General features: G+C 66.2%; 50 protein-coding genes (2 of these 50 cut by a window edge). 29 read left to right on the top strand and 21 right to left on the bottom strand.

Annotated elements, in window-relative coordinates:
• On the top strand, positions 1-1227 hold the 3' portion of the coding sequence (gene uvrA / locus BSY238_RS14065) for an excinuclease ABC subunit UvrA (protein WP_069040705.1). It extends 1623 nt beyond the left edge of the window; 1227 of the gene's 2850 nt are visible here — the last part of the coding sequence; its start codon lies beyond the left edge, outside the window; it ends in the stop codon at positions 1225-1227.
• Between the two features lie 289 nt (positions 1228-1516).
• Here the strand turns inward: uvrA and BSY238_RS14060 are convergent, their stop codons facing one another.
• The 3 genes from BSY238_RS14060 to BSY238_RS14050 are packed head-to-tail and all read right to left on the bottom strand — an operon-like array spanning position 1517 to position 4534.
• Complete coding sequence (locus BSY238_RS14060) at positions 1517-2164, bottom strand: response regulator (protein WP_069039690.1); 648 nt, start codon at positions 2162-2164, stop codon at positions 1517-1519.
• A complete protein-coding gene (locus BSY238_RS14055; RefSeq protein ID WP_069039689.1) occupies positions 2161-3660 on the bottom strand; it encodes a sensor histidine kinase in 1500 nt (499 codons plus the stop codon). Before BSY238_RS14055 ends, BSY238_RS14060 begins: the two co-directional genes overlap by 4 nt.
• Before the next feature lie 55 nt (positions 3661-3715).
• Positions 3716-4534, bottom strand: a complete 819-nt coding sequence (locus tag BSY238_RS14050) for an IclR family transcriptional regulator (RefSeq protein WP_069039688.1) — start codon at positions 4532-4534, stop codon at positions 3716-3718.
• A 177-nt stretch (positions 4535-4711) separates the two neighbouring features.
• Here BSY238_RS14050 and BSY238_RS14045 point away from each other — a divergent pair, with 177 nt between their 5' ends.
• The 8 genes from BSY238_RS14045 to BSY238_RS14010 all read left to right on the top strand — a co-directional run bounded on the left by BSY238_RS14045 (position 4712) and on the right by BSY238_RS14010 (position 10979).
• On the top strand, positions 4712-4927 hold the full coding sequence (locus BSY238_RS14045) for a hypothetical protein (protein WP_069039687.1): 216 nt from the start codon (positions 4712-4714) through the stop codon (positions 4925-4927).
• 208 nt (positions 4928-5135) lie between these two features.
• Positions 5136-6158 carry an AAA family ATPase gene (locus BSY238_RS14040; RefSeq protein WP_069039686.1) on the top strand — a complete coding sequence of 341 codons (1023 nt, stop codon included), beginning with the start codon at positions 5136-5138 and terminating at the stop codon, positions 6156-6158.
• Positions 6155-7018, top strand: coding sequence for a DUF58 domain-containing protein (locus BSY238_RS14035; RefSeq protein WP_069039685.1), 864 nt, complete (start codon positions 6155-6157; stop codon positions 7016-7018). The genes BSY238_RS14040 and BSY238_RS14035 overlap by 4 nt, the downstream gene beginning before the upstream one ends.
• The gene (locus BSY238_RS14030; RefSeq protein ID WP_083224052.1) at positions 7015-8031 is read left to right on the top strand and encodes a hypothetical protein; all 1017 of its coding nucleotides are present in this window, start codon (positions 7015-7017) and stop codon (positions 8029-8031) included. The genes BSY238_RS14035 and BSY238_RS14030 overlap by 4 nt, the downstream gene beginning before the upstream one ends.
• Positions 8028-9110, top strand: a complete 1083-nt coding sequence (locus BSY238_RS14025) for a vWA domain-containing protein (RefSeq protein WP_069039684.1) — start codon at positions 8028-8030, stop codon at positions 9108-9110. The genes BSY238_RS14030 and BSY238_RS14025 overlap by 4 nt, the downstream gene beginning before the upstream one ends.
• The gene (locus BSY238_RS14020; RefSeq protein WP_069039683.1) at positions 9107-9643 is read left to right on the top strand and encodes an MxaK protein; all 537 of its coding nucleotides are present in this window, start codon (positions 9107-9109) and stop codon (positions 9641-9643) included. The genes BSY238_RS14025 and BSY238_RS14020 overlap by 4 nt, the downstream gene beginning before the upstream one ends.
• A gap of 10 nt (positions 9644-9653) precedes the next feature.
• Complete coding sequence (locus BSY238_RS14015) at positions 9654-10580, top strand: VWA domain-containing protein (RefSeq protein WP_069039682.1); 927 nt, start codon at positions 9654-9656, stop codon at positions 10578-10580.
• Between the two features lie 177 nt (positions 10581-10757).
• Positions 10758-10979 carry a TIGR02450 family Trp-rich protein gene (locus BSY238_RS14010; RefSeq protein WP_069040703.1) on the top strand — a complete coding sequence of 74 codons (222 nt, stop codon included), beginning with the start codon at positions 10758-10760 and terminating at the stop codon, positions 10977-10979.
• A 21-nt stretch (positions 10980-11000) separates the two neighbouring features.
• Here BSY238_RS14010 and BSY238_RS14005 read toward each other — a convergent pair whose 3' ends face one another.
• Entirely contained in the window at positions 11001-11390 is a 390-nt protein-coding gene (locus BSY238_RS14005; RefSeq protein ID WP_069040702.1) for a carboxymuconolactone decarboxylase family protein, read from the bottom strand.
• 323 nt (positions 11391-11713) lie between these two features.
• On the opposite strand from BSY238_RS14005, the gene BSY238_RS14000 reads away from it, so the two are divergent.
• Complete coding sequence (locus BSY238_RS14000) at positions 11714-12742, top strand: helix-turn-helix transcriptional regulator (RefSeq protein WP_190295019.1); 1029 nt, start codon at positions 11714-11716, stop codon at positions 12740-12742.
• Between the two features lie 59 nt (positions 12743-12801).
• Here the strand turns inward: BSY238_RS14000 and BSY238_RS13995 are convergent, their stop codons facing one another.
• From BSY238_RS13995 to BSY238_RS13970, 6 genes are read right to left on the bottom strand one after another with little or no spacing between them, the layout of a single operon-like run.
• Positions 12802-15120 carry a N,N-dimethylformamidase beta subunit family domain-containing protein gene (locus BSY238_RS13995; protein WP_069039680.1) on the bottom strand — a complete coding sequence of 773 codons (2319 nt, stop codon included), beginning with the start codon at positions 15118-15120 and terminating at the stop codon, positions 12802-12804.
• Positions 15121-15145: 25 nt separating this feature from the next.
• Entirely contained in the window at positions 15146-16729 is a 1584-nt protein-coding gene (locus tag BSY238_RS13990) for a branched-chain amino acid ABC transporter permease (RefSeq protein WP_223300145.1), read from the bottom strand.
• Positions 16726-17610, bottom strand: a complete 885-nt coding sequence (locus BSY238_RS13985; protein ID WP_069039679.1) for a branched-chain amino acid ABC transporter permease — start codon at positions 17608-17610, stop codon at positions 16726-16728. The genes BSY238_RS13990 and BSY238_RS13985 overlap by 4 nt, the downstream gene beginning before the upstream one ends.
• 3 nt (positions 17611-17613) lie before the next feature.
• On the bottom strand, positions 17614-18357 hold the full coding sequence (locus tag BSY238_RS13980; protein WP_069039678.1) for an ABC transporter ATP-binding protein: 744 nt from the start codon (positions 18355-18357) through the stop codon (positions 17614-17616).
• The gene (locus BSY238_RS13975) at positions 18354-19094 is read right to left on the bottom strand and encodes an ABC transporter ATP-binding protein (RefSeq protein ID WP_150123946.1); all 741 of its coding nucleotides are present in this window, start codon (positions 19092-19094) and stop codon (positions 18354-18356) included. The genes BSY238_RS13980 and BSY238_RS13975 overlap by 4 nt, the downstream gene beginning before the upstream one ends.
• 11 nt (positions 19095-19105) lie before the next feature.
• Entirely contained in the window at positions 19106-20389 is a 1284-nt protein-coding gene (locus tag BSY238_RS13970) for an ABC transporter substrate-binding protein (protein WP_069039676.1), read from the bottom strand.
• Between the two features lie 207 nt (positions 20390-20596).
• Between BSY238_RS13970 and BSY238_RS13965 the strand changes: the two genes are divergently transcribed.
• Positions 20597-21787, top strand: coding sequence for an OpgC family protein (locus BSY238_RS13965; protein WP_069039675.1), 1191 nt, complete (start codon positions 20597-20599; stop codon positions 21785-21787).
• Between the two features lie 10 nt (positions 21788-21797).
• On the opposite strand, the gene BSY238_RS13960 is transcribed toward BSY238_RS13965, so the two are convergent.
• The 3 genes from BSY238_RS13960 to BSY238_RS13950 form a co-directional block, all read right to left on the bottom strand.
• On the bottom strand, positions 21798-22490 hold the full coding sequence (locus BSY238_RS13960) for an Hcp family type VI secretion system effector (protein ID WP_069039674.1): 693 nt from the start codon (positions 22488-22490) through the stop codon (positions 21798-21800).
• 159 nt (positions 22491-22649) lie between these two features.
• A complete protein-coding gene (locus BSY238_RS13955) occupies positions 22650-23429 on the bottom strand; it encodes an SDR family NAD(P)-dependent oxidoreductase (protein WP_069039673.1) in 780 nt (259 codons plus the stop codon).
• Between the two features lie 30 nt (positions 23430-23459).
• Complete coding sequence (locus BSY238_RS13950) at positions 23460-23789, bottom strand: YnfA family protein (RefSeq protein ID WP_069040700.1); 330 nt, start codon at positions 23787-23789, stop codon at positions 23460-23462.
• 347 nt (positions 23790-24136) lie between these two features.
• Here BSY238_RS13950 and BSY238_RS13945 point away from each other — a divergent pair, with 347 nt between their 5' ends.
• Together BSY238_RS13945 and BSY238_RS13940 are read left to right on the top strand one after the other, a co-directional pair.
• A complete protein-coding gene (locus BSY238_RS13945) occupies positions 24137-25336 on the top strand; it encodes an MFS transporter (RefSeq protein ID WP_069039672.1) in 1200 nt (399 codons plus the stop codon).
• 69 nt (positions 25337-25405) lie between these two features.
• Positions 25406-25840, top strand: coding sequence for a hypothetical protein (locus tag BSY238_RS13940; protein WP_069039671.1), 435 nt, complete (start codon positions 25406-25408; stop codon positions 25838-25840).
• Between the two features lie 18 nt (positions 25841-25858).
• Here the strand turns inward: BSY238_RS13940 and BSY238_RS13935 are convergent, their stop codons facing one another.
• From BSY238_RS13935 to msrA, 5 genes are all read right to left on the bottom strand, one after another.
• Positions 25859-28243 (bottom strand): sensor domain-containing diguanylate cyclase, encoded by a 2385-nt coding sequence (locus BSY238_RS13935; protein WP_069039670.1) that lies wholly within the window; start codon positions 28241-28243, stop codon positions 25859-25861.
• 156 nt (positions 28244-28399) lie between these two features.
• On the bottom strand, positions 28400-32404 hold the full coding sequence (locus BSY238_RS13930; protein WP_069039669.1) for a translocation/assembly module TamB domain-containing protein: 4005 nt from the start codon (positions 32402-32404) through the stop codon (positions 28400-28402).
• Positions 32404-34236, bottom strand: a complete 1833-nt coding sequence (locus BSY238_RS13925; RefSeq protein ID WP_223300144.1) for an autotransporter assembly complex protein TamA — start codon at positions 34234-34236, stop codon at positions 32404-32406. Before BSY238_RS13925 ends, BSY238_RS13930 begins: the two co-directional genes overlap by 1 nt.
• The gene (locus BSY238_RS13920) at positions 34237-34581 is read right to left on the bottom strand and encodes an FKBP-type peptidyl-prolyl cis-trans isomerase (protein WP_069039668.1); all 345 of its coding nucleotides are present in this window, start codon (positions 34579-34581) and stop codon (positions 34237-34239) included.
• Positions 34582-34636: 55 nt separating this feature from the next.
• On the bottom strand, positions 34637-35191 hold the full coding sequence (gene msrA / locus BSY238_RS13915) for a peptide-methionine (S)-S-oxide reductase MsrA (protein WP_150124017.1): 555 nt from the start codon (positions 35189-35191) through the stop codon (positions 34637-34639).
• Positions 35192-35439: 248 nt separating this feature from the next.
• Here msrA and BSY238_RS13910 point away from each other — a divergent pair, with 248 nt between their 5' ends.
• From BSY238_RS13910 to BSY238_RS13855, 12 genes are all read left to right on the top strand, one after another.
• Positions 35440-36459, top strand: a complete 1020-nt coding sequence (locus BSY238_RS13910; protein WP_069039666.1) for an AAA family ATPase — start codon at positions 35440-35442, stop codon at positions 36457-36459.
• A 25-nt stretch (positions 36460-36484) separates the two neighbouring features.
• Positions 36485-37336 (top strand): DUF58 domain-containing protein, encoded by an 852-nt coding sequence (locus BSY238_RS13905; RefSeq protein WP_069039665.1) that lies wholly within the window; start codon positions 36485-36487, stop codon positions 37334-37336.
• Between the two features lies 1 nt (position 37337).
• Positions 37338-38300, top strand: coding sequence for a nonribosomal peptide synthetase MxaA (locus BSY238_RS13900; protein ID WP_069039664.1), 963 nt, complete (start codon positions 37338-37340; stop codon positions 38298-38300).
• Positions 38297-39346 (top strand): vWA domain-containing protein, encoded by a 1050-nt coding sequence (locus BSY238_RS13895; RefSeq protein WP_069039663.1) that lies wholly within the window; start codon positions 38297-38299, stop codon positions 39344-39346. Before BSY238_RS13900 ends, BSY238_RS13895 begins: the two co-directional genes overlap by 4 nt.
• Positions 39343-39882, top strand: a complete 540-nt coding sequence (locus tag BSY238_RS13890; RefSeq protein WP_069039662.1) for an MxaK protein — start codon at positions 39343-39345, stop codon at positions 39880-39882. Before BSY238_RS13895 ends, BSY238_RS13890 begins: the two co-directional genes overlap by 4 nt.
• A complete protein-coding gene (locus BSY238_RS13885) occupies positions 39879-40862 on the top strand; it encodes a VWA domain-containing protein (protein WP_069039661.1) in 984 nt (327 codons plus the stop codon). Before BSY238_RS13890 ends, BSY238_RS13885 begins: the two co-directional genes overlap by 4 nt.
• Before the next feature lie 309 nt (positions 40863-41171).
• Positions 41172-42974: a methanol/ethanol family PQQ-dependent dehydrogenase gene (locus BSY238_RS13880; RefSeq protein ID WP_069039660.1), complete on the top strand. Its 1803-nt coding sequence runs from the start codon at positions 41172-41174 to the stop codon at positions 42972-42974.
• 436 nt (positions 42975-43410) lie between these two features.
• Positions 43411-45201 carry a methanol/ethanol family PQQ-dependent dehydrogenase gene (locus BSY238_RS13875; protein WP_069040698.1) on the top strand — a complete coding sequence of 597 codons (1791 nt, stop codon included), beginning with the start codon at positions 43411-43413 and terminating at the stop codon, positions 45199-45201.
• A 143-nt stretch (positions 45202-45344) separates the two neighbouring features.
• The gene (locus BSY238_RS13870; RefSeq protein WP_069040697.1) at positions 45345-45734 is read left to right on the top strand and encodes a c-type cytochrome; all 390 of its coding nucleotides are present in this window, start codon (positions 45345-45347) and stop codon (positions 45732-45734) included.
• Between the two features lie 127 nt (positions 45735-45861).
• Complete coding sequence (locus BSY238_RS13865; RefSeq protein ID WP_069039659.1) at positions 45862-46731, top strand: quinoprotein dehydrogenase-associated putative ABC transporter substrate-binding protein; 870 nt, start codon at positions 45862-45864, stop codon at positions 46729-46731.
• A 14-nt stretch (positions 46732-46745) separates the two neighbouring features.
• Entirely contained in the window at positions 46746-47792 is a 1047-nt protein-coding gene (locus BSY238_RS13860) for a S1 family peptidase (RefSeq protein ID WP_069039658.1), read from the top strand.
• A 53-nt stretch (positions 47793-47845) separates the two neighbouring features.
• The gene (locus BSY238_RS13855; RefSeq protein WP_069039657.1) at positions 47846-48529 is read left to right on the top strand and encodes a hypothetical protein; all 684 of its coding nucleotides are present in this window, start codon (positions 47846-47848) and stop codon (positions 48527-48529) included.
• A gap of 27 nt (positions 48530-48556) precedes the next feature.
• On the opposite strand, the gene BSY238_RS13850 is transcribed toward BSY238_RS13855, so the two are convergent.
• Positions 48557-50641, bottom strand: a complete 2085-nt coding sequence (locus BSY238_RS13850) for a putative bifunctional diguanylate cyclase/phosphodiesterase (protein WP_069039656.1) — start codon at positions 50639-50641, stop codon at positions 48557-48559.
• The gene (locus BSY238_RS13845; protein ID WP_069039655.1) at positions 50638-51087 is read right to left on the bottom strand and encodes an Hpt domain-containing protein; all 450 of its coding nucleotides are present in this window, start codon (positions 51085-51087) and stop codon (positions 50638-50640) included. Before BSY238_RS13845 ends, BSY238_RS13850 begins: the two co-directional genes overlap by 4 nt.
• 203 nt (positions 51088-51290) lie before the next feature.
• Between BSY238_RS13845 and BSY238_RS13840 the strand changes: the two genes are divergently transcribed.
• Genes BSY238_RS13840 through BSY238_RS13825 form a run of 4 tightly spaced genes read left to right on the top strand, consistent with a single transcriptional unit; the run spans position 51291 to position 55409 of the window.
• Positions 51291-53351, top strand: coding sequence for a M3 family metallopeptidase (locus tag BSY238_RS13840; RefSeq protein ID WP_190295018.1), 2061 nt, complete (start codon positions 51291-51293; stop codon positions 53349-53351).
• A 38-nt stretch (positions 53352-53389) separates the two neighbouring features.
• On the top strand, positions 53390-53965 hold the full coding sequence (locus BSY238_RS13835) for a DUF4124 domain-containing protein (protein ID WP_069039654.1): 576 nt from the start codon (positions 53390-53392) through the stop codon (positions 53963-53965).
• An 11-nt stretch (positions 53966-53976) separates the two neighbouring features.
• Positions 53977-54735 carry an exodeoxyribonuclease III gene (xth, locus tag BSY238_RS13830; RefSeq protein ID WP_069040695.1) on the top strand — a complete coding sequence of 253 codons (759 nt, stop codon included), beginning with the start codon at positions 53977-53979 and terminating at the stop codon, positions 54733-54735.
• On the top strand, positions 54732-55409 hold the full coding sequence (locus BSY238_RS13825) for a Crp/Fnr family transcriptional regulator (RefSeq protein ID WP_069039653.1): 678 nt from the start codon (positions 54732-54734) through the stop codon (positions 55407-55409). The genes xth and BSY238_RS13825 overlap by 4 nt, the downstream gene beginning before the upstream one ends.
• Before the next feature lie 256 nt (positions 55410-55665).
• Here BSY238_RS13825 and BSY238_RS13820 read toward each other — a convergent pair whose 3' ends face one another.
• Positions 55666-57121: the end of a two-partner secretion domain-containing protein gene (locus BSY238_RS13820; protein WP_069039652.1), read on the bottom strand. Its footprint extends 3527 nt past the window's final position; the window shows 1456 of its 4983 coding nt (coding positions 3528-4983); its start codon lies beyond the right edge, outside the window — the gene reads right to left on this strand; it ends in the stop codon at positions 55666-55668.

The raw sequence follows: 57121 nt of genomic DNA, 5'->3' as shown, positions 1-57121 counted from the left end.
GTCGAACACGACCAGGAAGCGATCGAAATGGCCGACCACGTGGTCGACATGGGCCCCGGCGCCGGCCAGCACGGTGGCGAGGTGATCGCCCAGGGCACGCCGGCCGACATCGAAGCCTGCGAAGCCAGCCTGACCGGCGCCTACCTGTCGGGCCGCAAGCAGATCGCGGTGCCGTCCAGCCGCACATCGGCGAAGGACGACTGGCTGCACATCCGTGGCGCACGAGGCAACAACCTGCACGGCACCGACGCGGCGATCCCGGTCGGGCTGCTGACCTGCGTGACCGGCGTGTCGGGCTCGGGCAAGTCCACATTGATCAACGACACGCTTTATGCAGCGGCCGCTCACCACCTGTATGGCTCGGCCGCGCTGCCGGCGGCGCACGATGCGATCGAGGGGCTGGACCTGTTCGACAAGGTGATCAATGTCGACCAGTCGCCGATCGGCCGCACGCCGCGCTCCAACCCGGCCACCTACACCGGCCTGCTGACGCCGATCCGCGAACTGTTCGCCGGCGTGCCCGAAGCGCGTTCGCGCGGCTACGGTCCGGGCCGCTTTTCGTTCAACGTGAAGGGCGGCCGCTGCGAAGCCTGTCAGGGTGACGGGCTGGTGCGCGTCGAAATGCACTTCCTGCCCGACGTGTTCGTGCCATGCGACGTGTGCAACGGGCGTCGCTACAACCGTGAAACGCTGGACATCCGCTACAAGGGCAAAACCATCCACGATGTGCTGTCGATGAAGGTGACCGAGGCACGCGACTTCTTCGACGCCGTGCCGACGGTCGCGCGCAAGCTGGAAACGCTGGTCGAAGTGGGGCTCGGTTACATCGGCCTCGGCCAGAGCGCGACCACGCTGTCCGGCGGTGAGGCGCAGCGCGTCAAGCTGGCGCTGGAGCTGTCCAAGCGCGACACCGGCCGCACGCTGTACATCCTCGACGAACCGACCACCGGCCTGCACTTCCACGACGTCGACATGCTGCTCGGTGTGCTCGGCCGGCTGCGCGACGCGGGCAACACCATCGTCGTCATCGAACACAATCTGGACGTGATCAAGACCGCCGACTGGATCATCGATCTCGGCCCGGAAGGCGGTGCCGGCGGCGGGCTCATCGTCGCCACTGGCACACCCGAACAGGTCGCCGCCGAGCCGGCGTCGCACACCGGCCGCTATCTGGCGCCGCTGCTCGAAAAGGATGCGCGGCGCCAGCTGGGTGCGGCCGCCGGCTGAGCGGCCGGGTGGCGCCAGGCGATGAATTGCGCGGTTGAGCGCGGCGTGTTGGGCATCGCTGCGCTCACCCCAACCTACGGGGCTGGACGATGCGTCGGGCGGGCTCGACGCGATTTGTCGGGTATCTCTGCGCTCACCCCAACCTACGGGCTGGGCGATGCGTAGGTTGGGGTGAGCGCAGCGATGCCCAACGACCGAGGTTCGAACGTGATCGCGACGCGAGCCAACCAGCCGGGTCCCGCCTTTCGGCGGAGGGCTGAGTGCCGGTCCGGTAGGGCCCGGGCCTCGCTCAGTCGATCAGCTTGAGCTGGCGCGCCGCGTGCATCAGCTCGATGTCGGTCGACACGCCGAGCTTGGACTTGATCTGGTAGTGGATGTTGAACACCGTCTTCACGCTGATGTGCAGCGTGTCGGCGATGTCCTCGCGCGATTTCGCGGCGATCAGCATGCGCAGGATTTCGAACTCGCGCGCGCTCAGTGCGGCCAGCGGATTCTTCGCGGTAGTGCCGGCGCGGCGCAGCGCCGCCAGCTCCGCCTGAACGTCAGGGCTCAGCGTCTGCCGGCGGTGGTACACCGCGCAGATCGCCTCGACCAGCAGGTCAGGTGGCGAACTTTTGGTGACGTAGCCGAGCGCGCCTGATTCGAGCGCCTTTTCGACGAAAGTGGCGTCGCGGTGCATGGTGAAGATGAGCACGCGCGCATCGCGGTCGCGCTGCACGATGCGTTGCAGCGTCTGGATACCGCTGGCACCCGGCAGCGTGATGTCCATCACCACCACATCGGGCGCCAGTTCGACGTAGCGCCGGTAGGCCTCTTCGCCGGAGCTGGCTTCGGCTGCAATGGTCAGCGGCGGATGCCGCTCGATCAGTCGTCGGTAACCTTCGCGCACCACCGCGTGGTCATCGACCAGCAGCACACTGACCGGTGTGTCCGTCATGCCGCCAGTCCCCCATCGGTCAGTTGCCAGGGTACGACGATATCGACCGCCAGCCCCTGCGGTTCGCGCGCCGACCACTGCACGCGACCGCCGAGCGCGATCACCCTTTCCTTGACGCCGATCAGGCCAAAACCACCGGATGAGCCCTGTGGCGCCGGCAGGTCAGGCCCGCGCACAACGCCGTCGTCGCTGACGCGCAGCCGGATGTCGTCGCTCGCCGCGCGCCGTTCAAGTTGCACGTCGACGGCCGTCGCGTCCGAATGCTTGGCCGCGTTGGTCAGACATTCCTGCACGATGCGGTAAAGATTGATCGCAATGTCATCCGGCACGTCGGCGAAATCGCCGCTCACGTCGAGCCGGTAACTGCAGCGGCCGCGTGCCTGGGCGTCCCACATGCGGACCAGCCTGTCGAGGCCGGCGATCAGCCCGTACTCGTCCAGTCCGACCGGCCGCAGTTCGCGCAGGATGCCGTGCAGCGATTCCATCATGCCGCCGACCGTGCGCAGCACCGTCTGTCCGCTGGCGCGCAACGCATCCGGCTGCGGCTGCGGCCGCCCCGCTTCGTCTACCACGCAGGCCGCCTCGGCGCTGATCGATGCCAGGCTCTGTCCGAACTCGTCGTGCAGTTCGCGCGCCAGCCGCCGGCGCTCACCTTCCTGCACGGTGAGCAGCCTCTGCGCCAGCCGCTGCTGTTCCTGCGTCTTCTGTTTCAGATTGCCCGCCATCGCGTTGAACACCGAGCCGATGCGGTCGAACTCGATCAGTTCGAATGCCGGCAGCCGCGCGTCAAGATCGCCGCGTTCGAGCTTGCCCAGACCGTCCAGCACCGCCGCCGCCGGGCGAAGCGCGCGACTGATGCTGACGTAGATCAGCACATTGAACGCCAGCAGCGCCAGCACCGCCCACATCAGCAGGCGCGTGATCTCGTTCCAGACGGCCGCGCTTTCGCGATCGGCGTCGACGCGGATGAGCACTTCGCCCATCTTCAGTCCGGGCGCACGCCCGACGTCGAGACCGACGCCGTAGGGCTGGTACCACAGCACGCGCCGCCCCACCTTCACGCCGGGCGCTTCACCGTCGACGACGGCCGTGTCGGCACTGCGATCGATGCGCCGGTTCAGCATGTAGCGGATCAGTTCGCGGAACCAGGCCGGCGCCTGGGCGGCGTCCTGCGACGGCGGCGACTCCTGCTGACAGCTGTTGGCCGACAGCGCACCCTCGAGGTCGAAGTACTGCACGCACAGCCGGGTCACTTCGGAAAACTCGGCAAAGCGCGCGAGGTCCGGCTTGCCGATGTTCAGTTCAAGCCCGCTCAACTGACGCGACATCTGGTCGGTGATCAGCCGCGACACCAGATCGGCATTGCGCACCGCCTCGGCCTGCAGCCGCGTCGTGGTGCGCCAGATCAGGCCGGCCGAGGTGAGCGCGCCGATCGCCACGGCGAGCAACGTGATCCGCAGCATCAGTGTCAGTTTCAGGTTCGCGCCGCGCTTCATCACCGGAGTTTAGCCGCGCGCAGCGCGGGCATCTTGCCCGTGCGACGACCGACGCTCAGTCGGCAACACCTGCGGGCAGCCCGAACAGCCTTTGCGCAATGCGCGCCGCCGCCGCCAGCATCTGCGCACGACAGGCGGCGCGCCCCGCTTCGTCCAGCCAGGCGCTGATGAAGGTGGTGCCGATCCCAGCCACCGGATAGCCGCCCGGATCGCAGATCGGCACGCCCATGCCGCTGGTGCTGCGGTCCAGCACCATGCCGTCGAACGCACTGTAGCCGTGCTTCAGCGCGAATTCGATCGCCGCCCGATGGCGCGTTTCGTCATAGCGCTCGACGCGGTGAAAGCGCGACAGATTGATGCGCACCACCTCCCATACCTCCGCTTCCGGCAGGCGCGACATCATGGCGATGCAGCTCTGCGTGACGCCGAACGCGGTGCGCAGGCCGACGTCACCGCGCCCGACCTGCACCTGCGACCGCGTGTCGTAGCGGCCGATGCACACGCTGTCGAGTCCGCTGCGGATGTTCAGGAACACCACCTGATCAAGCGCTTCGGCCAGCGCGCTCAGTTCGGTCGCCGCCGAGCGTTCGACCGGCTGGCGGCTGACCGCCGAATAGCCGAGCGCGGCCAGATCGCGGCCGAGGTTGAAGCGCAGCGTCAGCGGATCGCGCTCGACCCAGCCGATGTCGATCAACATGTCGAGCACGCGATGGATGGTCGCCCGCGGCAGACCGGTGCGCGCGACCAGTTCAGTCAGCAGGCTGCCGCGGCGCGAGCCGCGCGCAATCGTGGTCACCAGCAGGCGTGCGCGGTGCAGGCTGCCTGCCGGCGCCTCGTCCACCGCGCCGCGCTGCGCTGAAGCTCGTCCGTTCATCCGGCCATCCGCCCCCTGTCCATTCAAACGCAAACCTGTGTCCGATATGCGGACACCTATGTAGCGCCACCTTATTGCCGCATGCAGATGCGAACACTAGCATCGGCCTCACACAACAAGACCTCGAACAACCGGTTTGTCCGTTCATCGGACAGCTTTCCTGACTCAGGAGGAGACATGGCCCCGCTCTTCGGCGCGCAGCACCGCACGCTGCAGGATCAGTCCGACATCCGGGCCGAGCACCCGGGCTTCATCGAGTCGCGCGATTTCTTTTTCCTGACCACCATCGAACAATGCAGCGACCTGACGGTGTCGCACACGGGCGGCAGCCCCGGCTGCGAAACGCCATCCGCCACGGCGAAGCGCATCGACGGGCTGCAGGGCCGCACCTGAACACCGCCGTCGCGGCCACATTCACGCCACCGCGCCGGCTGGCTTGCAGCCTTGCCGATGGGCGGGCTGTCCGGTTGGGGACGACGCCATCTGATCATCACGACCGCACGCTGGGCAACTTGCCCGCCACCTCCTGCCTAGACTGCGCCGCTGAAGGTGCATGGGCAGCGCCCCGCCCCCACTATCGATTACGCATCCGGGAGACAGCATGATCAGAGAAGAACACCTGCAGGACTGGCGCGACGCCGCGCTGAGCGTCGAAACCGAAGTCCGCAAGGCGGTGATCGGCCAGGACAACGTGGTGCGGCTGATCAATGTGGCACTGTTCGCGCGCGGTCACGTACTGCTCGAGGGCGATGTCGGCGTCGGCAAGACCACGGTGCTGCGTGCGTTCGCCCGCGCCATCGGCGGCGACTTCGAACGCGTCGAGGGCACGGTGGACCTGATGCCCAACGACCTCGTCTATCACACCTATGTCGACGCCGACGGCAAGCCGCGCATCGAACCCGGCCCGCTGCTGCGCCACGGCGAGCGGCTGACCACCTTCTTCTTCAACGAAATCAACCGCGCCCGCCCGCAGGTGCAGTCACTGCTGCTGCGTGCGATGGCCGAGCGCACGGTGTCGGCCTTCAACCGCGAATACAGCTTTCCGCACATGACGGTGTTCGCCGACCGCAACAAGGTCGAGAAGGAAGAAACCTTCGAACTGGCGTCTGCCGCGCGCGACCGCTTCATGTTCGAACTGCGCATGGAAACGCCGCGCGACAAGGCGGTGCGCCGCGCACTGGTGTTCGACACCGCCTTCCACGACGTCGACGCACTGATCAACCAGGTCACACCGGGCATCCTTGACTGGCAGTCGCTGAACTCGATGGCGGCGGCGATCCAGCACAGCGTGAGCGCAAGCGAAGCACTCGAACGCTATGTGATGGACCTGTGGGACGCGAGCCAGAATCCGGCCGCCTTCGACGTGCGCATCGACGGCGTCGACATGAAGAAGCTCATCCTGGCCGGCGCCAGTCCGCGCGGCATGAGCGCCCTGCTGCGCGCCGCACGTGTGGTCGCCTGGATGGCCGGTCGAACCCATCTGGTGCCGGACGATGTGCAGGCCATCCTGCCGTCGACGCTGGGCCACCGCGTGTTCTTCACCCCGGTATACGAAATGCGCCGCGCGCAGATCGCCGACACGCTGGTCGCACAGATCATCGAGAAGGTCGCCACGCCGCGATGAGCGACGCCGATGAGGTGCGCGAGTTCCACTACCGGCTGCCGCATCGCGCGGCGGGTCCGCGCCCGGGTTCGCACCCGGGCAGCAGCCTGGGCGCCGGTCAGGAATTCGTGTCGCACATGAGTCTGTACGACCGCCCGGACCCGCGTCGGCTCGACCTGCGTGCCAGCCTGCGCAGCACCACCGGAGACTGGCTGGTGCGCGTCAATCGCCAGCGCGTCGGTGTCACCGTACAGGTGCTGGTCGACGTGTCCGCCTCGATGGGCTTCGGCGCGCGCCGGCGCAAGCTCGACGTCGCTGCCGACTTCGTCGAATCCCTGGCGCACAGTGCGTTTCGCATCGGCGATGCGCTGGGCATGCTGGCCTTCGATCAGCGCGAACGCGCCGAGCTGTGCGTGCCGGCGACATTGAGCCGCGGGCTGGGCAGCGTGATGGCCGACAGTCTGCGTCAATGCACATCGGCGCCCGGCGGCATCGAAGGTCTTGAGGATGCGCTGCAGCAGCTGGTCGGCCGCGAGGCGCTGGTGTTTCTGGTCAGCGACTTCCACTGGCCGCTGGAGCGGCTCGGTGGCGCACTCGACCTGCTGTCGCACGCCTTCGTCGTGCCGGTCATCGTATGGGACCCGGCCGAAACCGAGCCGCCGCCGCACGACGCCATCGCACCGCTGCGCGACGCCGAAAGCGGCGTCCGCCGCACCCTGTTCATGCGCCCGAAACTGCGCACGCAGTGGCGCGACGCAGTGGCCGCGCGGCGCGCCGAGCTGGATGCCTTCCTGTCCGCGCGCGACCTGCGCCCTTTCTTCATCCACGGCGCCTTCGACGCCGAGGCGATGTCCGATTACTTCTTCGAGGCCACCGCATGACGCCCTTGATCCGAGCGTCCCTGATCGCCAGTCTGCTGCTCGCCCAGGGCGCTTTCGCACAGACAGCGCCTGCACCCGCTGCGGACGCCGTGTCCGGCGACGTATCCAACACCCTGTCCATACAGGCCGAAGCAGCCGCGGATGGCGCGCCGACTGCCGCCCCGGCTTCGCCTCGGGGTGTCGCACCGACACCTGCTGCCGCGCCGCAAGGTCGTCCGGCACAGGTCGTTCAGCCGCGCGCTTACGGCCATACACTGGGCGATCTGCTGACGCAGCGCGTGCGGCTCGAAATCGACGGCAAGCCGGTCGAACTCACCAAGCCGCCAGCCCCCGGCCGCGTCGGCGTCTGGCTCGAACGCCGGCCGACCCGCATCGAACGCGACACCGACGGGCAGCGCTGGCTGGTGATCGAGCACCAGCTGATCAACGCGCCGCAGGCACTCGTGGCACTGGCGCTGCCGGCGCTCGACCTGCAGACGTCCGGCGGACTGCTCGGCGTGGCTGCCTGGCCGTTCAGCGCGGCACCGCTGACGCCACGCAACGTCTTCGGCGAGGGCGCACTGGAAGCGCTGCAGCCGGACCGTGGCGCGCCCGCCGTCGACACGACGGCCATTCGCCAGCAGATCGCACTGTGGGGCGGCCTGTGCCTCGCCGCGCTGCTCGCCTGGGGCGGATGGCTGGGCTGGCGCAGCTGGCGCGCCGGACGCAGCCAGCCCTTCGCCCGCGCGCTGCGCGAAGTGAATGCGCTGCGCAGCCTTACCGACGACGCGCCCGAAGCCTGGCAGGCGCTGCACCGCGCCTTCGACCGTACCGCCGGTCGCACCCTGCAGCCCGCCTCGCTGCCGCGCCTGTTCGAACGCGCACCACAGTACGCGCCGCTGCGCGCCGACATCGAGCGCTTCTACGCACAGTCGGCCGCGCTGTTCTTCGGCGACGGCCCGCCGGCCGACGCGCTGCCGCTGCGCACCCTGGCGCGGCGCCTGCGTGACATCGAAAGGCGGCACGAGGCATGAATATCGGCGCCATCGACTTCGCTCAGCCGTGGGCCCTGCTGGCGCTACCGCTGGCCGCGTTGCCGCTGCTGCGCCGGCGCCGCGACACGCTGCTCTTTCCAACGCTGGACTGGCTGCCGCGCGACCGCGCCGGTCGCATCGCCGGCTTCGCCTGGCGCGCGCTGGCGGTGTTCGCGCTGGCCGCCATCGTCATCGCGCTGGCTGGCCCCGGCTCGCCCGAAACCACAGTGACGCGCACCGGGCGCGGCGCGGAAATCCTGATCCTGATGGACCGCAGCCGCAGCATGGACGCCAAGATGAAACCCGCGGACTGGCGCACCATCGATCCGCATTCGATGCTCTACCAGGTCGAATCGCGCGGTGAGCCGAAATCGGCGGTGGCGCGTGACCTGCTGTCGAAATTCGTCGAACAGCGACCGGACGACCGTTTCGCGCTGATGTTCTTCAGCGCCGGGCCGATGAACGTCGTGCCGTTCACCCAGCACGATGCGGTCGTACAGGCCGGCATCAAGGCGGGAGGACTGGGGCGCGGCCTGTCCGACACCGACGTCGGCCGCGCACTGACCGCCGCCATCGACAGCTTCGATGCGCGCGCCTACACCGGCAGCCGCATCATCCTGCTGGTGACCGACGGCGGCACCCATCTCGACGAACCGACGCGCAAACGCGTTCGCGAAGGCCTGCAGGCCAACCGCATCGCGCTGCACTGGCTGTATCTGCGCACGCTGAACGCGCCGGAGCTGGACGCCGAAGCGAGCGCACCGCCGCCCCAGGCCGATGGCGACGACCCGGCTGCGATCGAAATCCGCAATGCCTACTACGCGCAGGAATCGATCGCCGAGGTGTCGCTGCACCGCTTTTTCCAGTCGCTGCCGGTGACCTACCGCCTGTATCAGGCCGACAGCCCGGAAGATCTCGCGAAGGCGGTGGCCGAGGTCGGCCGGCAGCAGAACTTCCCGCTCGACTTCGACGAGCGCGTGCCGCGGCAGGACCACAGCCGCCTCTTCCTTTCGCTGGCAGCGCTGTGCTGCGCGCTGCTGCTGGTCTATCGATCCCTTCTTCTGCGGAGCTGGCTGTGAAAAGACGTACCGTCCATCTGATTTTCGGCGCCACCGCACTGCTCACCGGTGTCGCCGCCGGCTGGCAGACGACTCGGCTGTGGCAGGCCGAGCGCGTGAATGCGGCCATCGCCGCCGCCGGCAGCCTCGACGCCGACCTGCCGGAGGCGCAGTTCGCGCAGGCACTGGCGCTCAGCCGCGGCGCTGACAACGAAGCCGCGACCCGCGCATGGAAAGGGCTGATTGCCGGCGAGCGCGATGACCTGCGCCAGGGCGCGCGCTACAACCTCGGCAATCTGCATCTGCGTGAAGCTCTGGCGCACGGCGAGGCCGACGTCGCCAATGCGCTGCCGCTGGTCGAACTGGCCAAGCAGCGCTACCGCGATGCACTGCGCGAACGCCCTGACGACTGGGACGCGCGCTACAACCTCGAGCGCGCGCTGTGGCTCGCCCCCGAAATCGCGCAGGCCGCTGCAGCCGCCGACGACGGCCCGGCGCCGCCGAAGGAGCGCGTGGTCACCACGCTGCAGGGCGTGCGGCTGGACCTGCCATGAGCGCGCTCGCATGAGAACCCGCACCTTCCTGCGCAATCTGCTGGCCAGCCTGCGCGAGCGCGACGCGCGCACGCTGATCGCGGCACTCGCACTGCTGGTGTTCGCCGCCCTGCTGCCGCCAGTGAATCTGCCGCGCGACAGCTGGGACACCATCGTCGTGTTCGACCTGACACAGAGCATGAATGTGGAGGACTACGAACTGGATGGCATGCCGGTCAGCCGGCTCGCCTATGCGCGCGAATCGGCGAAGCGCGCACTGCGCGAGTTGCCGTGCGGCTCGCGCGTCGGCTGGGCCGGCTTTGCCGAGTACCGCACGCTGCTGCTGCTGGCGCCGATCGAAGTGTGTGCCCACTACGGTGACCTGATCGCTTCGCTCGACCAGATCGACGGCCGCATGCGTTGGGGCAATTCGAGCGAGGTGGCAAAGGGCGTGTTCTGGTCGGTACGGGCGGCGAAGGAGATCGGCGACACACCCGGCGTCGTGTTCGTCAGCGACGGCCAGGAAGCGCCGCCGCTGCGCGACGGCGACAAACCGGGCTTTGACGACATCAAGCCGGGCGACATCCGCGGCTGGATCATCGGCGCGGGCGGCGACGCGGCGCGGCCTATCCCGAAGAGCGACGACGACGGCCGACCGGTCGGCTACTGGAAGGCGAGCGAAGTGATACAGCGCGAGTTGCGCAGCGCCGACGGCAAACGGGTACCGGGCACCGAGCACCTGTCGGCCCTGCGCGAAACGCACCTGCGCGCCATCGCTCAACAGGTCGGCTTCGACTACGCCACGCTGACCGACGCCGACACCCTGACCCGTGCCATGAAACACGCCGACGCGGCAGTCTCCCGCCCGGTGCCGACCGACCTGTCATGGCTGCCGGCTGCGCTCGCCCTGATCGTGCTGATCGCGCGCTTCCGCCCGGAAGCCCGCGGCCCGGCCTGACTGCACTCGCCCTCCTGTCGCACAACCCTGCACGCCGGATGACGGCCGCTTCGTCTGACCGGGCGTCGGCATGCAGCTTGTCGAGCGCTGATGCGCATTCGCGAATCCCGTCGACATGCCGGGGAATGGCTGCGCAGCGGCGCGGTCAGAGGCGTCGAACCCATCGACTGTCAAATCATGAATCCGCTGCATCCGAAAAAACTGCTGCTCACCAAATGGACCGCCGTTGCACCGGTCGGCCGCAACCTGCACTTTCTGGTGAGCAAGGTGATCGAGCCCGACCCGCCGGACACGGTGATCCGCTGGATAGACATCGAAGCCGTGCATTCGAAGTCGGTCCGGCGCATCGAATGGCGCGAGCTGAAGGATTCGACCCGCTGGCGGCAGGGCTGGGTCTGACGATCGGCCGCATGTCTGCCGTCAGCCGGCTGCCTGCTCCGCCCGCCAGGCATCGACCACTTCCTGCGCCGCCCTGAAAGCATCGACCGACGCCGGCACGCCGGCATACACCGCGCAGTGCAGCAGCGTTTCGCGGATTTCCTCCACCGTGCAGCCATTGTTGAGCGCACCGCGCACATGGCCCTTGAGCTCGTTCGGGCACTTCAGCGCGGTCAGCGCCGACAGCGTGATCAGGCTGCGCGTGCGCCGGTCCAGCCCATCGCGCGTCCACACGCCGCCCCAGGCATGCTCGTTGATGAAGGCCTGCAGCGGCTGCGTGAAGTCGGTCGCGTTGCCCAGTGCGCGATCCACAAAGGCATCGCTCATCACTTCGCGGCGTACCGCCTCCCCGCGCTTCGCGCCATCGCTCATGATCATTTCTCCGGTTGCGTTCGTATCGAGCGGCGGATTCTACGGATTCCGCAGCACGCTGAACCAGCCGGCCTGGCTATGCAGGACCTCTGGGTGTGCCGTCGCCACGGCTGATCGGAGTAGCATCGCCCTGCCCGCAATTGGCGCATCGGATCGCGCGGCGCATCAATGCAGGGCGGGCCGGATCGGGAATTCATGTCACGCATGGCGTTGCGACGCCATTTGCGAGGCGCACCAACGATTCCGGCCACTGGCACGGGTGATGCATGGAAGGGTAGCCGGTCGGGATGGCCGGCGTGCAGGTCTTTCATCGGGATGGCGCCATGTTCAGTGTGGGCGAATTCAGCGACGCAGTACTCGATCTGCAGTCGCTGGCGCAGGCGAAGGCGATAGACGATTTCCAGCAGGCGGCGCTGGAACGGGTGCAACCGCTGGTCGGATTCGACAAGGCGTGGTGGGGCATCATGTCGCCCGCATCGGGCAGCTTCGCGCTGCACAGCTCGCAGCCCTTCAACCTCGACGACGGCTTCGTGCCGCTGTGGGAAGAAACCAAGTACGACGATGCGCTGGCCAAGGCGGTGAAGGCCAAGCCGCGAGAAACCGTCTATTTCGATCAGCGCAGGTTCAACGAGGCACCGGGGCTGGCGACGCTGATGGGCGAACACGGTGTCGGACAGGCCTTCTGCACATCGGTCTATCTGCCGTCCGAAACCGCCTTCGTGTTCCTGTCGCTGTACCGCACGGTCGGTGACGCCCGCTTCACGCGCGGCGACCAGCAGATGGCTCAATTCCTGATGCCGCACCTGTGTTCGGCGTGGACATCGAACCGCATCTTCCAGATGGAATATCTGAAGGCCAGCATGGCGAACGATCAGGTGGCCATGGCGATTCTCGACCGCCAGGGCCAGCTGCTGAACGCCGAACCGCAGTTCGTCGAGGCGCTGCGCTGCGAGTGGCCGGACATCGGCGACGGCTGCCTGCCGGACACGATAGGCCTGTGGCTGAAGACCGACGACTTCCGGCTCAAGCTGCGCACAGTCGTGCTGCAACGTCACCTGCTTGGCGACTTCACGCTGCTGGTGGTGCGCGGCCGCTCGCGCCTCGACGTGCTCACGCCGCGCGAAACCTCGGTCGCGGAAGCATTCGGCCGCGGCAGCAGCTACAAGGAAATCGCGCGCCAGCTCGAGCTGTCACCGGCCACGATCCGCTTCTACCTGCGCACCATCTACGAAAAGCTGAACGTGCGCGACAAGGGCGAACTGGCGTCGCTGCTGCGTCAGGAAGAGCTGCACATCGACGGCGCCACGCTGGCGGTGCGCTACCGCCAGCTGCATCAGGCGCGCTTCATCTGACGGCGCGCCCGACTTCCGGGCGGCGCCTCACCGCAATTGCGCTGCAGGGCGGCGACGCTTCAGCGCCACTGCTTCTCGTCGGCGATCCACGCCCAGCCCGGCAACGGACCGTCCTTCAGGCAGGCGTCGACGACGTTCTTCGTGATGCGCGAAACGTTGTTGTCGAAGTCCTTGCTGGGTAGCGCGCTGCTCCAGGCGATCGAGCCGGTGCAGAACACCGCGCCGTGATTGGGCGCAGTGAACCAGGTCATGTCGGCGCGCACCTTGGGTTCCTGCGTGCCGCCGAAGCCCGGGTGCATGTAGACGATCTCTTCCACGACCAGCATGTAGTTGTCGCTGTGACCGCCCGACGACGCGAGGATGCGCGTGTGCGGCGGCGTGCCGAGCGCGAGGTCATAGCGGTCGAGCTCGACGCCGGCGGCACCGCCGCGCGCCAGACCGAAGTCGCCGATGATGTCGCCCTCGACGCCCTCCATGATCCACGACACCGTACGGTGATGACTGTCCGGCATGCGCCGGTAGGACTTCGACTCTTCGAAGCCCTCCGCGGTGAAGCCGACACCGGTGAGCTTCTGCGGCGGGCGGCCGCGGTTCTTCCACAACCCGCTCTTTTCGCCGGTGGTGCACAGATAGTGCTCGCCGGGGCGCGCCTCCCAGGCGCGCGAACCGGAATCGAGCTTGCGCACTTCCATGATCCACGGTTCGTCGTCGCGAAAGCCGACGCACCAGTAGTAGCCGTTGCCGCCCATGTACAGCAGGCGACCGCCGCCGGTCACATAGTCTTCGGTCGCGTCGAGCATGCGTTCCGAGTAGTACTCCGGGTGCGAGCCGCTCAGCACCACCTTGTAGGGCTTGAGCGCAGCCAGCCCGTCGCGGTGCAGGTCTTCGTCGGTCAGGATTTCGTAGTCATAGCCGAGCTTTTCCAGCCAGGCGACGATGGACAGGTCGGCCGGGAATTGCCAGGTCAGGCCCATGCTGGACATGCGGTACTTCGGTCGCATGTTCACCACCGGCCGGCGGTAGGAGCTGTAGGACACGCCCAGCCCGTCGAGGAAATGGTCGTAGGTGGACAGGCCGAATTCGTGGTTCTTGTACATTTCGATGTCGACCTCGCTGACGATGGGCGGCTGGCCGGCCATCGGCTGGATGATCTGGGCATCGAAGCTGAGCTTTTCGTTGGCGTAGGCGAGATAGCTGGCAGTGGGCATCAGCAGCGCCACCGGCGCCTTCGGCACGGCCGCGCGCAGGAAGAACACCACGTGGTCCTCGGCCAGACCGGCACCGTCGCCGACGCGCAGGCGCACTGCATAGACGCCACTGCGCAGCGCGGCCGGAATCGTGAACGACAGCGTTTCGTCCCAGTTCGAATCGATCATCGCATCGACGTGGAACTCGATGCCGCCGTACTGCTGCGGGGCAAGCCGGAAACAGTCGTCGCGGCCGTTCCAGTTCCAGCCGGTCTGCGCGCGGATCGGCCGGTTGTAGCCTTCGGCGTGCAGGTGGTACGGGCCGGTATCGAACACGGTGTCGCCGATGCCGCGGTCGGTGTAGCCGTGCGTGGTGTCCCAGTAGGCGAGCAGGCCGTTGGCGTGCGGCACACCGCCTCCGGCCAGCGCCTCGAGTTCGTCGCGCGTCAGTGCGCGGTCGAACATGCCGTGGCGGTCGATCTTGCCGCAGAAGCACTGCGCGACGAAATGCCCGCGCAGTTCATGCCAGTCCTGCGCGCCGGCGACCAGGAAGGGCGCGTCGGCACGGACTGGCTTCACGCGCAGCGTTTCGTGCACATGCGAGCCGTAATCCATCGGCGCGACCGGCGACAGCAGGCTGTTGTAGCGATTGAGCACCGACTGCTGGTGGATCGTCGCGCGGCCGGTCGTGGCGTCGTAGCTGACCGCGACGAAGTACCACACGCGCGCCACCAGCGGCACTTCGGCCGCGACGTAATCGACCGCCTGGCCATCGCCGATCCAGAATTCCAGATAGCCCTTCTGGTTGATGCCCAGGCAATAGCCTTCGTTGCGGTCGATCGACCAGCGGCCGAGCAGCGCCTGGCGTACGCCGATGTCCGGCAGCGTCGACGTGATGAAGGCATGCAGCGTGAAGCTGCCGGTCACGGCAAGCCTGTGGTCCGGGTCGTGCGCGCGCAGGAAGGAGCCGACCTGCGTGTATTGCTTCTTCGCCGGCCAGTCGCGGTTGATCGGGCTGTCGATCGCCTCCTCGACAAAGCCCGGGCCGTCCGGGTGCGCGTCGCCATGGATGAGCCGCACCAGCTGTGCGCTCACGCTGTCGGCGCCATCCACACTGGCTTTCACGCTGAGCGTGTCGCCCGCCTTGACCGTGAGCTGGTCGCAGTAACCGAAAACCTTGATCTGTGCCATGTCCTGAATTGCCTGAAGAGGAAGATTACGATTCGAGCAGGTCCTGCACGCGACGCAGGAACACGCCGTGATAGGCCTCGTCCTCGGTCGCATACACCTTGTCGTCGACCACGCGCGGCGCCACGCCGCGGAAGCCGGACAACGCGATCACGCGGTACTCCCTGAAGGGTACGGTGGCGACGATGGCGTACTTGTCGTTCTGCACGCCGCGGCGGAAGTACACGAGCAGGCGCTCCAGCTGTTCGCTGTGCTGGCCGAGCGGCTTCGCGCGGTGTTCCTCGATCACTTCGTCGGTCACCAGCGTCTTCAGGAAGTCGCGCTGCTGCTTGTCGAAGCGGCGGGCGAATATCTGATCCTTGTCGCGGGTTTCGGTGGCTTCTTCGGGCAGCATTTCGCCTCCTTTTTCGGCGCGGGTTGAACGGCGTTCGCTCTTCTTCTTGTTCCGCCAGGCGCGGAACTGCTGCTTCATGCCGAACAGGCCGCCGCGCAGGAACAGCACGACGCCGAGCATGATCAGACCGATCAGGATGAGCCGGGCCGGCCCCCAGTCAATCAGGTACTTTTCGATGACGATGACGATGAGCGTGCCGACCACCGCCCCTTCGGCGCGCCCCAGTCCGCCGATGACGATCATCGCCAGCATCATCAGCACCAGGTCGAACGAGAACAGCGTCGGCGACGCGCCGCGGAAGTGCGTGGCGTAGAAGCCGCCGATGACGCCGAGCGCGATCGACGAAATCAGGAACACGCGCACCCGCGCCGAGCGGAAGTCGATGCCGGTCGCCTCGGCGAACGCCTCCTTCTTCTCGGGTGCGGCGCGCAGGATGCGGCCCAGACGCGTGCCATTGACGAAGCGGTACAGGAACAGCGCGGCGATCATCAGCACCAGGCAGGCATAGACGCCCAGCCTGAGCTGGCTCGTTTCGTCCCAGCCATCCGGCAGATAGGACGGCGCCCCGTACAGCCCACCGGTCGCCGAGCCGAACACGCGCGACTGCACGACATAGACGCGACACAGCTCGTTGATGCCCAGCGTCAGCAGCGCGTAGTAGAAGCCGTCGAGGCGAGTTGCAGGTATCGCGATGATGGCGCCGAAGATCAGCCCGATGCCGCTGCCGATGAAGGGCAGCGTCCACCAGGGCAGGCCGTATTCGATGGACAGCCAGGCGGATCCATAGGCCGCTGCACCGACCACCGCCGGACTGGCCAGCGAAAAGATGCCGGCGGTGCCGATGGTGAGCATCCAGCACAGATTGATCGCGGCGTAGATGCAGAACACTGCGCCGGCCGCCAGCAATGCGCCGGAATCGACAAACGGCGGCAGCAGCGCCAGCAGCGCCAGGCCGAGCGCCCAGTAGATCGGCCGGCGATCGACGATGGTGCGCTCGGCACGCAGCGTCTTCGGGTTGTAGACGCCGCGCGTGCGCAGCACGGTGCGCCGCGTGAAGGGGTAGCGCAGACGCCACAGCGCGCTGCCCTGCGCCGGTCCCTTCCAGTACCAGCGCAGCCGGCCGACCGGCAGCATGCGCGGCTTCCAGCGCGGCGCATCCGGCGCCCAGCTGTCCTGCGGGTTCTTCCAGTTCTCCGAACGGGTGACCTTGAACATCATGCCTCCCGCGCCTTGTCCAGCATGCCGGCAATGCCGCGCGGCCGGATCAGCAGGATGACGATGATGACGATGAACTGGGTGATCAGCACATACTGCCCGCCCAGATACGCCGTGGTCAGTGCCTCGACCAGACCGAGGATGCAGGCGGCGATCAGTGCGCCGGACACCGAACCCAGCCCGCCGCACAGCGCCACGCTGACACCCTTGATCATCGGCGTCAGGCCGGAGAACGGACTGACGAAATAGGTCTGGCACAGCAGCACCGCACCGAGCCCGGCCAGCGCGCCGGTGATCGCCATCACGTAGATGCCGGTGCTGCGCACGCCGATGCCGCAGATCGCCGCACCATACGGATTCATCATCATGGCGCGGATTTCCAGCCCGCGCCGGCTGCCCTTCATCCATGCCAGCGTCAGTCCGAGCAGCAGCAATGACGACAGCAGCGTCCCCACCTGGTCGGCGGTCAGGATCAATTCTTCGGTCATCTCCCACTGCCACTCGCCGAACAGCGGCGGCAGCGTCTTGGCCTGCGGGCCGAAGGTCATCAGCAGCACCTGGGTGCCTATCAGGCTCAGCGCCAGCGTCGCGATCAGGCCGCGCACATTGAAGTTGGGCTTGTCATGGATGGGGATGAAGGCGATCAGGCACACGATGACGCCGATCAGCGCACCGGTGACGATGCCGGCCAGGATGACCAGCACACCGGCTTCGCTGAAGTGCTCGGCCATCAGCCAGCCGCCGTAGCCGGACGCGGCGAAGGTCAGGCCGTACGCCATGTTCACCATGCCCAGGCTGGACCAGGTGATGGAAATGCCGATTGCCAGCAAGCCGTAGATGGCTGCAAGCGTGATGCCCGACAACAGGATGGATGGCCACTCCACGAATCAGACCTCCGGGCGGGATCGGGACGCCGCGGATGCTTCGCCCTTGAGTTTTCCGACATGCATGCCGATCAGGCGCGACACGCGCCCTTCCAGCAGCGATACGTTCTGTTCGGCGATCACCATCGCCGCGTCATTCAGTTCGACGCTCATCAGTGCGTTGATGACGCTCTTGCTGATCTTCGGCGCGAGGCCCAGCGAGGGCTCGTCGACCAGGAACAGCGACGCGTCGGCCATCAGCCCGCGGCCGAGCGACACCATGCGCCGCTCGCCGCCGGACAGCCGGCCGACCGGCGTCTTCATCAGCTTTTCCAGCGGCGGAAAGATCTCGAGCACGCGCCGCTTGCGCGCAGCGCGCTCGCGCCAGGCGCGCGGCGTGAAGGCACCGCTGTCCAGATGTTCCTCGACCGTCAGGCCCTGGAAGATTTCATCGCCCTGCGGCATCAGCGCCAGACCGAGCTTGACCACGCGATGCGTGTAGCGACCCGGCCCCTGGCTGCGCGTGCCGCCGACCTCCACGCCATTTAGCTTGATCGAACCGCGCTGCCAGCCGGTCAGGCCGGCGATGGCGAGGAACAGCGTGGACTTGCCGTGGCCGTTCAGGCCGACGATGCCGACCCGCTCGCCGGCATGCACTGACAGGTCGAGGTCGTGCAGCACGCGCAGCGGCCCGTAGCCTGCGGACAGGCCTTCCACCTTCAGGATTTCGCGACCGGCGTCGGTCGGTGGCGTGGCGGTGGCGCTCATGCGTGCACCTCGCCGATGCTGTCGAAATAGGCGGCGCGCACGCGCGCATCGCCGAGGATGTGCTGCAGGCTGCCTTCGGCGATCACCTCGCCGACATCCATCACCATGACGCGGTCGGCGATGGCATCGAGCAGTTCGATGCGGTGTTCGACGATCAGGATGGCCAGGTTCAGTTCCTTGGCCAGCAAGCGCACCAGATGGTCGATCTCGTCGACTTCGGAATTGATCAGCCCGGCGGCCGGCTCGTCCATCAGCAGCAGCGGCGGTCGGCGCATCAGCAGACAGGCCAGCAGCAGCTTGCGCCGGTTCAGCGTTTCCAGCCGGCCGGCGATCAGGTCTTCATCGACCGTCAGGCCGAGCAGCTCGCATGCCCACTCAGCGTGGTGCCGCGTCAGATAGGGCTTGTAGGCCTGGCGCGCCGATTTCAGCACTTCGGCCACGGTCAGTTCTTCCGGCACCACCGGCGTCTGGTAGGTTCGACCCAGACCGAGCCGGGCGCGCTCGTGCAGCCGCAGCGCGGTCACGTCCCGACCCTTGAAGGTCACCGTGCCCGACTTCGGCCGGATGCGCCCGGACAGCACTTCGAGCAGGCTGGTCTTGCCGGCGCCGTTGGGCCCGATCATGCCGAGCACCTCGCCGCGACGGATCGACAGCGACACGCCGCGCAGGATTTCGCGCCCGCCCAGGTCGAGGCGGATGTCGTCGCAGGCGAACAGCATGTCCCCTGCCTGAGCCATGGTCACGTCGATTACATCCAGGACGCGGGCTTGAACGGCGTTTCGATCAGCTTGTTCGGATAGATGATCTTGTGTTCGCCGTTCTGCACCTGGAAGTACAGCTGGGCCATGCCTTTTTCGAGGTCGTCGGTGCCGACCGGGTAATGCACGCCTTCCTGCCGCGCATTGTTCAGGTAGGACCAGCCGCACACGCCGCGGAACGGCGTCTTGCGGATGTAGTCGTTCACCGCTGCGAACTTGTCCGGGTCGCCGACCGCAGTCCAGGCCTGGGCGAGGAAGTTGACGATGTCGTAGCCGCTGCCGGTGTAGCACAGCCCCATCACCTTGGCCGGAAAGCGCTTCTTGTACTTTTCGCGGAAGGCACGGCCCTTTTCGTCGGCATATACGCCGAGCACCGTGCTCCACACGAAGCCTTCCGCGTTCTTGCCGGCGAGCTGCAGGAATTCCGGCTGCGACGGCCCGTACTGCAGATACACCAGCGCACCCTTGAGCGGGTTGGCGCGGAACTGCTTGACGAAGGCGGCGTATTCGGCAGCCACCCAGTGGTCGATCATGACCGCGCCGGCGCCGGTCTTCTTGATGTCGCGGACGACCGCGCCCCAGTCCTGCACCGGATACTGGATGTCGGTCACCTTGGCCAGTTCGAAGCGGCTCGTCTTCAGCGCTTCCTGACAGGCGCGGGAAATCGTCTGGTTGTAGGCGATCTGCTCCTGGACGATGTGCACCTTGTTGTTGATCGGCTTCCAGCCTCCCTTGTCCTGCATGTCTTCGAGGAATTTCGGGAAGGTGTAGCCGTAGTACACCTCCGACGGATCCATCTGGAAGATGTGGCCGTACTTCTGCGGATTGGCGGCGACGAGGTCGGTCGCGGCGCGCTGCGTGTTGCCGTTCAGATAGGGACACTTGTAGCCGACCGACGCATCCATGGCCGGAATCGGCACGAACAGGAAGGGCGACGAAATGGCATGCACCTTCATGTCCACCAGCTTGCGTACCACCGCCTGACAGCTTTCCGGCGACAGCAGATCCACATCGACCGGCTTGAGTTCGAGCGGCCGGCCGAGGATGCCGCCATTGGCGTTGATCTCTTCCATCGCGAGGATGGAGCCGTTCAGGTGATCGCCGTGATCGGCCACGCCGGCCGCGGCTGTCTGAGAAATGGTCAGCCCGATCACGATGGGTTTGCCGGTCGGCTTCTTCTGCGCCTGCGCCGGCATGGAAAACGGCAGCGCGGCCGACGCGGCCAGCGCGCCCATGCTCTTGATGACGTTGCGACGATCGACGGGGTAAGTCATCTGGAGCGCTCCTTCAGGGTCGGATGGGAGGAAAGCGGTTTGGTGCACTGCGCGATGGACTTGAGCTTAGGCGGACCCGCCGTCCGCCGGTACCCGTACAGATGAACGGTGCGCGGCAGGTTGCCGCGCCTTGCTCTATCCTTCGGCCTCCCGTCCGCGCGGCCGTCGAGGCGTGCGCCCGACTGTTTACGACTGGAGTTGCACGCAATGTCCGGCCACTTTCCGAACACGCGCGACCTGCGCATCGACTTCTTCCGCGGCATCGCGCTGGTCTGCATGTTCTGGGACCACATTCCCGGCAACCCGCTGGGCTACCTGACGCTGCGCAACTTCGGTCTGAGCGATGCGGCAGAGCTGTTCGTCTTCCTCGCCGGCTACGGCGCGATGCTCGCCTACGGCCGGGTGTACGTGCGGGACGGCTATTTTCCGGCTGCACTGAAGGCGCTGCGCCGTGCGTGGGTACTTTACGTGGCGCACGTCTTCCTGCTGGCGCAGTTGCTGGCAGTGGTGTTCGTCGCCAATGCGCGGGTCGAAACGCGTGACTTCATCAGCGAAATGGGGCTGGGCTATTTCCTGAACGAGCCCGAGGCGGCGCTGGTCGGCGGCGTGCTGCTGCAGTTCAAGCCGGTGCTGATGGACCCGCTGCCGCTCTACGTCATCCTGATGGCGCTGCTGGCCGGGCTGCTGCCGCTGCTGGTGCGTCACCCGTGGTGGGTGCTCGTGCCGTCATGCCTGCTCTGGCTGCTCGAAAAGCATGTCGGGCTGAATCTGCCGGCGGCGCCGGAAGGCGTGTGGTTCTTCAACCCGCTGGCCTGGCAGTTCCTGTTCTTTCTCGGTGCCTGCTGCGCACGGCCGCGACCGCTGATCCGCCTGCACGCGATCGATCGCCGCGCCTTCGACCGGCTGCTGATGCCGCTTTCGTGCGCCTTTCTGCTGGGGTCCTTCGTGCTGTCGCTGTCATGGCGCGCGCCTGATCTGCATGATGCGGTGATGCCGCTGACCGTGGCGCAGTGGATCTACCCGATCAGCAAGACCGATCTGGACCTGCTGCGTGTGCTGCACTTCCTGGCGCTTGCCTATGTCGCGGCGCGCTGGATCCGTCCGGGTGCATGGCTGCAGCGCGGGGTCGCCGCCACCTTGTGCCTGATGGGGCGCTATTCGCTCGAAGTGTTCTGCCTGAGCGTGCTGCTGGCACCGCTGGCCGATGCGGCCGGCGCACTGTCGGGTGACTCGCCCAGCATGCAGGTGCTCGTCGGCATGACCGGCGCCGGGCTGATGGCTGTGCTGGCGGTCTGGCTCGACATGCTGCGGCGGCCGCAGGACGTGATGGATCGTCCGGCCGCCGACGCGGAAGCAAACCTGCCGCAGCAAGTGCCTGCGCGTCAGGGCAGCCTGTAGCGGACGAAGGTCAGCAGAGCCGCCGGCGGCGGGTCACCCAGCCGATCAGGCCGAGACCGGCCAGCAGCAGGGCCGCCTGCTCCGGTTCGGGTATGGGTTGCGACACGTCGAGCAGGATGGGCGTGTCGGGTGACGCAAGCTGCATCAGTACGCGTGCGTCACCCTTCACCCCTGCCAGATCCCAGATTGCCGTGATGGGGTCGCCGAGCTTTCCGCCCTTGTCCTGCGGAATGTAGGCGAGCGCGATGCGCGTGTAACTCAGGCTCAGGGATGCCTGCGGCTCGTCGCCGCCCGATGTCCCCGACAGGCTCAGCGAGGTCAGCGTGACGTCATCGAAGGTCATCGTGAAGTAGCGATAGGACTTGTCTTCGCCCGCTTTCACGAAGCTGAGCACCACCTCGTCGAAGGCCTTGCCGCCGACCACCCCGGCAAACAGAGTGGGGATGCTCTGATTCACCGCCTGCGTCCAGTGCAGATCGCCGAATACCGCCTTCGATGCCGTACCGCCGGTGGAATCGGTCGGCACGGTATTGAATACGTTCCAGCTGAATGACGACACCTCGATCTGGTCCTTGAAATCTTCGGCGACCGAACCGCCATCGATACCCGGAATCTGCAGGTAGTAATCGGCGGCAAGTGCCGGCGCGCCCGTCAGGCACAAAGTCGAGGCGGCAATCCATGAGGCGGCAAGTCGGCGTTTCATCGGTTTCTCCCGAAAAATGACTGGAATCCATCTACCGGGTCGGGCCTGCTCGACCGCGCCGGCGCAAGCGCTGCAGGCGAACACTATCAAGGACAACTGTCCGCGCACAGCCTTGAAGACCGTGTTTCCCCTGCTGTTCGAGGCGCGCCGTGACGCAGTTCAGAAGGCGCCCTTCACCGTTCCGCCATCGACCCGAACCGCCGCGCCGGTGGTGGCCGACGCGAGCGGACTGGCCAGATAGACGACCATCGCCGCGACTTCTTCCGGCGTGGCGAAGCGCTTGATCAGCGAGGTCGGGCGCACCTTCTCGAAGAATTCCTTCTCGAAGTCCTCGAAGCTCTGGCCGTTCTCGTCGGCCAGCGTCTGCACGAAATCCTCGACGCCGCGCGAGCGGGTCGGGCCCGGCAGCACGCTGTTGACGGTGATGCCGGTGCCGGCCACCGACTCGGCCAGACCGCGCGCAATCGCGATCTGCGCCGATTTGGTCATGCCGTAGTGGATCATTTCGGCCGGAATCTGGATGCCGCTCTCGCTCGATATGAACAGGATGCGGCCCCAGTTGCGCCGCTTCATGCCGGGCAGCACCTGGCGCGACAGCCGCACGCCGCTCAGCACGTTCACGTCGAAAAAGCGGGTCCAGTCGGCGTCGGGGATGTCCTCGAAAGCTTTCGGCTCGAAGATGCCGAGGTTGTTCACCAGGATGTCGATGTCCGGGTGCGCCTTCGCCAGCGCGTCGGCGCCGGCTGCGCTGGCCAGATCGCCGGCAAAGCCGATCGCCCCCACACCAAGCTTCGCGACGGCCGCGTCGACCGCCGCCTGCGTGCGGCCATTGACGATGACGCGCGCGCCTTCGCGCAGCAGCGCTTCGGCGATGGCGTAGCCGATGCCGGCGGTGCTGCCGGACACCAGTGCGAGACGGTTCTTCAGTTGCAGGTCCATGCGGAATTCTCCTCGATGAAAGGGCGCGCTTCAGGCGCGCGGCGCGAACATGATGATGGCCATGCCGGCCAGCGCGACCGCCACGCCGGTGATGTCCCACAGATGCGGGCGCTCGCCGTCGACCAGCCATAGCCACAGCACGGCGACGGAAACGTACACGCCGCCATACGCCGCATAGACACGCCCGGCTGCGGTCGGATGCAGCGTCAGCAGCCAGACGAATGCGGCCAGCGACAGCGCCGCCGGCAGCAGCACCCAGACCGGCGCGCGGTCCTTCAGCCACAGCCAGGGCAGATAGCAGCCGACGATCTCGGCCAGTGCAGTGGCGACGAAAAGTGCCGTGGTCGAAAGCAGGTTCATCATCCGAAGATAACCCGGCCGGACACCCGATGGTCGGAGCGTCGCTGAACTTCGAGGTTCCCCCGGGGCCGGAGCAGGCGTCGATCCGGCGCGGTGCGTGTGGCGCGAGTGCATGCGCCGTCTTGTTGGGCATCGCTGCGCTCACCCCAACCTGCGGGTCGGTCGGGCGGGGACGCGGCGGGGACGGTTCGGTGTTGGGCATCGTCTTCGGCTCACCCCAACCTACGTGATGCTCCGTAGGTTGGGGTGAGCGCAGCGATGCCCAACACCCACTTCCGCCCGCGACAGATGACGGTGGGACAATGGCCTGTGCTAGCCTCGAGCAACCCGAAGTTTCGTTACGCGCCATGCCCTCCGCCCTGTCCGCCGTGCTGTGCGCCGCCCTGCTGCTGATGGTCACGATGGGCGTACGCCAGTCGTCCGGCCTGTTCATGTCGCCGATCAATACCTCCACCGGTCTTGGCATCGTCAGCCTGAGCCTGGCGCTGGCCATCGGCCAGTTCGTCTGGGGCGCGATACAGCCGGTGGCTGGTGCGGTGGCGGATCGCTACGGCCCGGGCCGCGTGCTGGCGACCGGGCTGATCGTGCTGGCGCTCGGCTGCGCACTGACACCTTTCATGGACAGCAGCTTCGGCATGACGATGGCGCTCGGCGTGCTGTCGGCTGCCGGCTCCGGCGCCGGCAGCTTTTCGGTGCTGATCGGTGCCGCCTCGCGCAAGCTCGATTCGGCGAAGCGGGGTCAGGCGGCTGGCATCATCAACGCCGGCGGCTCGCTCGGGCAGTTCGTGTTCGCACCACTGGCGCAGAAGCTGATCACCACCGTCGGCTGGATGGGTGCGATGTATGCGCTGGCCATCGCGGCGCTGGCTGCACTGCCGCTGGCGCGCGCCCTGCGCGCACGCGAGCCGATGGTCAGTCACGCCGCGCCCGATGGCAGCGGCGGCCTGCGCCATGCGGTGCGCGACGCGCTGCGTGACCGCAGCTATCTGCTGCTGCACGCCGGTTTCTTCACCTGCGGTTTTCACATCGCCTTCCTGATCACCCACCTGCCGGGCGAGGTCGGGCTGTGCGGCCTGCCGGCGGAAGTGGCGAGCACTGCGCTGGCGCTGATCGGGCTGGCCAACATCGCCGGCAGCCTGCTGGCCGGCTGGGCGGTCGGCCGCTGGCGCAGCAAGATGATCCTGTTCTGGATGTATGCGTCGCGTGCGGTGCTGGTGTTGATCTACCTGGCGTCGCCGCAGACCGAATGGACCTTCTACCTGTTCGCCATCGGTCTGGGCGTGACCTGGCTGGCTACCGTACCGCCGACCGCCGGCGTGGTCGGCAAGCTGTTCGGCACGCGCTATCTTGCGACCTTGTTCGGCCTCACGCTGCTGTCGCACCAGATCGGCGGCTTCTTCGGCGCCTGGCTCGGCGGGCTGGCGCTGGAGCACACCGGCAACTATCTGTGGATGTGGTATGCCGACGCACTGCTGGCGACCATCGCGGCGCTGGTCAACCTGCCGATCCGCGAGGCGCGCATGTCGCCGGCCGTCGCCCAGGCGTAGGCGGATGCCGATGGCGGCAGGGCCCCGCATGCACGACAATGGTGTAATGACAATAAGAGGAGAACACTGATGAAACTGCTCGGCGCACTTGGAATACTGGTGATGGGCCTGCTCGCCGCCTTCGTGATTGCGAACTGGAGCGTGCTGGTCATGCCGGTCGAGGTGTCGCTGCTGGTGGCGACGATCAACGCACCGGCCGGCATCATCCTGCTCGGTGCCACGACCCTGCTGCTGGTGCTGCTCGGTGCCTACACGCTGACGCTGCACACCTCGACCCTGCTCGAAGCGCGGCGTCATGCCAAGGAACTGCGCGAGCAGCGGCTGCTGGCGGATCAGGCCGAAGCGTCGCGCTTCACCGAACTGAACACCGCGATGCAGAAGGAATTCGCCGACCTGCGCGCAGCGATGCAACAGACCACGATCGACTCGGTGAATTCACTCGCTGCCGCCATCGGCGAAGTCGAAGACAAGCTGGACCGCAGCCTCGGCGAGCGACGCACCTGACGCGGTGGTCGAGCCTGCTCAGGCGTGGCCGTGCTGGTACAGGGTGAAGCCGTTGCGGCCGGACTGCTTGGTGCGGTACATCGCAGTGTCGGCGCGCTGCAGCACGTCTTCCAGCTCGTGGCCGTGATCGGGAAACAGCGCAATGCCGATGCTGGGTGTGATCGCCAGTTCCAGGTCAGTCAAATCAATCGGCTGCGACAGTTCGCGCAGGAACTTGCGCGCCGTTTCGCAGGCGACTTCCGCGCTTTCCACCTCTTCGAGCAATACAACGAATTCGTCGCCACCGAGGCGCGCTGCGGTATCGGTGCCGCGCACGTTGGCCAGCAGACGTTCGGCGACGGCGCGCAGCACCGCGTCACCGGCGTGATGCCCCAGATTGTCGTTGATGTCCTTGAAGCGATCGAGGTCGAGCATGATCAGCGCGGTACGCAAACCGCTGCGCCTTGAACGCTGGACCGAGCGCTCGAAGCGTTCGGTCAGCAGCAGGCGGTTCGGCAGGCCTGTCAGGGTGTCATGGTGCGCCAGCCGGCGAACATATGCCTCGGTGCGGCGTCGTTCGGTGATGTCGTAGGCGAATCCGATGTAGCCGCTGATGTCGCCGCGCGCGTCGCGCAGCGCATTGACGGCCAGATTGACGGGCACATGTGTGCCGTCCTTGCGCACGTAGGTCCATTCCCGCTCATCCACACCGCCTTCGTGCACCGGCAGCACGAACACCTCGAAACCGCGTACCGGCAATCCCTTCTCTGCCGTCAGCTGCGCGCTGCGCTGATGAATTTCGGTGTCCAGATGCAGCAGTTCCGGCGTGGCGACACCGACCAGTTCGTGACGCGCATAGCCGAGCAGCCGTTCGCCGGCCGGATTGATCGACTGGATGACGCCGACCGTGTCGGTGGCGATCACGCAGAAAGGCGCGTGCTCCAGAATTGCCTGATTGAGCAGGTCGGATTCACGTGCCGCACGCTGCGCATCGAGCAGTTCCGTCAGGTCGGTCGCCATGATGATCAGGCGCGGCCCTTCGGATTCCTCTTCGGTGGACGTGATGGCGAGTTCTATCGTGCGCGCGCCGCCGTGTGCATGCGCGGCGCTTACATTGCAGCGCAGCAGCCGCCGGTCGCCATGACGGATGTCGCTCAGCTGCCTTTCCAGCGTCACGTCGCCGTGACTCGAAAAAAGCTGCGTCAGCGGCATGCCCTGCAGCAGGTCGGCTTCGATGCCGAGCATGTCGGCAATTGCGGGGTTGGCGCTCAGTACGCGCGACGCCGGTGTGAGGTCGCAAATAAGGATGCCTTCCGCGCTGGCCTGGATGACCGAGCGCATGCGCGCCTCGCTTTCGCGATGGGCGACCGACATGCGATGCGCCAGATTTTCGGCCCGCCTGCGCAAACCCAGTACTGCAGCCAGTGTGCTGCACAACAGTACGGTCAGACCCAGACCGGCGGCTGCCGCCAGATTGGCCTTGCTCGCCGGTGCCGCCACGTCAAAGGCCGGCAATGTGGTGAAGCGCAAGGTCCAGCGATGCATGCCGACGTCAACCGGACGCGTCTCGACGAAGCTGGGTGTGTAAGCCACGAGATTTTCGAGCACGGCTCGACGACGCTCGAACAGCAATGCCGGTTCATCGGTGGCGGTGCCATCGAACAGTTCGACCACCATATCGGCTGCGCGGTCACCGATCGCCGCCTGAACCAGATCGTTCATGCGGAACGGCGAATAGACGAACCCGTGCAGCGCCGCCCGATGCGCCTCGACCGTATGCAAACCGTGCGACGGTCGATAGACCGGTACATACATCAGTGCGCCGGGCCGGGGTGCCGCACTGTCCTGCACCAGCGTGACCGCTCCCGACAATGCCGCCTTGCCACTGTCTGCCGCACGTTCCATCGCCGCGCGACGTATCGGCTCCGAATACATGTCGTAACCGATCGCATTGAGATTGGTGCCGACCTCGGGTTCGAGGTACACGATGGCGGTGAGCATGTCGCGATCACCGGGCGGCCGGACGGCGTAGCCGGGTCGCCCCGATGCACGCAACGCAGCTTCGTGCGCAGCGCGCTCCGCAGGAGTCAGCACCTGTGCAAAACCGAAGCCCTTGAGTCCGGGAAAGCGGGTGTCCAGCTGCACACCGTCGGCAAATGCCCGCCACTCTTCGCGCGTGACATTGGACGAGGCAGAGAACAGCGCGGCCCCCGACCACAGCAACTGTTCGTAGTCGGCCATGGCTTCGGTCAGCGCACGCTCGGCTTCGGCCACGCTGCGATCGAAACGGGTGTGCGCCTGCGCCTGTTCCTGCACATGCAGGGTTTGCCACGCCATCCAGGAAAGCGTCGCGCCAATGACGGCGGTCAGCAGCAGCGCCGGAAGGGCGGACGTGCGCCGCCCGGCGGAAGGAGAAGAATTCATCTGACGGTCAATCCGAAGCCGGGCCCGGACGCAGGTCGAAACCAGGAAGTTAACTCTTTGGTTTACGTGCGTCGATCACCCGACTTTAGATCACACGTTAATAAATCGTACATTACCCACTTCGATGCAGTGTTGCTGCTCAAGGGTGGGCAACCGTCACTTGAACGAAAAGACGTAACGCACATCGACCGCCTGTTCGGTACCGGTGCTGCCGATCAGCGCGAGATGGCGGGTCAGCGTCCAGGTCAGCTTGACCACACTGGTCGCGCCGGCCACGCCCTGTTCGTAGGACAGCAGCGCATTGTTCGTCAGCCGCTTGCCGACGCTGACCACCTGGCCACCGACTGTCGTGCTGCTGCGCTGCGAACTGCTGACCACCTGACTGCGCGGACCGCTGGCGATCGAACTCTGGGTCAGGGCGATCTGGTCCAGACCGAGCGCCTGGGCCAGCGATCCGGTGATGCCCTCGCCCTCGCCGCCCAGCAGCGCGCCGGCGGCGGTCGCCAGCAGCGACAGATCCGAGCCGCGGGCAGTTTCCTGGCCGCGCCCGAGGACGATCCACGACAGCTTTTCGGAGTCCGGCATCGCACTGTCGGATACCAGTCGCACGCGCGGCCGCTGCACGGTGCCGCTCACTTCCACGCCGGCCTGCACCGGCAGGTTCGGCCGGATGGCGCGCACGTTCAGCCCCGGATTGGCCAGCGACCCCTGGAAGCTCACCACGCCGCGCTCGATATCGAGATTCTGGCCATAGGCGCGGTAGCGTCCCCCGACCGTGCGGATATTGCCGGTGGCGCTGATGCCGCGACCCTGATCGCGCAGCGCCAGCTGGCCGGCCAGCCGCGTATCGAGCCCGCGTCCCTTGAAATAGAGGCGCTCGCCCAGATCGACGTTGATCTGCAGCGCCAGCGGCGGGCCGCTTGCGCCGCCGCCGTTGCGACCTTTCATCACCACGTCGTCGCCGAGCGTGGGCGGCGACTCTTCCGGCACGGCAAACAGCCCGGCGTCGGCCGTCAGCGCCAGCTGCAGCGCAATGCCAGTCTTTGCCGAGCCGCGCACGCTGCCGTCACCGGACAGCATGAGCCACTGCTCACCCCCTTGCAGCGGCACGAAGCGGCGCACCTCGATCGCGATGTCGGCTGCCGCCGTGGCCAGGTCAACCGTGCCGCGTGCGGACAGCCGGCCCGGCTCCTTGGTCAACGCCGCGGCATTCAAGCGTGGATCGGCCGGCGCGCGCGCGTTGGCGCTTTCGAAGCTCAAGCTGTCGAGATTCAGCCGGTCACCGGCGAACTGCGCACGCAGGCTGCCACGCTCCAGCCGCAGGCCTTCGTCGGCCAGCCGGAACGTCAGCCCGTCACCATCGATGCGCCCCGACAACTCCGGCGCACGCAGCCGGCCTGCCATCTTCACGTCGGCCTTCAGGCTGCCGGCGGTTGTCATGTCAAGCCGCAGCGCGCGACCGATCCAGTTCAGCGTCGGTACCTCGAGCGTGGCCTCACCGGTGGTCTGTGCGTCGATGTCGGGCAGCCACAGGCTGCCGTCGCGGCGCAGCGGCACGCGCACCGCAGCCTGCAGCTGGCCGACGTCCGGACCCGCGATGCGGGCCGTGACCGCGGCCGACTGGCCGGAAAAATCGATCTGCGCGCGTGCCTCATTGAAAGCAAGTTCGACCCGGCCTTCACCCGAAACGACCGCGTTGCCGCTTTCGCGGAACACGGCAACGCGGCCGCTCAACCCTTCGTCACCGGTCAGCGCGGCACCGACCGCCCAGTCGGCACCCAGCTTCAGCGGCGCACGCACGGCGATGCCGGCTTCGCGGTCGCGCCAGACGAGGCGCAGCGGAAAGCCGCGCATGCGGCCGCTGGCGTCGAGGCGCTCCGGCGTCCACAGCGTGCGCGCGAGCACCAGTTCGCCGCCGCCGGTCAGCGCAAGCGTCGCATCGTCGAGGACCACGCGCTCTGCAGACGCCGACAGCGACGCCGGGCGAACCAGCGTGGCAGTCAGTTCGGGTGACAGCACCAGCACCAGCTGATCGATGCGACCTGACCAGGACGGGCCCTTGCCTGACGGATCCAGTGCGCCCCGCGCTGCCAGGTCGAGCGACTGGCGCAGCGGCGCGTCGCCACGTTCCGCCGGCTGATCGGCGAGTTTCACGCTGGCCGACAGGCGATGTGCGGCCCGCGTGCCATCTATGTCCAGCCGTACCGCCTCGATGGGTGCCGGTGCGGACGGGCTGCGCAGATCGCTCGCCACCAGCTTCAAGGTGATGCGCCCGTCGGCACCGGGCGCGAGTTCGGCGCCGACGTCGGCGCTGGCCACGCTGCCCAGCTCACCCAGCCTGAGTGCGCGCGCAGCCAGTGTCAGCGTGCCGAAAGGCGCGTCCAGCGTACCGGCGAGGCGCCCGCTGCCGGAGATGCGACCGGCCAGATCCAGCCCGGTGAGCGCGCGCAGCGGCGCCAGACGCTGCGCGTCCAGCGACCAGTCAAGCACGTCGTCCGCCTTGCCGGCGCGGCCGCCGAACGCGCCCTGCGCCACCAGCCGGTTGCCGGCCCAGTCGAGTGCGATGTCGATCCCGGACAGCCGCCGGCCCTGCAGCCGGCCCTTGACCGCGCCGGTCAGTGCCTCGCCCATCAACGTGCTGGGCGCGAAGTCGAGCGCCAGTTGCGCGTCGATCTGCGGCTTCAGCTGACCGCCGGCGGATAACTTCGCCGACAGGCTGGCCCCCGGCACGCGGGCGAACGCAGACGGGTCGAATTTCTGCAATTCACCGGCCAGCCGGAAGGCGAGCGTGTCGTCCAGCTTCAGCGTGCCGGCCAGCGTCGATTCGGCACCGCGCGCCGATACCCGGGCCCGTTCCAGCGTGAGCAGTTGCTGCGCCACATCGCCGCGCGCGTCGAGTGCGATGCGGCTGGCGCCGCGGTCGGTCAGCGCAAGATCGAACTGCTGGCGCTCGTCCGACGCGCTGATGTCGATGCGTCCGCCCAGCTTCGTCGCCAGACCCTGCCCATGCAGCGCGGCGGTATCCACATCGCGCAACACCAGCGCCGCGTGCACCGGCAGATCGCCCTCGGCACGCCATCCAGCCGTGCCGCGGATGTCGCCACCGCCGGACAGCTCGATCAGCAGGTCGCGCAGATCGACCTGTGTCGGGCTCGCCTCGACCTGCGCCGACAACGCAAGCACCGGCACCCGGCTCTGGTCGATGCGACCGGGTTCGCGATTGCGCGCCGTCAGCGGTCCGGTCAGCGCGAGGTCAGCACCGCCGCGCGACTGCAGATCCGCCTCGACCGTCCAGCGACCGGCCGGAGCGGCGGCATTCAGGCGCTGCGGATCGAATTCGTCGAGCGCCAGCCTGAGTGCGGTCAGCGGCTGTTCGATGAACGGCCGGGCGCTGACGTCGGCCTGGCCGGACAGTCCGAAGCCCTGGGCGCGCAGCGCGGCGGTGGCGCCGTCGACCAGCGTGCCGCCCAGCGCGGCGGTCGCCGAGTAGTCCGGACCGCTGAAAGCGAGTTCGCCGGACAGCGCGAACGGCGCTTCGCCGACCAGCGCAAGCGCACCGGTCAGCGCGCCCCAGGGCGTGGTCACCGCGACCTCGTCCAGCCGGTGCGTCACGCCATCCGAATCGATGGCCGCCGTCACGTCGGTCAGCAAGATGCCGTCGACGGTCGGCGCGGCGTAATCGGCGAGCACGATGCGCGCGATGTCGACCCGTGCCTTCAGCGCGAGCGGCAGGGCGAGGCTGGTCGGCGTGGTCGGCGGCGCATCGCTGGATGCAGTGGCAACGCGCACATCCCCCGCCGACAGGCGCGCGATGTCGAGCCGGCGATCGAACAGCGCCGCCGCCGGCGCCCAGTCGAGCGCCAGCGCCCTGACCTCGGCGCGCAGCGTGCCATCGTCGTAGATCACTTCAGCCAGCCGCGGCGCCGTCCACAGGCTGCCGGACTCGACCTTGACCGACTGCAGTGCGGGCACCGCCCACTGCGCACCGGCCGCGATGGTGCGCAGGCCGCCGGCAGTCGTCAGCAGCCAGTACAGCAGCAGAAAGGGCAGCGCGATCAGCGCGACGTCGGTCAGTGCGATGCCGGTGCCGCGCACGCGGCTGCGTGCGCGCAGGCTGCGGCGCGGCGTGACGGGTTGCGGGGCGTGATCGGGCGCGTTCATCAGAAGGCAATGGCCAGCGAAAAGTGCGGCCGCCAGGTCTGTTCACGTTCGCCGTAGGCAATGTCGAACGCGATCGGGCCGGCTGGCGAGCGCCAGCGCACGCCGGCACCGGCACCGTAGGCGAATTCGAAATCCTTGCGACTGTCGGTGGCGTCACCGGCGTCGACAAACACGGCGCTGCCCCATTGATGCGACCACCAGTGCACGTACTCGGCGCTGAGCACGCCAAGCACGCGGCCGCCGACGATGGCGTTGCCTTCGCGCACGCCAAGCTTCAGGTAGTCGTAGCCGCGCACCGAATTCGAGCCGCCGGCCCGGAACAGGAAGTCCTGCGGCAGCGCGTCGGCCTTGCCGCTGGTCAGGCCGGCTTCGCCACGCAGGATGATCTGGTCGCGCTCGCCGACCGGTATGAACCACTGCGCCTTCATATAGGTACGCAGGAAATTGGTGTCGGACAGCAGGCCTTCGACACCGCCGCCGACCTGCGCATTGAGTACCCAGCCGCTGCGCGGATCGAACGGGTCATCGACCTCGCGCCAGGTCCAGGAGGTGTTCAGTGCCAGCGACTTCTGCGTGCTCGTGACAAACCCGTCGATTTCGCGCTGCTCACGCTGCAGGCTGATCGAATGGCGGATTTCGATGTTGCCGCGGATGCGTGCGCGTACCGCGCCGATGCCGACGCGCTTGGTCACCAGGTCCTGAATGTCGGCGTTTTCGGCCAGCGCGCCGAAACTGTCGCGATAGCCATCGGCGGCCGGCGGCAGCAGCACGTCGGCAAAGGCGATCTGGCGCAGCTGTTCGAGACGCACGGCGGTATTGAACAGCCATGAGCGCTTGAACAGGTTGTTGTCCGACCAGCCCACCTCGGCGCGGTAGCCGGTGTTGCTGCTCAGGCCGGCGCCGAAGGACAGTCGGCGCGAACTGGCTTCGGCCACCGCCACGCGCACCGGTGTTGCCGCGGCCGCGGCCGGATCGCGATCGACGCTGATCTGCGCCGAGCCGAAATAGGGCGACGACAGCAGCGCGCGCTCGAACGCCAGCAGGGCGTCGGTGGAATACGGGTCGCCGGCGCGCACGGTCGAATAGCGGCGCACCAGATCGAGGTCGTGCAGCGCCAGCCCGGTCGCCTCGATATCGCCGAAACGAAAGGCCGGACCGCTGTCGAGCCGCAGCCGCAGGTCGACCCGGGCAGCGGCCGCATCCACTTCGGCCTGGCTGTCGATGAGCGCACCGGCGGCGTAGTCGTTCGACGTCAACGCGTCGAGCAGGTTCTGCTTGGCCGATGACCAATCGGACTGACGGAAAGGCTGTCCGACTGCCAGCCGCCAGCTGCGACGAAGCTCGTCACGCCGCTCTGCGCGTTCGGCATCGGCTTCCGCCACTGCGCCCTCGAACTCGATGTCGACGCGGCCGATGACCGCGCGCGGCCCCGGCTCGATCGCCAGCGCCGGAGGGTCACCGTCGATTTCGACCGTCGGCGTGAAATAGCCTTCTGTCGACAGCAGTTCGGTCACCTCGCGCCGCAACCGGCGCAGCAGCCGGCGCTGCGCGCGTTCGTCGGTCAGCGCCTCGCGCAGCACCAGCGCGCGCGCGTGACGTTCGAGCATGTCGTTCACCGCGTCCGGCAGCGCGTTCGGACGCAGTGGCAGACGACCGAAATCCGCAACAGGCAAGCTGTCGTCCAGCACGATGTCCAACCTGTCGTCGGCCACTGCCGCATCATCAATTGCTGGCTCGGCAGCAACGACCGGCGACAGGCAGACGGACAGACAGAAAAAGCCCGCGAGCGGCCAGCGCATGAACTGGCCGCGCAGTTGCAGAAGCCTGCGCAATCAGCCTGCGCTCAACAGCTCGACCTCGAAAACCAGGGTGGCGTTCGGCGGGATGACACCGCCGGCACCGCGCGCACCGTAGCCCAGGTGCGGCGGAATGGTCAGCTTGCGCACGCCGCCTTCCTTCATGCCCACCACGCCTTCATCCCAGCCGCCGATGACCTGGCCCGCGCCAAGATTGAAGCCGAAGGGCTGCTTGCGATCCTTGCTCGAATCGAACTTCTTGCCGTCGGTCAACCAGCCGGTGTAATGCACGCTGACCCGCTGGCCGGCGACTGCTTCGGCGCCGCTGCCCGGGGTGATGTCTTCGATGACGAGACCGCTTTCGGTGGTGATGGCAGACATTTTTCGTTCCGTTGAATGAATTGAAAGGACGCAGTTTACCCGGCTGACGCGCCGGTCACCGCAGTTGGGTCTTGACGCGGGTTGCGAACAGCCGGCGCAAGCGGTCGATCTTCGGTGCCACGACGGCCATGCAGTAGGGCTGCAGCGGATTGTGATCGTAGTAGTTGAAGTGATAGGGCTCGGCCGGCCAGAACGTCACGTCGCCTTCCACCCGGGTGACGATGGGCGCGGCAAAGCGCTGCGCAGCGGTCAGCTGCGCGATCACATTGCGGGCGGTGGCCGCCTGCACGCCGTCACGGCAGAAGACCACCGATCGGTACTGGGTGCCGACATCGTTGCCCTGACGGTTTTCGGTCGTCGGATCATGCAGCGCGAAAAACACCTCGAGCAATTCGGCGAAACCGATGATCGACGTATCGAACGAAATGCGCAGCACTTCTGCGTGGCCGGTCCGACCGCCGCACACCTGCTCGTAAGTCGGGTTCGGCACCGGACCGCCGGCATACCCCGGTTCGACCTCGATCACGCCTTCGACGCGGTTGAACACCGCCTCCAGGCACCAGAAACAGCCGCCGCCCAGCAGGGCGGTTTCGGTCGGTACGGCATTCATCATCGGATCCTCCAGAGCGTGCGCCGTGTGGCAATTCCGCCGTCGGGCAGTTGCCTGACCATGGATCGACCCACAGCAGGTACCGAGGTTCAGCCGGGCCGCGCAGCGGTCGGTATCCGCATGTATCAGGAGGCCACGCGCCGTTTGCGAAGCACTTGTCCGGCGCGCTGCAACATGCGTCTCATCGGCAAACCTTGTATCGTTCGGGGCAAATCACCCATCCATAAACGTCGCCGGAACCCAAGTTGATGCTCTCCCAGGAAGCCTTGCAGGACTGGCGCGGCCTTGCGCTGCGCGTTGAAGAAGAGGTACGTCGCGCCATCGTCGGCCAGGACGACACCCTGCGTCTGATCAATGTGGCGCTTTTCGCTCGCGGCCACGTGCTGCTCGAAGGCGATGTCGGCGTCGGCAAGACCACGGTGCTGCGTGCATTTGCCCGCGCCATCGGCGGTGATTTCGAACGCGTAGAGGGCACGGTCGACCTGATGCCCAACGACCTCGTCTACCACACCTATGTCGACAACGAGGGCAAGCCACGCATCGAGCCGGGCCCGCTGCTCCGGCACGGCGAGCGACTCACGACGTTCTTCTTCAATGAGATCAACCGTGCCCGCCCGCAGGTGCAGTCGCTGCTGCTGCGGGCGATGGCCGAACGCACGCTATCGGCGTTCAACCGCGAGTACAGCTTTCCGCACATGACGGTGTTCGCCGACCGCAACCGCGTCGAGCGTGAGGAAACCTTCGAGCTCGCTTCGGCCGCACGCGACCGCTTCATGTTCGAACTGCGCATGCTGACCCCGTCGGACGATGACACGCGCCGCGCGCTGGTGTTCGACCCGCGCTTCCACGACACCGACGCACTGATCGACACGGTGACGCCGGGCGTCGTCGACTGGATGCAGATGAACACCATCGGCGCGGCGATCCAGCGTTCGGTGACCGCGACCGACGCGCTGCAGCGCTACGCGATGGACATCTGGGCCGCCACCAGCGACCCGGTGAAGTACGGGCTGCAGATCGACGGCGTCGACATGTCGCGCCTGATCCTGGCCGGCGCCAGCCCGCGCGGCATGGGCATGCTGATGCGCGCCGCACGCGTCGTGGCCTGGATGGACGGCCGCGACTACCTGACGCCGGAAGACATGCGCGCCGTGCTGCCGTCTACCTTGGTACATCGCGTGTTCTTCACGCCGGTCTATGAACTGCGCCGCGCCGAACTGGCCGATGCACTGGTGTCGCAAATGCTGGAACGGGTCGCCACACCCTGATCGGGCAGCGGGCAAGACCGGCACCATGAACGCTCCAAAAGACTTCCACTACCGCATGCCGCGACGCATTGGCGGGCAGCGGCCGGGCGCGCATCGCAGCGTGACGGCGGGCAGCGGGCAGGAATTCATCGCCCACCAGACGCTGTTCGACCGGCCGGACCCGCGCCGGCTCGACCTGCGCGCCAGCGTGCGCGACCCGGAACAGCGCTGGCTGGTGCGGGTGACGCGCCAGCGCGCCGGCATTCCGGTCTATCTGGTGGCCGACGTATCGGCATCGATGGCATTCGGCTCGACCGCCACCAAGCTGGAACGGCTGGCAGAATTCGCCCGCTCGCTCGGCGATTCGAGTTTCTGGATGGGCGACGCGCTCGGCCTGCTGGCATTCGACCGCACCGAACGCACCGACCTGATGCTGGCGCCCATGCGCTCGCGCGGCGCCGGCCTGATGATTGCCGAGGCGCTGCTGCGCAGCCGTGCCGACCAGCCGTCGAGCGCCGGGCTGGCCGAAGCCTGCATGCGCATCGCCGGACGGCAGGCGCTGGTGTTCGTGGCATCCGACTTCCACGCGCCGCTGCCCGAACTGGGCAAGGCGTTCGACCTGCTGTCGCATGCTCACGTAGTACCGCTGGTCATCTGGGACGAAGTGGAACCGCAGGCGCCGGACGGAGACGGCCTGCTTGCACTGCGCGACATCGAAACCGGTCGCCGACGCGGGCTGTGGCTGCGACCGGTCATCCGCCGGCGCTGGAAGGACGCTTTCGCGCAGCGCCGGGCCGACCTGCAGAAAATGTTCGCCGACCGCGGCATGCGCCCTTTCTACATGACGGGCGCGTTCGATGCGGACGCGCTGTCGCGCTATTTTTTCGAGGCTGTCTGACATGCAACCCACCTACTGGAGACTGCGCCTGCTCAGCATTGGCGCGGCACTGGCGCTGCTGACGCTGGGGCCCTGCCATGCGCAGGACGCTGCTGCGCCGGCTCAGGCAGCGGCTCAGGAGGCCGTGCAGGACGCTCCGCCGGCAGCCCCCCAGGCCGCTGCGCTGTCGATCGCACCCGATGTGCAGCCGCTGCGGCCGTTCGGCCATGTCATCGGCGACGTGATCACGCAGCGCATCGCGCTTGACCATGAAGGTCGCCAGCTGGAACCCGAGGCGTTGCCCGAGCTGGAACGGGTCGGCAACTGGTTTCAGCGGCGCGACGTGCGCATCGAACGCGATGCCGCCGGCCGGCGCTGGCTGGTCATCGACTACCAGATCATCAATGTGCCGGACGAATTGCGCGCGATCGACCTGCCGGCGCTCGACCTCGCGACGAAAACACCCGGCGTGCGTCTGGAAACCGGCGTGCTGCCGGTGACCGTAGCGCCGCTGACGCCAACTGTCGTGCTGGCGCGTGCCGGTCTGGAGGAAATGCGGCCGGACGCCGGGGCGCCGCGCATCGACACCGCGCCGCTGGAGCGGCGACTGCACTTCGCGCTGTACGCGGCCGCCGCGCTGGCAGCCGCCTGGCTGGCGCTGTACGTGCTGCGCCAGCTGCGCGCGCGCAACAGCCTGCCCTTCACGCGTGCCGCGCGTGACATGCGCCACCTCGACCCGGGATCGACCGCGATCTGGCAACGCATGCACCGCGCGCTCGATGAAACAGCCGGTCAGGTCGTGCGCAGTCACAACCTCGCGTCCCTGCTCGCCCGCGCGCCGTGGCTGGCGCCGCTGCAGTCCGAGCTCGAACGCTTCTTCGAGGCCTCGCAGAAGCGCTTCTTTGCCGACCACCCGGTCGACGGACAGGAACCGGCTGCGCTGTGCGCACGCGTGGCCAGGCTCGAACGGCAGGCGCTCGCATGAACGATGCGGTGAATGGTCTGTTCGGCAGCCTCCTTGGCGGCCTGTTCGGCGGACTCGAATTTGCGTCGCCACTGTGGCTGCTCGCGCTGCCGCTGGCCCTGCTGCCGCTGTGGCCACGTCGTCGCCACACCCTCGATTACGCCTGCATCGACTGGCTGCCACGCGATGGGCTGGGCGATGCGCTGCTGCGCGGCGGCCGCATTGCAGCCGCGCTCGCCATGCTGGCCGCCATCCTGGGTGTGGCCGGCATCGGCCAGCCTGCGACCGAGCTGCAACGCACCGGCCGCGGCGCCGAAATCGCCATCGTGCTCGACCGCAGCCGCAGCATGGACGAACCGCTGGTGCCCAAGGGCCGGCAGCCGGTCATCGACTCTTCGCATGAATCGAAGGGCAAGGTGGCGCGCCGGCTGCTCAGCGATTTCGCACAACGGCGACCGGAAGACCGCTACGCGCTGCTGCTGTTCAGCTCGACGCCGATGGCAGTAGTGTCGTTCACACAGCATGGCGACGTGGTGCAGGCGGCGATCGAAGCCGGCGGCATCGGCCGCGGCCTGTCGGAAACCGACATCGGTCGCGCCCTGCTGGCAGGCGCCGAACAATTCGAGCGGCGCGCCTACTCGGGCAGCCGCATCCTGCTGCTGGTATCGGACGGCGCCGCCCAGGTCGATCCCGACATGCGCGAACGCATCACCCGCGCGCTGAACAAGAACCGGGTGGCGGTGTATTGGGTATTCATCCGCTCGGCCCTCAGCCAGGGACTGGACGGCGACCCGGACGACGGCAACATGCCGGAGGCGGCGCTGCACGCCTTCCTGAAATCGACCGGCGTACCCTATCAGGCTTTCGAAGCCGAAGACCCGGAAGCGGTCAAGCTGGCGGTGGCCGAGGTCGACCGCCAGCAGAACCTGCCGCTCGACTACGCAGAACGCATTCCGCGCCGCGATTTCTCGGCCTGGTTCTTCGCTCTGGCTCTGCTGGCCGGCGCCCTCGCGCTGGCCAGTCGCCTGCTGACGAAACCGGCCTGGACACAGGACCTTCCATCATGAAACTCCGTCAGGCGGGCACTGCGCTCGTCATCCTGCTCGCGTCGAGCCTGCTGTTTTCGGCCTACGAAGCCTACCGGCTGTCGCAGGCGCGCGACTTCAACCGTCTGCTCACCACGGCCGTCGATGCCGCGGCCACACAGGACACGCCGGAAGCGGAATTCGCCCGCGCACTGTCGCTGGCCGAGCGCAACGACTACGAAGGTGCCGTGCGCGCCTACAAGACGCTGTCGCGCACGACCGAGGGTGCGCTGCTGGAAGCCGTTCTGTACAACCTCGGGAACCTTCATCTGCGCGAGGCGCTGAAGTACGGTCCGGACGAAATCGGCCGTTCGCTGCCGCTGGCCGAACTGGCCAAGACCAGCTATCGCGAATTGCTGCAGCGCAATCCGAACCACTGGGACACGAAGTACAACCTCGAACGCACATTGCGCCTCGCGCCCGAACGCGAAGAGGTGCTGACCGAGGCGCCGCCGCTGCCGCAGAACAGCGAGCGCGCGGTGACGACCATGAAGGCCTTCACGCTGGGGCTGCCATGATGTTTTCGCCCGCTGTGCTGCTGGCCCGCGCGCGCAGCGCGCACGCGCTGCCGCTCAGTCTTGCGGCACTGCTGTTTGCGGTGGCTGCCGTACTGCCGCCGCTGCCGCTGCCCGGCCCCAGCTATCACCACATGGTGGTGCTGGACATCACGCAGAGCATGAATACGCGGGATTACGAACTCGACGGCAAGCCGGTCAACCGGCTCGACTATGCCAAGCACAGTCTCGGCCAGTCGCTGCGCACCCTGCCCTGCGGTTCGCGCATCGGCTGGGGTGTGTTCTCGGAGTACCGCCTGCTGGCGCTGATGACACCGGTCGAAGTGTGCAGCAACTACCACGAACTGCTGGCAACGCTCGCCAATATAGATGGCCAGATGTCTTGGGCCGGTGCCAGCGAGGTGTCGAAGGGGCTGTTTTCATCGATACGCGCATTGCGCGACATGGAACAGCCGCCTTCGCTGGTGTTCGTGACCGACGGTCACGAGGCACCGCCGCTGAACCCGAAAATGCGCCCGTCCTTCGACGGCGAACCGGGACTGGTGAAAGGCCTCATCGTCGGCACCGGTGGCGCCACGCTGAGCCCGATTCCGAAGCTGGACCTCGATGGCCGGCCACTCGGCTACTGGAAGGCCGACGAAGTCGTGCAGAGCAATACGGCCTCGCGCAGCGGCAGCAGCAGCGCGGCGCAGGAGACCATGGTCGACGATTCCGGTCTGGCGATCGAAAGCACTCAGGCCAGCGGTACCGAGCACCTGTCGAACCTGAAAGGCGCCCACCTGCGCGACCTGGCGACCCAGACCGGCATGCGTTACGAGGCGCTTGCATCGCCTGACGATCTGGCGAGTGCGCTGGTCGATCCGGCTTTCGCGCGTCAGCAATCGGTGCCCACGGAACTGGGCTGGGTGCCGGCACTGCTCGGCCTGCTGTGCCTCGCCTGGGCCTATCGACCCGATCTGCGCCTACTGCGCCCTGGCGCCTGACGGAGCCGGTTCACCGCGTCGTCAAGCGGTGATGCATTGTGCAACCGTCGGTCTGTGAGGCCGGGCCGCCAGCTGCTTCCGGCGAATGCCCGGACCAATCCGGGAATACCTAATCCCATTGCCAGGGAAGGATTCCCGATCGACGGGAGAAGGCTTGCCCGCCCCGGGGAGAATCTCCTGCCGTTGCAGTTTGCCATGCTATAAAACCCATAACCCGATGGAGGCGAGCCACTTATGACCTCTCGGGCCGGCGGTTGCAGTTCGTTCTGCAAAACGCCCCGGTTAATACATGGCAACAAGGAGAAGCCAATGTCCAACAAGTTCAGGCAAGTGCCGCTGTGGGTGGCCGCACTCGCGATTCCGGGGACCGCCCTGGCCAACGCCGATGTCGCCAAGCTGATCAAGGACCCGAAGAACTGGGCCATGCAGGCCGGCAACTTCGAAAACCAGCGCTACAGCACGCTGAATCAGATCAACAAGAAGAATGTGAAGGACCTGAAGGTTGCCTGGACCTTCTCGACCGGCGTGCTGCGCGGTCACGAAGGCGGCCCGCTGGTCATCGGCGACACGCTGTTCGTGCACTCACCCTTCCCCAACAAGGTGTTCGCGATCGATCTGGAAACCCAGAAGATCAAGTGGAAGTACGAGCCGAAGCAGGATCCGTCAGTGATCCCGGTGATGTGCTGCGACACCGTCAATCGTGGTCTCGCCTACGCCGAAGGCAAGGTGTTCCTGCAGCAGGCCGACACCACGCTCGTGGCCATGGACGCCAGGACCGGCAAGGTTCTGTGGTCGGTCAAGAACGGCAACCCGAAGATCGGCGAAACGAATACCCAGGCACCGCACGTGTTCAAGGACAAGGTGATCACAGGCATTTCCGGCGGTGAATTCGGCGTCCGCGGCTTCGTGGCAGCCTACGACATCAACACCGGCAAGATGGTGTGGAAGGGCTACAGCACCGGCCCCGACGCCGAAATGCTGATGGACCCGGAAAAGACGATGACCTGGACCGACGGCAAGATGGCGCCGGTGGGCAAGGACTCGTCGCTGAAGAGCTGGCAGGGCGACCAGTGGAAGATCGGTGGCGGTTCGACCTGGGGCTGGTATTCGTATGATCAGGCCGAAAACCTGATGTACTACGGTTCGGGCAACCCCTCGACCTGGAACCCGACCCAGCGCCCGGGTGACAACAAGTGGTCGATGACCATCTGGGCACGCGACGTCGATACCGGCATGACGCGCTGGGTGTACCAGATGACCCCGCACGACGAGTGGGACTTCGACGGCGTCAATGAAATGATCCTTGCCGACATCGATGTGAAGGGCAAGAAGCGCAAGTCACTGGTGCACTTCGACCGCAATGGATTCGGCTACACGCTGGATCGCGTGACCGGCGAACTGCTCGTGGCCGAGAAATTCGACCCGAAGGTCAATTGGGCCACGCACGTGGACATGAAGACCGGCCGCCCGCAGGTCGTGGCCAAGTACTCGACCCGGCTGAACGGCGAAGATGTGAACAGCAAAGGCATCTGCCCGGCCGCTCTGGGTTCGAAGGACCAGCAGCCCGCTTCGTTCAACCCGAAGAATGGCCTGTTCTACGTGCCGACGAACCACGTCTGCATGGACTACGAGCCGTTCCGTGTTGAATACACCGCCGGTCAGCCGTACGTCGGCGCCACCCTGTCGATGTACCCGGCCCCGGGCAGCCACGGCGGCATGGGCAACTTCATCACCTGGGACGCAGGCAAGGGCAAGATCGTCCAGTCCAAGCCGGAGAAGTTCTCGGTCTGGTCGGGTTCGCTGGTCACGGCCGGTGGCATCGCCTGCTACGGCACGCTCGAGGGCTACCTCAAGTGCGTCGATGCCGACGATATCAACAAGGAACTGTACAAGTTCAAGACCCCGTCGGGCATCATCGGCAACGTGACGACCTGGGAATTCAAGGGCAAGCAGTACATCGGCATCCTGTCGGGTATCGGCGGTTGGGCCGGCATCGGCCTCGCAGCCGGTCTCGAAAAGCCGACCGATGGTCTGGGCGCCGTGGGTGGTTACGCCGAACTGGCTTCCTACACCGAGCTGGGCGGCACGATGACTGTCTTCGCACTGCCGTAATCGTGCGTTGAGCGGAAAGCGCAGCTTGCGCTTTCCGCAGGCCTACCGGACCGGCACAGTGCGGACACGCCGGTGCCGGTTTTCGCTTGAGGCACCTCCCTGGTGCGCCGAAAACCTGCGTAACTCACTGCTCCGCCCACGTTGCGCAGTGCAACATGCAGCGATTTTCTCCATGTTGCAGCGCGCCACAGCCGATGCCACCAACCACCGCAGAAGCCAATATTTACAACATGGAGCGATTTTTAATCACTTTGTCAAGTTTAAAATTTTAGAACAACGCGGGGAAAACTTCCCGCTGTTCAAAAATCGTGTGCTATATCTTCATTACCCCGACGCTCAGTGCTACTTATGGACGTCGCCGGGAATAGCGGCCAAAGCCTTCTACTCGAGGTTTTGGCTTTTTGGTCGGAATGAGGAGGAGCCTATTTCCATGAAGATGAAAACACTGCCCCTGTGGGTCGCCGCACTTGCCATCCCGGGCACCGCATTGGCCAACGCCGATGTCGCCAAGCTGATCAAGGACCCGAAGAACTGGGCCATGCAAGCCGGCAACTTCGAAAACCAGCGCTACAGCACCCTGAATCAAATCAACAAGAAAAACGTCAAAGACCTCAAGGTTGCATGGACTTTCTCGACCGGCGTGCTGCGCGGTCATGAAGGTGGCCCGCTGGTGATCGGTGACACGCTGTTCGTACACTCGCCCTTCCCCAACAAGGTGTTCGCGATCGATCTGGAAACCCAGAAGATCAAGTGGAAGTACGAGCCGAAGCAGGATCCGTCAGTGATCCCGGTGATGTGCTGCGACACCGTCAATCGTGGTCTCGCCTACGCCGAAGGCAAGGTGTTCCTGCAGCAGGCCGACACCACGCTCGTCGCCCTCGACTCCAAGTCGGGCAAGGTGCTGTGGTCGGTCAAGAATGGCGATCCGAAGGTTGGCGCCACCAATACGAACGCCCCGCACGTGTTCAAGGACAAGGTCATCACCGGTATTTCCGGCGGTGAATTCGGCGTCCGCGGCTTCGTGGCTGCTTACGACATCAACACCGGCAAGCAGGTCTGGAAGGGCTACAGCACGGGTCCCGACGCAGAAATGCTGATCGATCCGGACAAGACGATGACCTGGACCAACGGCAAGATGGCGCCGGTTGGCAAGGACTCGTCGCTGAAGACCTGGCAGGGCGACCAGTGGAAGATCGGTGGCGGCACGACCTGGGGCTGGTACTCGTACGACCCGCAGGAAAACCTGATGTACTACGGTTCGGGCAACCCCTCGACCTGGAACCCGTCGCAGCGCCCGGGTGACAACAAGTGGTCGATGACCCTGTTTGCACGTGATGTCGATACCGGCATGACGCGCTGGGTGTACCAGATGACCCCGCACGACGAGTGGGACTTCGACGGCATCAATGAAGTCATCCTGGCCGACGTGGACGTCAAGGGCAAGAAGCGCAAGGTTGCGGTTCACTTCGACCGCAACGGCTTCGGCTACACGATGGACCGTGTGACCGGCGAGCTGCTGACTGCTGAAAAGTTTGACCCGAAGGTGAACTGGGCCACCCACGTCGACATGAACACCGGTCGTCCGCAAGTGGTTGCCAAGTACTCGACCCGTCAGAACGGCGAAGATGTGAACAGCAAGGGCATCTGCCCGGCCGCTCTGGGTTCGAAGGACCAGCAGCCCGCTTCGTTCAACCCGAAGAATGGCCTGTTCTACGTGCCGACGAACCACGTCTGCATGGACTACGAGCCGTTCCGTGTTGAATACACCGCCGGTCAGCCGTACGTCGGCGCCACCCTGTCGATGTACCCGGCCCCGGGCAGCCACGGCGGCATGGGCAACTTCATCACCTGGGACGCAGGCAAGGGCAAGATCGTCCAGTCCAAGCCGGAGAAGTTCTCGGTCTGGTCGGGTTCGCTGGTCACCGCCGGTGGCATCGCCTGCTACGGCACGCTCGAGGGTTACCTCAAGTGCGTCGATGCCGACGATATCAACAAGGAACTGTACAAGTTCAAGACCCCGTCGGGCATCATCGGCAACGTGACGACCTGGGAATTCAAGGGCAAGCAGTACATCGGTATCCTGTCGGGTATCGGCGGTTGGGCCGGCATCGGCCTCGCAGCCGGTCTCGAAAAGCCGACCGATGGTCTGGGCGCCGTGGGTGGTTACGCCGAACTCTCGAGCTACACCGAGCTGGGCGGCACGATGACTGTCTTCGCACTGCCGTAATCGTGCGTTGAGCGGAAAGCGCAGCTGCGCTTTCCGCAAGGTCCCCGGACTGGCACCGTGCGGAAACGCCGGTGCCAGTCTTTTTTTGTCCGCAAAATGCGTGCGACAGGTGTCGTGAGCACCCGGCAAACCAGGGGAGAATGATGAGAAAGCAGTTCATGCAGGCAGTCATGCTGATGCTGATGACTTCGGCTCACATGGCGACGGCACAGACAACGCCCTATCAGGTGCAGGGCGGCAACAAGGTGGATGACGCCACGCTGGCAGGCTGGCGCGCGTGGCGCAACGCGGCGTGCGAACGCTGCCATGGCCCGAATCAGGAAGGCATGGTGGGGCCTTCGCTGATCGTCAGCCTCAAGACACTCGGGCGCGACGACTTCAAGGCAGTCGTGACCAAGGGTCGCGTGGAGCGCGGCATGCCCAACTTCGATGGTTCAAGGCAGGTCATGGACAATCTCGACGGCCTGTACGCTTACCTGAAAGGTCGTTCCGATGGGGCGATCCGGCCCGGCCGCATCGAAAAGATGGACTGAGCGAAAACAAAACCGCGGGCGCACTGTCACACCCGTTCCCGTGTGAGACGCACGGAACAAGAATTCAAGCAGAGCCCGGGCTTCATTGCCCAGCAAGGGTTCATTCATCCGGAGGAGACCTGAAACAATGAAACATTCCCTGATCGCTGCTGCCTTCCTGCTGGGCACCGGACTTGCCGCACCGGCGCTGCAGGCGCAGGAAACCGGCGACGACAAGGTGCTGCGCGTCTGCGCAGACCCGAACAACCTGCCACTGTCGAACGACAAGGGCGAAGGTTTCGAGAACAAGATTGCCGAGCTGCTGGCCAAGGACATGGGTTACGCACTCGAGTACACCTATTTCCCGCACCGCATGGGCTTCATTCGGATGACCCTGAAGGCCAAGCACGAAAAGCTGCCTGGCCGCTACAAGTGCGACCTCATCATCGGCGTGCCGGTCGGCTTCGACATGGGCGCGACGATCAAGCCCTATTTCCGCTCGACTTACGCCATGGTGTTCAAGAAAGGCACGGGTCTGGACGACGTGAAGGTGCCGGACGACCTGCTCAAGCTGCCGCCGGAAAAGCTCAAGTCACTGAAATTCGGCGTGTTTTCCCAAACGCCGCCGGTGGACTGGCTGCTGCGCAACAAGCTGTTCGACCAGGCAATTTCCTATCAGCGCCAGTCCGGCGACCCCGGTGCCTACCCGGGCGAAATCGTCGAAAAGGATCTGGTCGCCGGCAAGGTCGATGTCGCGATGGCGTGGGGTCCGATCGCGGGTTACTTCGGCCGCAATGCGAAGGCCGGCGATCTGGTGACCGTCGGTTTCCCGCCTGAAAACACGATCAAGTTCGATTACGCGATCACGATGGCCGTGCGCTATGGCGAGAAGGACTGGAAGAACAAGATCGAAGAAACCGTTCAGCGCAATCTGCCCGGCATCCAGGCCATCCTGACCTCGTACGGCGTTCCGCTGATCGACGAGTCGCAGGCCAGCCAGACGGCTGCCGACCGCTGATCACCGCGACCGCCATGACGGGCCATCTCCCGCCTGCCGCCTGCCTGCTGACGCTGGCACTGTGGCCGTTTCCGGCCATGGCGCTTGACCAGCAGGACATCGCGGCGCTGATCAAGCTGCGACCGAGCGTGCTGAAGGTCGAAGCCTCCGATGACCGGGGCAACATATCGGTCGGCACCGGCGTGGCAGTCGGCCCGGGCATCATCGCCACCGCCTGCCACGTGACCGCCCGCGCCATGACCATACGCGTGGTCAGCAACGGCGAACGCATGCAGGTGAGTTCGCAGCGCGCACAGGTCGGGCGCGACCTGTGTCTGCTCGACGTACCCGGTGCCTCCCAGGTGCCGGTGGTCGAACTGCGCAGCACACCGCTCAAGCCGGGCGAGGAACTGGTCGCGCTGGGCTACATCCTCGGCGTGGCGCCCCGGGTGAGCAACGGCATGGTGCTGCAGCTGCACCCGCACGACGGCGCAAGCGTCATCCAGAGCACCACACCCTTCACGTCGGGGGCCAGCGGCGGCGGACTGTTCGATCGCGAGCACCGGCTGGTCGGCGTGATGACCTTCAAGTTCCGCAGCGGCACCGACAACCAGTTTTCGATGCCGGTCGAATGGATACGCGAGGGCTTGGCACTGCCTGCCGGCCCGGACGTTGCCCCCCTGAGCGGTCTGGCCTTCTGGAATGAAAGCGATAGCGCCCTGCCCGTCTTCCTGCAGACGCTGCGCCTGCAGACGGAAGCACGCTGGGGCGAGCTGGAATCGCGTGCCCGCGGCTGGATCGCCGGCAATTCCGGCGATGCATCGGCCTGGCATGCGCTCGGTCGTGCGCAGGTCAAGCAGGGGCGGCCGGTGGATGGCATCGCTGCACTGGAGCGCGCCAACGCGCTCGAAGCCGACAATCCGGTGTTCCTGACCGATCTCGCCACCGCCCAGCTCGGCCAGCGCGACGAAGCCGGCTATGCCCGGACACGGGCGCGACTCGCCGGACTTTCACCGGGCGCGCTGAACCTGCTCGACCAGCGGCTGCAAGGCTGCGCCGTCAACGCCGACGCAGCATGCTGAACACAACCCAGCCGGACCCGAAGAGGTCCGCACTTTCATCACGAGGAGTCATCATGATCAAGCACATCAAGCTGTCTGCGCTGTTGCTGGCGCTGGCCATTGCAGCCGGCAACAGCCACGCCGAACCGAGCGACGAAATCACCGAAGCCGAAAAGCAGCTGTTCCTGAACGACCAGCTGTCGTCACTGAAGGCACCGACCACACTGAGCTACACCTTCAAGCGCAGCGGCAGTCTGGAAAAGCCGTTCGAAGACAAGGTGGAGGTGCGCATCAGCGAAGAGGCCGGCGCGCGCAAGGTCAATACGGCCTGTCTCAGCGGCACCAACAAGAAGGAGATGCCCGAGGTCGATGGCGGCCTGAGCAATCCGGCACTGATGTGCTTCCTCGAACGCGACATCGCCGAAATGGAGCGCCTGACCGGCGGCAAGGCGGCCTATTTCCGCAAGCGCATCCGGCTCGCGCTGTCGGAGGGCCCGACCGCCAAACCGGTCAAGGTGAGCTTCGGCGGCAAGACGGTCGATGCCCGGGAATACCGCATCACCCCCTACAGCAATGATCCGAACAAGCAGAAGTTTCCGAAGTATGTCGGCAAGACCTACATCTTCGTGCTGTCCGACGCGGTGCCGGGCGGCATCTACCGGGTCGACAGCCAGATTCCCGATCTGAGCAAGCCGGACGGCAAGGCGGTGCTGATCGAGGACGACATGATGCTGGCCGGCAGCGGCATCAAGGGCTGACACCCGGCGGCAGATCGGGAGCCCGGATCAGCGGGCGGCCTCGATCTGCAGCATGAAATCTTCGGCCGGCAACGGTCGGGAAAACAGATAGCCCTGCATCAGGCCGCATTTTCGCTGCGCCAGAAACTGCCGCTGCGCCTCGGTTTCAACGCCTTCGGCGACGACACGCAGGCCGAGTGCATGCGCCATGGCGAGGATGGCATCGACGATGGACGCATCGCTTTCGTCGTCCGGCAGGTCACGCACAAAGCTGCGGTCGATCTTCAGCAGATCGATCGGAAACTGCTTCAGCGTGGACAGCGACGAGTAGCCGGTGCCGAAATCGTCGATCGACAGCGTCAGGCCAAGCGCCTTCAGCGCCGCCAGCTTGGCCAGCGCACTTTCGGGCTCGTGCATCACCGCGCTTTCGGTCAGTTCCACATGCAGGAAGTGGCTCGACAGCCGGTTCGACTGCAGCGCGTCGACAATCTGCGGCAGCAGCGAGTCGGAACGGAAATTGATGGCCGAAAGATTGATTGCAACCGGCACCACAGGCCGCCCCTGATCGCGCCACTGTGCAATCTGCCGGCAGGCCTCCCGCACCACCCATTCGCCGATCGGCACGATGAGACCGGTTTCTTCGGCGACCGGAATGAATTCGACCGGAGACACCGCGCCACGTTGCGGGTGGTTCCAGCGCAGCAGCGCTTCGGCCGACACGATGCGCCCGGTCACGGCGTCCACCTGCGGCTGGTAGTGCAGCGCGAACTGGCCCGCTTCCAGTGCGTGCGCCATGTCCTGCTCCAGCGACAGCCGTTCGATCGCCCGCTGCTGCATGGTTTCGGTGAAGAATTCGAAGGTATTGCGGCCGCGCTGCTTGGCGGCATACATCGCCATGTCCGCGTGGCGGAGCAGGGTTTCGGCGTCGTCGCCATTTTCCGGGAACAGTGCGATGCCGACCGACGCCGTCACCACCAGTTCGACGTGATCCATCTGGATCGGCTGTCCCAGTTCCTGGCAGATGCGGGCCGCCACGCGGGCCGCATCTTCGGTGTGCGCCAGGTCGGTCAGCAGCACGGTGAATTCGTCGCCGCCCAGCCGCGCGACGACTTCATCCGGCTGCAGCCCTTCGCGCCCGACGAAGTCGGCCGAACGTACCGATCCGAGCAGGCGGCTCGCCACCTCGCGCAGGATCTGGTCCCCCAGCGTATGGCCGAAACTGTCGTTGATGCGCTTGAGACGGTCTAGATCGAGGTAAAGCAAGGCACAGCGCTTGCCCAGCCGACGCGAGCGGGCCAGTGCGTGGTCGAGCATTTCGCGGAACATCTGGCGGTTGGCGAGGCCGGTCAGGCTGTCGTGGTAGGCGAGAAAGCGGATGCGCTGCTCGGCCAGTTCGCGCTCGGTCACGTCCTGGGTCACGCCTTCGATGCGCACCACGCGGCCGAATTCATCACGCACCGGCAGCGCCTGCTCGAACAGCGTCACCAGCGAGCCGTCGGCGCGCTGAACGCGGAAACTCATCTGATAGGGCACGCCATCGCGGGCGCGCTCCATCGCCGCATGCAGATGCTGTCGATCCGGGCTGAGCACGCGCGACAGCAGGCCGAACGGAACCTGCTGGGCCGCCGCGCGCGTATCGCCCCACAGGTCGATGCAGATGGCGCTGCGCTCGCAACGGTCTTCCCCGACATGCCAGATCCAGCCGCCCAGCCGCGCCACGCGCTGCGCCACCGCGAGCCGGCGTTCCGACACTTCGAGTTCCATCACGGTGCTGGCCGCCCGCAGTGCGTAGCGCACGCGATAGACCAGCAGCGTCCAGTTCAGCGGTTTGGTGACGAAATCGGTCGCGCCGAGCGAATAGGCACTGTCGATCGATACCGTGTCGTCCATGCCGGTGAGCATGATGACCGGCAGACGCCGGCCATGCGCCCGCTCGCGGATGCGCCGACACACCTCGAAGCCATCCATGCCGCTCATGTTGACGTCGAGCAGCACCAGCGAAAACCCGTGGCTGTCGAACAGTTCGAGCGCCTGTTCGCCGCTGGCCGCTTCCATCACTTCGAAGCCGGCGCTGATCAGCGCTTCGGTCGCCATCAGGCGCACCATCACGTCGTCGTCGACGAGAAGAATCATGTGCGAAATCCCGGTTCTCCGCTGGCGGGGTTCATCATCGGGGCGGGCGCATCGTCCAGCGCGCCGAAAGCGGCCAGCGTCTGCTGCACAGCCTGTTCGAGGTGCAGACGCAATTGCCCGTCGAAGGTGATGCGGCCGCTGCGCGCGGCGTTTTCGACATCGCTCGCGAGGCTGCTTATATATATGGCACCGAGCGCGCCGCTCGAACTTTTCAGCCGGTGCGCCGCCAGACGCAGTGCGTGGGCATCCCCCGCGGAGGCGGCGTCGCGCAGCGCATCGATGATCGCGGCAGCTTCATTGCGCCAGGTCGCCAGCACGCGCGTGCGCAGCCCGGCGCGGTTCTCGCGCATGCCGGGCACGCTGAACAGGATGCGCAGGTCAAGCACGGCAGCGGCGTCGGGCGAGGCCGCGTGATCGTCCTGCTGGGGGGGAATCCGCACATTCATCTGTCAAGCTTTCGAGAGCACGCTGCCTGGAACGCAGCTTGATTATGCGCGGCGTGACCTGCAAGTACAGGGCGGAGACTTCACGTTACACCTTCCGTTTTCGGCGTCACGGCATGCAACTTGAGCCTGTGTCGCCGGGCGGCGGGCTAGAATCGATCTCGACCCGTCATTCAACTGGCTGACTGCAACGCTTCCGGATACCCATGAACACGAACCCGCTGCTCGATTTTTCCGCCCTGCCCCGTTTCGACCTCATCCAGCCGGAGCATGTCGCGCCGGCGATCACCGACCTGCTGACCCGCTATCAGGCGCTGATCGACGAATTGATCGCGCGCCCCGAAGCCCCGACCTGGGACGGGTTCGCGGCGCCGATCACCGACATGGGCGAACAGGTGAACCGCGCCTGGGGCGTGGTCGGCCACCTGCACGGCGTGAATGACGTGCCGGCCTGGCGCGAGGCGTACAACGCTTCGCTGCCCGAAATCACCCGCTTCTACAGCTCGCTCGGCCAGAATCTCGCGCTGTTCGCCAAGTACCGCGCGCTGCACGATTCGCCCGAGTACGCCACGCTGTCGCCGGCGCGCCGCCGCATCCTCGACAATGAGGTGCGCGACTTCCGCCTGTCGGGCGCCGAATTGCCCGAAGAACTCAAGCCGCGCTTCAAGGAAATCCAGGAAGAGCTGGCATCGCTGTCGGCGAAGTTTTCCGAGAACCTGCTCGACGCGACCAATGCCTTTGCCGAATACGTGACCGACGAAGCACTGCTGGCCGGCCTGCCCGACGACAGCATCGAAGCGGCGCGCGAAGCGGCCCAGCGCGACGACCGCGAGGGCTGGAAATTCACGCTGCACATGCCGTCCTATCTGCCGGTGATGCAGTACGCGGACAACCGCGACCTGCGTGCGCGCATGTACCGCGCCAACGCGACCCGCGCATCCGAGTTCGGCGATGCGGCGCGCGACAACACGGCACTGATCGACCGCATCCTGTCGCTGCGCGCCGAAGAGTCGAAAATGCTCGGCTTCAACAGTTTCGCCGAACTGTCGATGGTGCCCAAGATGGCCGACACGCCGGCTCAGGTCACGGCCTTCCTGCGCGACCTCGGCGCCCGCGCCAAGCCGCACGGAAAACGCGATCTCGACGAGCTGCGCGCATTCGCCCGCAACGAATTCGGCCTCGACGAGCTGCAACCCTGGGACATGACCTGGGTGTCGGAAAAGCTGCGCGGCCACCGCTACAACTTTTCGGAACACGAGGTCAAGCAGTACTTCCCGGAGCACAAGGTGCTCGCAGGCCTGTTCCGCGTCATAGAAGGGCTTTATGGCGTCACCATCAAGCCCGATACGGCGCCGGTCTGGCACCCGGACGTGCGCTTCTTCCGCATCGAGCGCGCCGCGGCCGCGGGCAGCGAGCTGGTGGGCCAGTTCTACCTCGACCTGTACGCGCGCGACACCAAGCGCGGCGGCGCCTGGATGGACGAAGCCATCACGCGGCGGCGCGTCGCCTCGGGCGTGCAGACGCCGGTGGCCTACCTGAACTGCAACTTCCCGTCACCCGTGGGCGGCAAACCCGCCACCTTCACGCACGACGACGTGATCACGCTGTTCCACGAATCGGGGCACGGCCTGCACCACGTGCTGACGCGGGTCGATGATCTCGCGGTGTCCGGCATTCACGGCGTCGAATGGGACGCAGTCGAACTGCCGAGCCAGTTCATGGAAAACTTCTGCTGGGAGTGGGACGTGCTCAGCGGCATGACCGCGCACGTCGACACCGGCGAGCCGCTGCCGCGCGCGCTGTTCGACAAGATGATCGCCGCCAAGAACTTCCAGAGCGGCCTGCAGACGCTGCGCCAGGTCGAGTTTTCGCTGTTCGATCTGCGTCTGCACCATGAATTCGTGCCTGGCGGCGACCAGACCATGCTGCAGCTGCTCGACGAGGTGCGCGACGAAATCGCCGTCGTGCGACCGCCGGCCTGGAACCGCTTCCCGCACAGCTTCAGCCACATCTTCGCCGGCGGTTACGCGGCGGGTTACTACAGCTACAAGTGGGCCGAGGTGCTTTCGGCTGACGCCTTCGAGGCGTTCGAAGAGGCGCGCGAGCAGTCCGGCAGCGTGCTCGACACCGAAACCGGCCGGCGCTTCTGGGACGAAATCCTCGCCGTGGGCGGCTCGCGCCCGGCGCTCGAATCGTTCAAGGCCTTCCGTGGCCGCGAACCGCGCCCGGACGCGCTGCTGCGTCACAGCGGCATGGTGGCGGCCTGAATGTCGCCCCGACAGCCGATCCAACAGGGAGCTTATCGATGACGAATCTGCGCCTGCTGCTTTGCGTGTCGATCGCCGGCACCGTGTTCGCCAGCCCGGTCTGGGCTCAGACCTACAAGTGGAAGGACGCCCAGGGCAATACGCACTACAGCGGCACCCCGCCGCCGCCCGATGCCCGCTCGGTCACCGAGAAGAAGCTGCAGCCCAGCGTGGTCGAACAGGGCGCGAGCTATGCCGAGCGTGAAGCCATGCGCACGGCACCGGTGACGCTGTGGCTCGGCAACGAGTGCGACGCCCTGTGCGAGTCGGCGCTCGCCTTCCTGAAGAACCGCAGCATCGCCTACATCGAACAGCGCATCATCACCGACGAGCAGAAACAGGCTTTCGTGAAGCGCTTCAACCTGCAGGAGGCGCGCGTGCCGGCCATCAACGCCGGCAAGGACCACCTGATCGGCTTCAGCGCCAGTGCCTGGACTTCGCTGCTGAACCGCGCCGGCTACCCGGCGAAGGGCACGGCCCGGGTCGCGCCCAAGGCCCCGGCGCCCGGTACCGCGCCGACCGCCGCAGAAGCCGACCCCGCCGACACGGGCAACTGGCAACCCGCCACAGAATGACGGAGACCGGTTTGAAGATCGCCTGCTGGAACGTCAATTCGCTGAAAGTCCGCCTGCCCCACCTGACCGACTGGCTCGCCGCCGAGCAGCCCGACGTGGTGTGCCTGCAGGAAACCAAGACCGAAGACGCCACCTACCCGCGCGCCGACCTTGAAGCGGCCGGCTACCACAGCGCGATCAGCGGCCAGAAAACCTATAACGGCGTGGCCATCCTGACGAAGCAGCCGGCCGAAGACGTGCAGGCCGGCATTCCCGGCTTCGACGACGAACAGCGGCGCGTCATCGCGGCCACCGTCGGCGGCGTGCGCATCGTGTGCGCCTACTTCCCGAACGGCCAGGCCGTGGGTTCTGAAAAGTTCGAATACAAGATGCGCTGGCTCGATGCGCTCACCGCCTGGCTGCGCGACGAACTGACCCGCCACCCGCAGCTCGCCCTGCTCGGCGACTACAACATCGCCCCCGAGCCGCGCGACGCCCACCCGGACTGGAAGGACGAAATACACGTGTCGAATCAGGAGCGTGCCGCCTTCGCCGGCCTGCAGGCACTCGGCCTCAGCGACGCCTTCCGCCTGTTCGACCAGCCGGAAAAGAGCTGGTCCTGGTGGGACTATCGCGCCGGCGCCTTCCGCCGCAACTTCGGCCTGCGCATCGACCACATCCTGCTGTCGGCGCCGCTGGCCGCACGCTGCACAGCCTGCGTCGTCGACAAGGCCCCGCGCAAGCTGGAGCGCCCGTCCGACCACGCACCGGTCATCGCCACACTGTCGTGAACACCCCGGATTCCGGCGCCACCGTCAGCGCACTGACCGCGCTCTACCCGCTGCTGTCCGGCCTGTCGGCTGCGGCGCGCCAGCGCATCGAAAGCGAAGGCCGGCTGCTCGACGTGCCGGCCGGCACCCGCCTGTTCGACGAGCACCAGCCCTGCACGGGCTTTCCGTTCGTGCTGTCGGGTCAGGTCAAGGTGGCCAAGGCCTCGGCCAGCGGGCGCGAACTGCCGCTGTACCGCGTGCATGCGGGTGAAACCTGCGTCATTTCCAGCGCCTGCCTGCTCGGCCACAACGACTACAACGCCTACGGCGTCGCCGAAACCCCGCTCAAGCTGCTGGTGCTGCCGGCCGGCCTGTTCGAATCGCTGCTGGCCGAACCCGACTTCCGCCGCTTCGTGTTCGGCCTGTTTTCCGAACGCGTTGCCGACCTGATGCAACTGGTCGAAGCCATCGCCTTCCACCGCCTCGACCAGCGCCTCGCCAGCCTGCTGCTCGGCCACGGCAAGACGCTGCACACCACCCACCAGCAACTGGCCGACGAACTCGGCAGCGTGCGCGAAATCGTCACCCGCCTGCTGAAAAGCTTCGCCGACCAGGGACTGGTGTCGCTGGGGCGGAATCAGATCGATATCCTTGACGCTGCAGGGCTGCGGGGGATTGCTGCGGAGAAGAAGTGAATGAAAGACTGGCGCCCCACGTCATGTATTCAACGTCCCTTGCGTGATATCAAGCTCATCCCATAGGGGCGGCAAACCAAGGCTTTCCATATATGCGCCAAAGTCTATAAACGCACACTGATCAATGCTCTTCTCGCATAGCCACGTAGCCTCGCATTCGGGGCAAACGTAAAGTCCAGTGCCGGTCTTCCGAACCCGAACTTCTAAAACGTCGTCCTGTTCGCATCGCGGACAAATCATTTTACGTATCCTCGTCTCACTTAACCGGATAGGCAGTAATCAACTTATTAGTGCCCGGCCGCACGACGATCTTTATCCTTGTTTCCCCAGTGGTACCCACAACTCTCCCCAGTGGTATGACATACGAACCTGGATCATTCGGGAGCGGTTGCTCTCGTTTTTCCCACGCCTCGTCGATTAATGCAAGAACTTGCTTTCGATCCACGTTGAAAATGGTGTGAGTTCGCTTTTTGGGATTCTCTACTGCGTGAGCAAGCACATGCTTGATGCGATTACCATGGATAGAGCCGATCCCATAGTCGAGCCCTGCGGGGGTTCTCCATACTCTTGAAACTCTGTCATAAGCGAGTGTGATCGAGGCAGCAGCAACACTCGCCTCTGGACTTGAGCTACTTCCGTTGGAGAAGGAGTCATCGTATAGGCGCAGCAGCTTCTGCCCCCCAACCTCGATCACCCGTGCGACGAACTGCCCCGCTTTCGTCATCAGCACGGCGCCGACGGCCAGATCCTCCGGCCCTGGCAGCAGCAGTGACGCACCTGCGGCGGACAGTACGACCACCTTGTCGATGTTCTGCGCGGTGATGGCGCCGACGTACTGGCTGCTGCCCTGCGGGGCGAACGCGTAGGACTCGGGGTCGGGCGCGAAGTCGTGGCGCACGATTTCGTCGGACAGCGGGCGCGCCATCAGGCGGTCGAACAAGACCAGGTTGTGGGCGATGGCATCAGCGTTCTGCTGTTCGCCAAACCACGGGTTTTCGGGGTCGGTGCCACCCGGACGCTGCGCCCCCATGCCAAGTGGCAGGGCCTCGGTCATCAGGCGGTAGTAGTCGGAACAGAAGCCGGTGGTTTCGCAGGCGAGACGTGCGTCCGCCAGCGCACGCTTGTTCGCCTGCGACGTTTGACTGAAGTCGGCATCGACCGCTTTCAGGCATGCCGCTTCGCCGCCACATGCGTTCCTCGCGACTGCGTAGCGGTCCTGTTCCTGATGCTTCAGGAAGTTGAACAGCGTGACGTTCTGGGCTGCGAATGCCCCGGTCACTGCATCGCCGCCGGCCGCCCCCGCGAGCGCACCGCCGGCCAGCATCGACAGCGCGGTCAGGGCGACCTCCCGGTCCGCGCCGTTGAGGTCCATGGCATCGTTCAGCGGGGCTTCGACGAGGGTGGCGGTGATCGCGCCGAGGGCGCCGGAGTAGGGGTCGTCGCCGCGGGCGGTGGCGGTCAGTGCGCCGAGGATGCCGTGCGCCAGCGTGTGGCCGAGACTGCCGTGCGGGCCGAAGTTGCCATCGCCGATCTGGTTGGCACCCAGCGCAGACGCCTCGTTGATGACGGCATTTAACAGCGCGTTCTCAAAGCCGGCACCGGTCAGTTCGCCGACGGCGCCGGTGGTCAATGCGCGGATGGACCAGCGGCCGACTGCTGATTCGACATGTGTATTTGCCCAGGCTCCGGCGCCGGCTGTGAGGGCGCCTGCC

Source organism: Methyloversatilis sp. RAC08, assembly GCF_001713355.1.
In the GTDB taxonomy this organism is placed as follows: Bacteria; Pseudomonadota; Gammaproteobacteria; order Burkholderiales; family Rhodocyclaceae; genus Methyloversatilis.
This window is presented reverse-complemented; position numbering and strand designations above follow the sequence as displayed.

Excerpts from the sequence above, each read along its gene's own strand:
- BSY238_RS13920 (WP_069039668.1), bottom strand. The coding sequence starts at position 34,581 with ATGTCTGCCATCACCACCGAAAGCGGTCTCGTCATCGAAGACATCACC.
- BSY238_RS14005 (WP_069040702.1), bottom strand. The coding sequence starts at position 11,390 with ATGAGCGATGGCGCGAAGCGCGGGGAGGCGGTACGCCGCGAAGTGATG.
- BSY238_RS14050 (WP_069039688.1), bottom strand. The coding sequence starts at position 4,534 with ATGAACGGACGAGCTTCAGCGCAGCGCGGCGCGGTGGACGAGGCGCCG.
- BSY238_RS13875 (WP_069040698.1), top strand. The coding sequence starts at position 43,411 with ATGAAAACACTGCCCCTGTGGGTCGCCGCACTTGCCATCCCGGGCACC.
- BSY238_RS13970 (WP_069039676.1), bottom strand. The coding sequence starts at position 20,389 with ATGACTTACCCCGTCGATCGTCGCAACGTCATCAAGAGCATGGGCGCG.
- BSY238_RS13895 (WP_069039663.1), top strand. The coding sequence starts at position 38,297 with ATGAACGATGCGGTGAATGGTCTGTTCGGCAGCCTCCTTGGCGGCCTG.
- BSY238_RS13965 (WP_069039675.1), top strand. The coding sequence starts at position 20,597 with ATGTCCGGCCACTTTCCGAACACGCGCGACCTGCGCATCGACTTCTTC.
- BSY238_RS14035 (WP_069039685.1), top strand. The coding sequence starts at position 6,155 with ATGAGCGACGCCGATGAGGTGCGCGAGTTCCACTACCGGCTGCCGCAT.
- BSY238_RS13855 (WP_069039657.1), top strand. The coding sequence starts at position 47,846 with ATGATCAAGCACATCAAGCTGTCTGCGCTGTTGCTGGCGCTGGCCATT.
- BSY238_RS13960 (WP_069039674.1), bottom strand. The coding sequence starts at position 22,490 with ATGAAACGCCGACTTGCCGCCTCATGGATTGCCGCCTCGACTTTGTGC.
- BSY238_RS13990 (WP_223300145.1), bottom strand. The coding sequence starts at position 16,729 with ATGATGTTCAAGGTCACCCGTTCGGAGAACTGGAAGAACCCGCAGGAC.
- BSY238_RS13950 (WP_069040700.1), bottom strand. The coding sequence starts at position 23,789 with ATGAACCTGCTTTCGACCACGGCACTTTTCGTCGCCACTGCACTGGCC.
- BSY238_RS14015 (WP_069039682.1), top strand. The coding sequence starts at position 9,654 with ATGAGAACCCGCACCTTCCTGCGCAATCTGCTGGCCAGCCTGCGCGAG.
- BSY238_RS13880 (WP_069039660.1), top strand. The coding sequence starts at position 41,172 with ATGTCCAACAAGTTCAGGCAAGTGCCGCTGTGGGTGGCCGCACTCGCG.
- BSY238_RS13930 (WP_069039669.1), bottom strand. The coding sequence starts at position 32,404 with ATGAACGCGCCCGATCACGCCCCGCAACCCGTCACGCCGCGCCGCAGC.
- BSY238_RS13865 (WP_069039659.1), top strand. The coding sequence starts at position 45,862 with ATGAAACATTCCCTGATCGCTGCTGCCTTCCTGCTGGGCACCGGACTT.
- BSY238_RS13840 (WP_190295018.1), top strand. The coding sequence starts at position 51,291 with ATGAACACGAACCCGCTGCTCGATTTTTCCGCCCTGCCCCGTTTCGAC.
- BSY238_RS14055 (WP_069039689.1), bottom strand. The coding sequence starts at position 3,660 with ATGAAGCGCGGCGCGAACCTGAAACTGACACTGATGCTGCGGATCACG.
- BSY238_RS13935 (WP_069039670.1), bottom strand. The coding sequence starts at position 28,243 with ATGAATTCTTCTCCTTCCGCCGGGCGGCGCACGTCCGCCCTTCCGGCG.
- BSY238_RS14030 (WP_083224052.1), top strand. The coding sequence starts at position 7,015 with ATGACGCCCTTGATCCGAGCGTCCCTGATCGCCAGTCTGCTGCTCGCC.
- BSY238_RS14025 (WP_069039684.1), top strand. The coding sequence starts at position 8,028 with ATGAATATCGGCGCCATCGACTTCGCTCAGCCGTGGGCCCTGCTGGCG.
- BSY238_RS13905 (WP_069039665.1), top strand. The coding sequence starts at position 36,485 with ATGAACGCTCCAAAAGACTTCCACTACCGCATGCCGCGACGCATTGGC.
- BSY238_RS13845 (WP_069039655.1), bottom strand. The coding sequence starts at position 51,087 with ATGAATGTGCGGATTCCCCCCCAGCAGGACGATCACGCGGCCTCGCCC.
- BSY238_RS13860 (WP_069039658.1), top strand. The coding sequence starts at position 46,746 with ATGACGGGCCATCTCCCGCCTGCCGCCTGCCTGCTGACGCTGGCACTG.
- BSY238_RS14045 (WP_069039687.1), top strand. The coding sequence starts at position 4,712 with ATGGCCCCGCTCTTCGGCGCGCAGCACCGCACGCTGCAGGATCAGTCC.
- BSY238_RS14000 (WP_190295019.1), top strand. The coding sequence starts at position 11,714 with ATGTTCAGTGTGGGCGAATTCAGCGACGCAGTACTCGATCTGCAGTCG.
- BSY238_RS14010 (WP_069040703.1), top strand. The coding sequence starts at position 10,758 with ATGAATCCGCTGCATCCGAAAAAACTGCTGCTCACCAAATGGACCGCC.
- BSY238_RS13885 (WP_069039661.1), top strand. The coding sequence starts at position 39,879 with ATGATGTTTTCGCCCGCTGTGCTGCTGGCCCGCGCGCGCAGCGCGCAC.
- BSY238_RS13995 (WP_069039680.1), bottom strand. The coding sequence starts at position 15,120 with ATGGCACAGATCAAGGTTTTCGGTTACTGCGACCAGCTCACGGTCAAG.
- msrA (WP_150124017.1), bottom strand. The coding sequence starts at position 35,191 with ATGAATGCCGTACCGACCGAAACCGCCCTGCTGGGCGGCGGCTGTTTC.
- BSY238_RS13870 (WP_069040697.1), top strand. The coding sequence starts at position 45,345 with ATGAGAAAGCAGTTCATGCAGGCAGTCATGCTGATGCTGATGACTTCG.
- BSY238_RS13940 (WP_069039671.1), top strand. The coding sequence starts at position 25,406 with ATGAAACTGCTCGGCGCACTTGGAATACTGGTGATGGGCCTGCTCGCC.
- BSY238_RS14040 (WP_069039686.1), top strand. The coding sequence starts at position 5,136 with ATGATCAGAGAAGAACACCTGCAGGACTGGCGCGACGCCGCGCTGAGC.
- BSY238_RS13955 (WP_069039673.1), bottom strand. The coding sequence starts at position 23,429 with ATGGACCTGCAACTGAAGAACCGTCTCGCACTGGTGTCCGGCAGCACC.
- BSY238_RS14060 (WP_069039690.1), bottom strand. The coding sequence starts at position 2,164 with ATGACGGACACACCGGTCAGTGTGCTGCTGGTCGATGACCACGCGGTG.
- BSY238_RS13945 (WP_069039672.1), top strand. The coding sequence starts at position 24,137 with ATGCCCTCCGCCCTGTCCGCCGTGCTGTGCGCCGCCCTGCTGCTGATG.
- BSY238_RS13900 (WP_069039664.1), top strand. The coding sequence starts at position 37,338 with ATGCAACCCACCTACTGGAGACTGCGCCTGCTCAGCATTGGCGCGGCA.
- BSY238_RS13975 (WP_150123946.1), bottom strand. The coding sequence starts at position 19,094 with ATGGCTCAGGCAGGGGACATGCTGTTCGCCTGCGACGACATCCGCCTC.
- BSY238_RS13850 (WP_069039656.1), bottom strand. The coding sequence starts at position 50,641 with ATGATTCTTCTCGTCGACGACGACGTGATGGTGCGCCTGATGGCGACC.
- BSY238_RS13980 (WP_069039678.1), bottom strand. The coding sequence starts at position 18,357 with ATGAGCGCCACCGCCACGCCACCGACCGACGCCGGTCGCGAAATCCTG.
- BSY238_RS13910 (WP_069039666.1), top strand. The coding sequence starts at position 35,440 with ATGCTCTCCCAGGAAGCCTTGCAGGACTGGCGCGGCCTTGCGCTGCGC.
- BSY238_RS13890 (WP_069039662.1), top strand. The coding sequence starts at position 39,343 with ATGAAACTCCGTCAGGCGGGCACTGCGCTCGTCATCCTGCTCGCGTCG.
- BSY238_RS13835 (WP_069039654.1), top strand. The coding sequence starts at position 53,390 with ATGACGAATCTGCGCCTGCTGCTTTGCGTGTCGATCGCCGGCACCGTG.